The sequence below is a fragment of the Prevotella sp. AM23-5 genome, assembly GCF_003473645.1.
Lineage (GTDB): Bacteria > Bacteroidota > Bacteroidia > Bacteroidales > Bacteroidaceae > Prevotella > Prevotella copri_A.
This window is the reverse complement of sequence record NZ_QUCG01000001.1, coordinates 115344-173014: the sequence shown is the minus strand read 5'-3', so window position 1 is coordinate 173014 and position 57671 is coordinate 115344. Positions and strand designations below refer to the sequence as shown.

Here is a 57671-nt window from a genome sequence, read left to right as displayed (position 1 = left end):
AATCCAACATATTCTATTTTTTAACACTAAATATTTGCGTATATCGAATAAAACTACTACTTTTGCACATTGATAAATTTATGTGCAACTAATAAAATAAAGGAAGGGCTTCGATATGTCAGTATCCAAAACAAGACAAAAACTGGTAGATGTTGCAAGACAACTGTTTGCCAAGAATGGTATAGCCAATACTACAATGAATGATATTGCTGTAGCATCTGGTAAGGGGCGTCGTACGCTTTATACCTATTTCAGTAGAAAGGAAGATGTCTATTATGCAGTCATCGAGTCGGAGTTGGAGCGTCTTTCTGATAAATTGGATGAGGTAGCCAACTGTAAGATGCGTCCTCAGGACAAGATCATAGAATTGATTTACACCCATCTCAGTATGATCAAGGAAACAGTGGTACGTAATGGCAATCTTCGTGCTGAGTTCTTCCGTAACATCTGGATGGTAGAGAAAGCTCGCAAGAACTTTGATGAGGATGAAATCGAAATCTTCCGTCGTGTCTATGCCGAGGGAAAGGAAGATGGGGAATTTGACATCGACAATATTGATTTAGTTGCTGATATTACCCACTATTGTATCAAGGGGCTGGAAGTACCTTTCATTTATGGAAGATTAGGCCATGGTATGAATGTGGAGTCAAGTAAACCGCTGGTTGCAAAGGTTGTTTATGGCGCCTTGGGTAAATCAGGCTTAAAACTTTAAATAAGATATTCATAATAAACTGATTATTAATTAAATAAGAAAGAAATGGGATTATTAACAGGTAAAACTGCCCTTGTAACAGGTGCAGCTCGCGGCATCGGTAAGGCTGTCGCTATGAAATTTGCTTCTGAGGGTGCTAACATCGCATTCACAGACCTCGTACTCAATGATGATATGGCAGCAGGCTTGGAGGCTACTCGCAAGGAGATTGAGGCTCTTGGTGTAACATGCCGCGCATATGCTGGTAATGCTGCTGACTTCGAGGAGACTGAGAAGACCGTTAAGCAGATTCACGCAGATTTCGGTTCTATCGATATTCTCGTTAACAACGCAGGTATCACTAAGGACGGTTTGATGCTTCGTATGAGTGAGGCTCAGTGGGATGCAGTTTTGAATGTAAACTTGAAGTCTGCCTTCAACTTTATCCACGCTTGTTCTCCTATCATGCTCCGTCAGCGCAGCGGTTCTATCATCAACATGGCTTCTGTTGTTGGTGTTCATGGTAACGCTGGTCAGTGCAACTATGCTGCTTCTAAGGCAGGTATGATTGCTTTGGCTAAGTCTATTGCCCAGGAGTTGGGTCCTAAGGGTGTACGTGCTAACTCAGTAGCTCCTGGTTTCATCGAGACTGCTATGACAGCACAGTTGCCAGAGGAAATCCGTAAGGACTGGATGAAGAAGATTCCTTTGCGTCGTGGTGGTCAGACTGAGGATATTGCAAATGTTTGTCTCTTCCTCGCTTCTGATATGTCAAGCTACGTAAGCGGTCAGGTAATCCAGATCGATGGTGGTATGAATATGTAATCTATTGGCATCTGTTTTAGATAAAACATGCAGGTAGTTTACGAGGACAACCATATAATTATCGTCTCTAAGAGAAGTGGTGAAATCGTGCAGGGCGACAAGACCGGCGATGAGCCTCTCTCAGAGACGGTAAAACAATATATCAAGGAGAAATACCAGAAGCCAGGAAATGTATTTCTGGGAGTGGTGCATCGACTTGATCGTCCTGTCTCAGGACTCGTGGTATTTGCCAAAACCTCCAAGGCTTTGAGCCGTCTGAACAATATGTTCCGTGATGGCGAAGTTCACAAGACCTATTGGGCTATCGTGAAGAATATGCCACGTGAGACTGAGGCAACATTGACTCATTGGATAGTAAGAAACGAAAAGCAGAATAAAAGCTATGCTTACGACCATGAGGTGAAGAATTCGAAGAAGGCGATATTGAAGTATAAGGTGATAGGGCATACTGATCATTATACCCTTTTGGAAGTGAACCTGATGACAGGCCGTCATCATCAGATCAGATGCCAGTTAGCTAAGATGGGATGCCCGATCAAGGGCGATCTGAAATACGGTTCCCCTCGCAGCAATGCTGACGGAAGTATCTCTCTTCTCTCGCACAAGGTAGAGTTTGTGCATCCAGTATCAAAAGAAACCATTGTAGTGGAAGCTCCTCTGCCAGATGATAATCTATGGAGAGCTATTGCTCCATAACAATTTAATATCCATGCTTATGAAGAAATATGCGAAATGGATGGGGATCGTTGTTATTACCCCATTCGTGCTCATATTATTGTTAGCTGTTTTGCTTTATTTGCCTCCAGTACAGAACTGGGCAGTAAAGCAAGTTGCTTCTTATGCTTCAGAATCGACAGACATGGATATTTCCGTAGAGCATGTACAACTCGTTTTCCCTCTCAAGCTGGGAGTGGAAGGCGTGAAAGTACTGCAACCTGTCGATTCATTGAAGAACAGCAGAAACCTTGCTTTAAGAAATAAAAAAGATACCGTAGCCGACATCCAGAAGATGGTGGTAGATGTACAGTTGCTGCCACTTTTCAGCAATCAGGTGATGGTGGATGAACTGAACTTCACGAAGATGAAGGTGAACACCACCAACTTTATCCACGAAGCCCGAATCAAGGGAGATGTGGGCAGATTGCAGCTGATGGCGCATGGTATAGATCTGGGTAAGGAGCACGTGAATGTGAACGATGCCCTGATTTCAGATGCCAGATTGTCTGTAGAATTGAGCGATACAGTTCCGCCAGATACGACTCCGAGCACCAATTACTGGAAGATCAGCTTACAGAAACTGAAACTAAAGAATACCGATTTTACCCTACACATGCCTGGAGATACCCTTCAGGTGAATGCTTATTTCGGTGATGCGATTGCCCGCACCACCTACCTTGACCTGTTCAAAGGTCTGTATCAGGTCGAGCACTTGGACTGGAAGAACGGCAGGGTGAACTACGACCAGAATTTCGAACGCTCGGTATCCGGTCTGGACTTTAACCATCTTGCCTTCCACGATATGGCATTGAAGGCCGATTCCTTCTATTTCTGCGATTCCAGGATTGATGTAAAGATCAAGGAAGCAAGTATGAAGGAGAAGAGTGGACTGAAGATAGATCAGCTTAATGGCAGATTTGTGATGGATTCAGTGAAGTTGCAGTTGCCGGATCTCTATTTCCGTACTCCAGAATCTCATTTGCAGGCTACTGTAGATATGGATATGGATGCCTTTGCCGAGAAGAATCCTGGCAAGGTAATGGCGCGTGTGAAAGGTGCCTTGGGACGTTCTGATCTTTTTCTCTTCATCGGTGATGCATTGCCGAAGCAGATGAAGAGCCGATGGCCTTACTATCCGATGAAGGTGGAAGGTTCGCTGAAGGGAAACATGCAGCGTGCCTCTTTCTCGGGAGTCAAGGTGAATCTGCCTACTGTTTTCGATTTAAGCACGGATGGTATGGTAGCTAATATGACAGATATGAATCGTCTGAAAGCGAATATCAATCTGAAGGCACGTACCTACAATCTCGGTATGGTAACAGCCATGCTCGATCCTGCCTTAACACAGGAAATCCGCATCCCTAGCGGCATCGGCATTCAGGGAAATGTGAAGATGGATGGAACGAAGTATGCCACCAAACTGGCTCTTACCGAAGGTAAGGGAAGCATGAAGGTGGATGCTGCCATCGATGCCAAGACCCGTAGGGATGGCAGCATCGATATGAATCGCCTGGCTTATCAGGCAAAGTTGCAGGCACGACAGATTCAGGCCCAGCATTTCCTGCCTCACCAGAATCTCTACACCTTTACGGGAGAGGTAGAGGCAAAGGGCGTGGGTACTGATTTCCTGTCGCCTCGAACCCGACTGATGGCGAAAGCCAAGGTTAACCAGGTACATTATGACCAGTATCAGTTGCATGACATGGTGGCTGATGCGCAGGTTGCCAACGGTAGAATTCATGCCAAGCTGGATAGTAGGAATGAGCTGCTGAATGGTAACATCGCCGTGGATGCCCTGGCTAATACCAAGAAGTTGCAGGCTACACTGGTGGCAGATGTGCGCCATGCCGATATGTATCAGTTGAAGATTACCGATAAGCCAGTGGATGTTTCGCTCTGTGGTCAGATCGATGTTCTTTCCGATCTGAAGGATAGTCACAAGGTATGGGCTAACCTGGATGATATCACCGTAAGGACAGAAAAGAAAGTCTATCGCCCAGTAGGTGTGAAGGTAGATATCCTGACCGATAGAGATACCACCCATGCCATAGCAGAGTGTGGAGATTTCCGTCTGAACATGGATGCGCATGGAGGCTACGAGAAACTCCTGCACAGAGTTACCGGTTTGCAGAAGGAATTATGGAAGCAGCTCAAGAACCGTCGCATTGATCAGGTGATGATTCGCAACAGTTTCCCTAGCGGACATATCTACCTTTCTACAGGTAAGGACAACTTTATTTCCCGATTCATCGAATATATGGGTTACCATTTCAAGTCGGTGGAGATGGAGCTGAATGCTTCGCCTGTGGCAGGACTCGAAGGATATATGAACATCGACTCCCTGGTAGCGAGTGGCATGCAGCTGGATACCATCCGTGCCCAGGTACATACGCAGGGAGATACCATCCGCTATTCAGCCCGTGTTCAGAACAACCGTCATAATCCGCAGTATGTGTTCCGGGCATTGGTAGATGGTGAGGTGCGGGAGCATGGTTCCAATATCAAGGCTCGCCTCTATGATGCATCCAATAAGTTGGGTGTGGATGTGGGACTCGCTGCCATATTGCAGCCTAATGGTGTGAAAGTGTCTCTGATAGATACCCATCCGATATTGGGTTATAAGGAGTTCGTAGCCAATGATTCCAACTATGTGATGTTGAGTGATGACGGACGTGTATCTGCCGATCTGGTGCTGAAGGCAGCAGCGGGCAATATGGGTATGCGTGTCTATTCCAACGATAAGAACGAGGATGCCCTGCAGGATATCACCGTCAGCATGAGCAGGTTCAATCTGGACAAGGTGCTGAGTGTGATTCCGTATATGCCGGATATCACGGGTATCATGGATGGTGACTTCCACTTTATCCAGACCAAGGAAGAACTCTCTGTTTCTTCTAATCTGAAGATAGATAACATGACCTACGAGAAATGTCCGATGGGCAATGTGGGCTCGGAGTTTACCTATATGCCAAAGAGTAACGGTTCTCACTATGTAGATGCCATCCTTACCTATGAGGGTGATGAGGTGGCAACTGTTACGGGTACATACAAGTCGGAAGGTGGCGGCGATCTGGATGCAGAGGTAGGATTAGAGAAGCTTCCTTTGCACTTTATCAATGGTTTTGTACCTGATCAGCTCATCGGTTTGAAGGGATATGGCGAAGGCGCCCTAAAGATGAAGGGTGCCTTGAGCAATCTTGATATCGATGGTGAGGTATATCTCGATTCTGCTTATCTGGTAAGTGTGCCATACGGTATTTCCATGCGATTTGCCAATGATCCTGTGCGCATTACGGATAGTAAGCTGCTCTTCGAGAACTTCATGATGTATGCCAACAATGAGAGTCCGCTCAATATCCAGGGTGCCCTCGACTTCACGGATGTGGAGAATATGAAGCTGAATATCCGGATGAGAGCACAGGACTTCCTGCTGATTGATGCAGAGGAGAATGCCCGTTCCGAGGCATTCGGCAAGGCGTATGTCAACTTCTTCGGAAGCATGCAGGGCTCATTGTCTAATCTGAAGATGATGGGTAAGCTGGATGTACTGGGCAAGACCAATATGACCTATATCTTGCGTGAGTCGGAACTCACTACCGATAACCAGCTTGAGGAACTGGTGAAGTTTACCAATTTCAAGAGTGGCAAGGAGGTAGTGGTTCAGAAGCCTACGCTGGATGGTTTCGATATGTTGCTGAGTATGTCAATCGATGAGTCGGCGCGTATTCTCTGTGCCTTGAATGCCGATAAGACCAATTATGTGGATCTGATGGGAGGAGGCAATTTGCAGATGCGGTACAATACGGCTGACGGTATCAGATTGACGGGTCGATATACCCTGAATGATGGTGAGATGAAGTACTCTCTGCCTATCATTCCATTGAAGACCTTTGATATACAGGATGGAAGCTATATCCAGTTTACGGGTGATCCGTTTAATCCTACCCTGAATATTACGGCAACGGAGGATATCAAGACTACCGTCAACGAGGGTGAGGGTAGTGGACGCTCGGTGGATTTCATCTGTGGTGTGAAGCTGAGTCAGACTCTGGAGAAACCGGGTATCCAGTTTATCATCTCGGCATCCAACGACCAGACCATCCAGGATGAGTTGAATTCGATGAGTGTAGAGGAACGAGGCAAGATTGCCATCACGATGCTGGCTTCGGGTATGTATCTGGCGAGTGGAACCACCAGTTCGTTCTCGATGAATACCGCCCTGACTTCATTCCTCAACTCCGAGATCAATAACATTGCAGGTACAGCCATGCGAAGCATCGGACTCGATGTGGGTATGTCGGTGGATAACCAGACCAATGCCTCTGGCGGAACGCATACCGACTACAACTTCAAGTTCGCCAAGCGATTCTTCAATAATCGCCTGAGTTTCTCTGTGGGTGGACAGGTTTCAACCGGTGCAGAACTGGAGAATGCCAACAAGAATGAGTCTTTCTTCAACAATGTGGAGGTTCAGTATCGTCTCAACGAAGGAGCCAGCATGTATGTCAGAGCCTTCTATAATGCCAACACCTACGATTGGCTGGATGGTCAGATTGGGGAGTATGGCGGCGGTTTCACCTGGCGCAGAAAGCTCTCCAAGTTCTCGGATATCTTCAGATGGAAGACTGAGAAGCAGCAGGTGCCTGCAGATTCTCCGATGCTGCGAACCCGCAAGGATTCAGTGATGCTGCGAATCCGCAAGGATTCTGTTATTAGAAACAACGAAAAATAAGCTAGTGAATATGAGAAAGAAGAATCGACTTCACCTTATTATATATATAGCGGCAGCGGTGATGCTGTTCAGCTTCCTGTTTACAGGGTGCTCTTCTACGAGTGCCCTGAAGGAAAATGAGCAGCTGTTTACCGGTTTGAAGCCTATAGAATACTCCAACTACGAGGCGAATACCTATGCCGATTCGGTGAAGGAAGAGATGGAGTTTGCTCTTGCATCAGCCCCAACGGGAGCTTTTATGGGAAGCAGCTATTTCCGTACTCCGTTTCCAGTCCGTCTGTGGATATGGAACGCCTTCTCTCGGTCGGATGATGCCCTTTCCAAATGGATTACTAAGGTATTCGGTTCGAAGCCTAAGTTGATGGAGAATGTGAATCCGAAGTTGAGAGCACAGGTAGCTGAGCATCAGCTCGACAAGTTGGGCTATTTCAATGGCAAGGTAGATTACGAAGTGCTTACCCAGAAGAATCCGAAGGAAGCCAAGGTGGCTTATAAAGTGAATATGGGACATTTGTGGAGATTGGATTCCGTGGCTTATCTCAACTTCCCGGAGCATGGCAAGCAGCTCATAGATTCTACGATGTCGCAGGCCGTCATCAGAAAGGGAAGCCCGTTCAATGTCTCCAATCTGGAGCAGGAGCGTCAGCGACTCACCCGTCTTTTCCGCAACCATGGCTACTATTTCTATCAGAATGGCTATGCATCTTATCTTGCCGATACCGTGAATACGTCCGGCAAGGTGAATCTCCGGCTGTCGATGGTGGACAGCATAGAGCCGGAAGCAACCCGCCAGTGGTATATTGGCAATATCAACATCAACTTCAAGAAGCAGTTCATGGAGGAGATGACCGATAGCTTCGTGCGCCGTTATCTGAGTTTCAGATATGCGGGTAAGAAGATGCCGATTCGTGCCGGAGTAGTGCTCAGGGAGTTGAAGCTCCGACCACGAAAGCTTTATATGGTGGATGATGAAAATACGGCTAAGGCAGGATTGCAGTCGATGGGACTCTTCAGTTATACCAACCTGCAGTTTGTGCCTCGGAGCACTCAGATTTTGGACAGCCTGGGAAATGTGCAATATTGCGATACTCTGGATGCCAACATCGATCTGGTATTCGACAAACCCTACGATTTCTATGTAGAAGCCAACGCCAAGGGCAAGACTACCGGAAGGGTAGGTCCGGAGCTGGTGGTGGGTCTTACCAAGCGCAATGCCTTCCGGGGTGGAGAGAAGCTGGATATCAACATCCATGGTTCTCATGAGTGGCAGACCATCACGGGGCAGGGGGGAAGTTCCAGCAAGATCAATTCCTATGAGTTCGGATCAGATGTCACGCTGTCGTTCCCAAGCATCATCACCCCTTGGAATGCTTTCCGCACGATGGCACAGAATGAGCGCAGATTCCGCCGAGGTCATATCCCTCGCCGTTACTATGGTACGCCGAATACCACCATCAAGGCATCTATGAATATCCTGAACCGTGCTGGCTATTTCCGCCGTCATGTGGCTGGAGGAGAGTTGACCTATGATTGGGCAACCTCTTATCAGCATCGCCATTCGTTCAGTCCGCTGATTCTTTCGTATGAGTATATGAACTATACTTCTCCGAAGTTCGACAGCATCATGAACAACAATGTGTATGTGGCAACTTCGATGGCCGACCGTTTCATCCCAAAGATGAGCTATACCTACACCTATCGCAGTGCGCAGAAATACCGCAATCCTATCGTGTGGTCAACTACGGTGAGCGAAGCCGGCAACATTTTGTCGCTGGGTTATCTTGTCGCTGGCAGGAAATGGAACGACAAGGATAAGACGATGTTCAAGAACGAGTATTCTCAGTTCTTCAAGCTGGAAACTGATTTCGTGAAGTACTGGAAGCTGAATGAAACATCCACCCTGGTGGGACACCTGAATGCCGGAATGATCTGGAGTTACGGCAACTCGACTCAGGCACCTTATACGGAAATGTTCTATGTAGGTGGAGCCAACAGTATCCGTGCCTTCAGTGTGCGAGGTATCGGACCAGGTGAGCAAGACTACAGTGCCCTGAGTAACAAGTATGCCAACATCCTTCGTACGGGAGATATCAAGTTCCAGGTGAATCTGGAATACCGTCCTAAGATCTGGGGCGATCTTTATGGTGCTCTGTTCCTGGATGCCGGTAATGTCTGGATGAAGGATGCCGATTTTTCCTCTTTCGAGGCCTTCAAGTTTGATAAGTTCTACAAGCAGCTGGCTGTAGGCACTGGAGTGGGTATCCGCTACGATATGGGAATGTTTGTGGTTCGAGTGGATTGGGGAATCGGTCTGCATCTGCCATACGATACAGGTAAGAGCGGATTCTACAACATTCCAAGCTTCAAGAAGAACCAGAGCTTGCATTTGGCTGTGGGTTATCCGTTCTAGCATCATTTGTCAGTGGACTATCCGTTCTAGCACCGGTTTTTGGGGGCGAAGCTCCATAAATCATTCAAATATTGATGTAAATCAAAAAAAAGTAGAAAAAGATGCCGCTAGGTGCATTTTTTTTATTACTTTTGCAGGTGATTAAACGTAAATATCAACTATTAAATAAAAATATAGATTATGAAACCTACATTATTGCTTTTGGCTGCTGGTATGGGTAGCCGTTATGGTGGTTTGAAACAGCTCGATGGTCTGGGCCCTAATGGTGAGACTATTATGGACTACAGTATCTACGATGCTATTCAGGCTGGTTTTGGTAAGATCGTTTTCGTTATCCGCAAGGATTTCGAGGATCAGTTCCGCGAGAAAATCCTCTCTAAGTACGAGGGCCATATCCCAGCAGAGCTTTGCTTCCAGTCTTTGGATGCACTCCCAGAAGGATTCAGCGTACCTGAGGGTCGCGAGAAGCCATGGGGTACCAACCACGCAGTGTTGATGGCAAAGGACGTTATCAAGGAGCCTTTCTGCGTAATCAACTGCGATGACTTCTACAACCGTGACTGCTTCATGGTTATTGGCAAGTTCCTCTCTGAGCTTCCAGAGGGTAGCACCAACAAGTATGCTATGGTAGGTTTCCGCGTAGGCAACACCTTGAGCGAGAACGGTACAGTAGCTCGTGGTATCTGCTCTAAGGACGAGAACGAGAACCTGACAACTTGTGTAGAGCGCACCGAGATCATGCGTATCAATGGTGAGGTTTCTTACAAGGACGAGGAAGGCAAGTGGGTTGCTGTAGGCGACAACACTCCTGTATCTATGAACGTATGGGGCTTTACTCCAGATTACTTCGCTCACAGCGAGGCTTACTTCAAGGAGTTCCTGAGCGATCCTAAGAACATGGAGAACAAGAAGGCTGAGTTCTTTATCCCATTGATGGTCAACAAGCTCATCAATGAGGGTACATCTACCGTTAAGGTACTCGATACCACCAGCAAGTGGTTTGGTGTAACTTATGCAGCCGACCGCCAGAGTGTAGTAGATAGAATCCAGAGTCTCATCGACGAGGGTGTATATCCTAACAAGCTCTTCTAATTTTATTTGATGGATATTCAATTAGATATTTTAAACGAAAAGGAAGCCGCTATTCTCCGAGAGACGATAGCGGCTTCTCAGCGTATTGTCATCTGTGCCCACAAGTCACCGGATGGCGATGCTGTTGGCTCATCTTTGGGATGGGCTTATTTTTTGCGCTCTTTGGGTAAGAGCCCTGTCATCTGTGTGCCTGATATGATACCGGATGCCCTTTCCTGGTTGCCTGGCTGTGATGATATCGTGAGATACGACAAGCATCCTGAGAAGGTGCAGCAGGCTTTTGATGAGGCTGATCTGGTATGCTGCGTGGATTTCGGCAGCACTGGCAGACTGGATGAGATGGATCATGTGCTTGCTGGCTGCAAGGCACAGCGTGTTGTCATCGACCATCATCTGGCTCCTAACCTGGAGGCTAAGCTGATGATTTCGCAGCCTCATGCCAGCAGCGCCAGCGAACTGGTGTTCCGTGTGATATGGCAGTTGGGTGGTTTCCCTGAGTTGGATAAGACTTGGGCTACCTGCGTTTATTGCGGTATGATGACCGATACGGGTGGATTCACCTATAACTCTACCAATCCGGACATCTACTACATCATCTGCCAGCTGCTTACCAAGGGTATCGACAAGGATAAGATTTATCGCAGCGTCTTCAACAACGCCCGTGTTTCTGCAGTCCGCTTCCGTGGTCATCTGATGAACGAGAAGCTGCAGGTCATCGAGTCGCTCCATGCCAGTTACTATACCGTAACCCGCAAGGAGATGAAGGAGTATGATTTCATCAAGGGCGATCTGGAAGGATTGGTGAACGTGCCTCTTACCATCAGAGGTCACAAGCTCTCCATCTCGCTCCGAGAGGATACCGATATCGACAACCGTATATTGGTGAGTCTCCGTTCTGTGGATGATTTCCCATGCAATAAGATGGCGGAGCAGTTCTTCAATGGTGGCGGTCATCGCAACGCATCAGGCGGTAAGCTGCTTTGCAGTATCGGGGAGGCTGAGAAGATTGCCCAGAAGGCAATTCTTGCCTTTTCCGATTTACTGAGATAAGGAGCACTTTGCGCCTGTAAAAATGGAAAAATAAGGAAAAACAACCCCGAAAGAGGCATTAGGATGATAATAAGTGATAAATAATAATAAAATCATCCTATACTTCTCGGTGTTGTCTTTTCTTTTTTGTACCTTTGCCCAATAAATTAGAATTTAGTAAAAGGAATGAAGAAATTTTTGTTTGCCATCATGGCTATAGCAGCACTTTTCTCGTTTGCTGCATGTAACGATACTGAGACATATAAGGATTTGCGTGACCGCGAGTTGGACTCTATCAGTTCTTTCTTGCGTCATGAAAACGTGAAGGTCATTTCAGAAGAAGAGTTCAAGAGTCGTTGGGAGAAGAAGCAGAAGGACAACAGCGTGGTTCTTACTGATACTTCCAAGAACAACAACGAATATGTGCTTTTCAACAGTAACGGTATCTATATGCAGGTATTGGAAATGGGCTGTGGCGACTATATCAAGATGGGCGAGACTACTGATGTGCTCGTTCGTTTCTCAGAATACAATCTGAATACCGCAGCAGAGATGAGTCTCAAATCTTTGCAGTTGAGCAATAATCTGAAGCAGTACTCTTTCTATACTGATAAGATGACCGTGACCAATAATTCTGGCACTTTCACCGGTACTTTTGATGTGAATAGCAGCTTGATGGTAGCCACTTACAACAAAAACTACTCCGGCGGTTATAGCGGAACAGTACCTAGTGGCTGGCTGGTTCCTTTCAGTTGGGTAAAGATTGGTCGTGGTAATGCCGAGGGCGAGAGAATAGCTCACGTTCGTCTGGTAGTTCCTCATACCTATGGTACTACAGCGGCATCAGGAAGCGTATATGCCTGCCTCTATGATTTAACCTTGCAGAGAGGCAGATAAGATAATTTCATTTTAAAAAGATATTATTATGACACTGATTAAGTCTATTTCTGGTATCCGTGGAACCATCGGCGGTCCAGCGGGCGATACTTTGAATCCGCTCGACATCGTCAAGTTTACATCTGCTTACGCTACATTCATCCGTCGTAGCGGTGCTTCTAAGAGCAACACCATCGTGGTTGGTCGTGATGCACGTATCTCGGGCGAGATGGTAAAGAATGTGGTTTGTGGAACTTTGATGGGTATGGGTTACGATGTATTGAACATCGGTCTGGCTACTACTCCTACTACGGAGTTGGCTGTAACCATGAGTGGTGCTGCCGGTGGTATCATCATCACAGCTTCTCATAACCCACGCCAGTGGAATGCTCTCAAGCTTCTCAACGAGAAGGGTGAGTTCCTTACTGCAGCCAATGGTAGCGAGGTATTGAGCATTGCTGAGAAGGAAGATTTCGAGTATGCCGATGTAGATGCTCTCGGTAAATATACAGAAGATGATACATTCAACAAGCGCCATATCGATTCAGTGCTAGCATTGAAGCTCGTGGATGTTGAGGCTATCAAGAACGCTCATTTCAAGGTTTGTGTAGATGCCATCAACTCTGTAGGTGGTGTTATTCTCCCAGAGTTGCTCGATGCACTCGGCGTAGAATATACATTCCTGAATGCAGAGCCTACAGGTGATTTCGCTCACAATCCAGAGCCATTGGAGAAGAACCTCGGTGGTATTATGGATGAGTTGAAGAAGGGTGGCTACGATATGGGTATCGTTGTTGACCCGGATGTTGACCGTCTGGCTTTCATCTGCGAGGATGGTAAGATGTTTGGCGAGGAATATACCCTGGTAAGTGTAGCTGATTATGTATTGAGCAAGACTCCAGGTAACACCGTCAGCAACCTTTCATCTACCCGTGCTCTCCGCGATGTAACCGAGAAGCATGGTGGTTCTTATTGTGCTTCTGCCGTTGGCGAGGTGAATGTAACTACCAAGATGAAGGATGTTCATGCAGTGATTGGTGGCGAAGGCAATGGTGGAGTTATCTATCCAGAGAGCCACTATGGCCGTGATGCCCTCGTAGGTATTGCTCTCTTCCTGAGCAGTCTGGCTCATAAGGGTTGCAAGGTAAGCGAGCTTCGTGCCAGCTTCCCTAACTACTTCATCGCCAAGAACCGCATTGACCTGACTGCTTCTACCGATGTAGATGCTATCCTCGTCAAGGTGAAGGAGCTGTATGGCAAGGAGAAGGATGTAGCTGTTACTGATATCGACGGTGTGAAACTCGACTTCCCTGACAAGTGGGTTCATCTCCGCAAGAGTAACACCGAGCCAATCATCCGCGTATATAGCGAGGCTTCTACCATGGAGCAGGCTGATGAGCTTGGAAAGAAGCTCATGCAGGTAGTTTATGATATGCAGTAAGATATTGTATCATATATAAGATATTGTATATATATAAGATACTGTATTTATATAAAAAACGACTTCCCACGATTATAGGCAGCAATGCTTATAAGCGTTGGAAGTCGTTCTCGTTTATAAAAGTTCCGGCTCGATCTGATGGAAAACTTATTGCTCAGCCAGTTCTTTCATAGTATCGTTCAATGTATTGAATAGTACATTGATGTTTTCCTCCTGGTTCTTGCACGCCTCCTTGAAGAGAGCGACAGGATCTTCTGAATCGCCCTTCAGCGGAGCCTCGTTCAGGAGGATATTCACATTGTTCAGCAGCATACCGTGCAGGGTAGGCATGTGTAGCTGCTGCTGGGTGCCTTCCTTGCTGCCACATTTCAGTCCGGCAGCGTATGCTTTCACGATGATGCGCACCAGCAGATGGATTGCCATCGGTTCATCGGCAAGGCTGATGAGTACACCGTGGGTATAATCTCGTACGTGCTCCTCTATGCTTGTAAACTTACCCTGCAGGAGCCAGGTGAAGTTGCGCTTGTATTCAGCTTCCATAGCCTTGTACAGCTGGTTTGATTTGCAGGCGATGCGCAGATAGTCGAGCATGGTTGGCTCGAAGGTAGGATCGGTCTTCTTCATGCTCTCAAAATTCTTCTGCATGCGCTCATTAGCCTCTTCAGCACTCTTGTAGTTGAGTCGTACGAGGGTAGAGAACATGATGTCGAAGAAGTACTGGTTCACTTCTCCATAGTGTTCCAGCATCATCTGCTTCACCTCTTTGGGGTCGTTCTTCTTCTGGAAGTCATCGCCGCCAACCGCAGCATCCATGATGCCGCGTGCGTATGCCTCGAAGAATCCTCTTACGAAAGAGGCTACAGCCTGATAACTATTGATTCTCTTGCTCATTGTCTTTTGAATGTTTTAATCAAAATGTTTTAATCAAAGATAATTTAATCAAAATGTTTTAATCAAAAATCTTAAATTCATATCCCTGTTCCATCAGCCACTCTATGGATTGTGGAAGTGCCGTCTTCAGCTTGTCGATGCTCTTCAGCGAGTCGTGGAAGGTGATGATGCTGCCGTTGCGGGCATATTTCTTCACATTGTTCACCACATCTTCTGCCGTCATCCACTTGGAATAATCTCGGGTCACCACATCCCACATGATTACCTTGTAGGTGCGGTGCAGCCACCAGTACTCGCTCTGTCGCATCCAGCCGTGAGGTGGACGGAAGAGATGGGCGTGGATGATGTCATTCGCCTTGTTGGTGTTGAGCACGTAGGAGATGACACGATGCTTGAAGGCACCGATATGATTGAAGGTATGGTTACCTATCTGGTGCCCCTCTGCTACAATCTGGTTGTAGAGATCGTGGTTGCGCAATACGTTTTCGCCCACCATGAAGAAGGTAGCCTTGATATTGTACTTTCTCAAGGTTTCCAGGATGAATGGGGTGGATTCGGGAATCGGACCATCATCGAATGTGAGATACACCGAATGGTCGTTCTTGTCCATTCTCCATATTGCTTTCGGATATAACCATCTGAGCCATTTGGCTGGTTGCTCTATGAACATAGGAATAACTTGATTAGGGGATGATACAAAAAGGGAGACCTAGCAAAAACGCCAGGTCTTCCTTGATATTCTTTATTTTACTGATTGCCCTGTGGCATACTGCCGCCTCTGCCGCGATAGAGTGTATAGAGAGCATTGAGCTGCTTCTCATAACTCTTCTGCAACTGAGGGCTTACCATACCTGCCACATCGCAGATGCTCTGCATAATCATGATCTGACGGATGCAGTCGTTCTGGCTCTGCAGGAAGCGGTCGTTGCTCAATGAGAGGTAATAGTTGAGATACTGGTGAGCATTCTTCCAGATAGCCTCTACATATTCCTTACCCTTTGCCTTCTGACCGGTGAGCAGCCAACCGCGAGCCATATCCAGACCACCGCTCATGTATTCGAGGGTGACATTGTATGGAGGAATCTCCACATCAGCCTTCTTCAGGATGTTGATAGCTTTTTGGTTCTTGCCCTCGGCGATGAGCTGGAGGGCTGTCTGGGCGAGCAGGCGTCGGTGGGTATAGCACATACGCATGGTAGTCTCGTCGATATAGAGTCCCTTCTGCTTCAGGTTACCGAACTTGAATCGGGTCATGATGTTGTGATAGGTCTTCTCTACATCGAAGTTCTTGGCACCTGGCTTGTTGGTGGTGAACGGAGTGATACGGTTGATAAGACCCTCCTGTACGAAGTTGTCGCCAAGGTTCATATAGTTCTCCTCTCCCACGGTAAGAGCCACGTAGATAGGACGTGTCCAGTTGCACTGTGACAGCATTTCGAGCATCATCAGGTCGCCCTTGTAGAGAGCATTCTTGCCTGCGAGCGAAATCACCATCTTGTCTGGGATGGTATCAGAAGCCATCATCATGCCGCTCTTCTTCACAGCCTCCTTGTCGATTGTTACATAGACGGTATCTGTAGGGATGAAGTGCATGTCTGGGTTCTTGCTGCGTACCCAGTACTTCAGGATGTTCTTGAGCTCGAAAGGCTCATCACCAAACTGCTTCTTGGCATTCACTGGGTCCTGCTTGTAGAAGTCGAGAATCTGCTGCTTAGCCTCTGGCTGGACAGAAACATACTCGTTGGTACCCGAACAGAAGTCGAGACGTGGCCAGGTGATTGGCACGGATGGTGAGTTGTATGCAGGACGCATCATCTGGTCGATATACCAGTCGGTCTGCAGATAGCTCAGGTTACAAACGCGGGCATCTGTTCTTACACCTTCTACCTCCTGGTTGTACCAGAGTGGGAAGGTATCGTTATCACCATTGGTGAAGATGATTGGGTTACCCTTCTCCTGGAGCGACATCAGATAGTTCTGACCGAAGTCGCGGCAGGTGTAACGTCCTGAACGGTCGTGGTCATCCCAGGTCTGTGATGCCATCTGGATAGGAACGAGCAGGGTTACCACAGCCACGATAGCTGTTACGGCAGTACCGCTGAGCTTCATCTTCTGCTTCAGAAGGTCGATGATGGCGAGAACGCCAAGACCGCACCAGATAGCGTATGCATAGAATGAACCGGCGTAGGCATAGTCACGCTCACGTACCTGCATAGGCGTCTGGTTCAGATAGAGCACGATGGCAAGACCTGTCATGAAGAACAGGAAGAATACCACCCAGAACTGCTGGATACCTACAGGAAGAATCTCCTCTGTCTCCACGCCGTTCTTGATGACCTTGCGCTTGCGGGTGTACCAAGCCTGCCAGAAGAGACCGATGAGACCGAGAATCAGCGGCATGCAGTAGAACACGTTGTGTCCCTTGTTTGCCTTCAGGTCGTCTGGCATTTTGCTCTGGTCGCCATAGAGAGCATCGTCGATGAATGAGAAACCGGTAATCCAGTTACCGTGCTCAGGCTCTCCGTTGCCCTGGATATCGTTCTGGCGTCCGGCAAAGTTCCACATGAAGTAGCGCCAGTACATGAAGTTGCACTGATAGGAGAGGAAGAAACGGATATTCTCCATCTGTGTAGGAACCTTCACCATCATGTTCTCGCCACAACGGTCGTAAGGCACCTGGTTACCCTCTACGCCACCCATCCAGTCTTCGTATGCCTGGGCATGAGCCGAACTGTGCATACGTGGGAAGAGCATATTCTGTGCATATACATACTTGTTCTTATGGCTTACTACGAAGTAAGAGTCCTTCTCATCGGCAGAAGCCTTTTCCTTGCGCTGATAAACAGGTGCACCTTCCTTCGTCACAGGCTTGCACATGTTGCCGTCAGCTTCGAGAGCCACCTGAGAAGTATAAGCCTGACCATAGAGCAATGGAGTATCGCCATACTGGTCGCGGCTCAGATAACTGCCCAGGGTGAAGATATCCTCAGGAGAGTTCTGGTCCATAGGAGGGTTGGCGGATGAACGGATCACGATGAGCGCATAGCTTGAGTAACCGATCATCAGCATCAGCATGCAGAGCAATGCTGTGTTCTTGATGCGTGCAGAGATGAGAGGCAGCAGCTGCATCTTCTTTTTCTCGATACCTGTAGCCTGGTCAACGCCGGTTACTACTTCCTTCTTGCGCTTGTAGTTGAGTACAAACCAGAGGATAGCCAGGATGATGATGCCGGTGATGACAGCGCTCCATCCATATCCGAAGAATGGGATGCCGAGCATGCCGAAACCGAGAACGAAGGCGATGTTCTGCTTCTTCTCGTTCTTCTCTGATGCATTGTAGGTCTCGTAGATACCCCAGATAACAGAGGCTACGAGGCAGATGATATATACGATTTCACCGGTATTGAATGGGCAGCCGAGTGTGTTGACGAAGAACAGCTCAAACCATCCGCCTACAGTGATGATGCCTGGAACCACACCATAAAGTACGGCTACTACCACCAGGAATGAAAGGAAGAGCGCCATGAGCGAACCCTTCAGGTTGGCATGAGGCACCTTCTTGTAGTAATATACCAGTACGATGGCTGGGATGCAGAGCAGGTTGAGCAGGTGCACACCGATACTCAGACCGGTCATATAGGCGATGAGCACGAGCCATCGGTCGCTATGAGGTTCGTCGGCATGGTCTTCCCACTTCAGAATCAGCCAGAATACCACAGCGGTGAAGGCAGAAGAGAAGGCGTAAACCTCACCCTCTACAGCAGAGAACCAGAAGGTATCGCTGAAGGTGTAGATGAGTGCGCCCACCATACCTGATGCCTCGATGGCAATCAGCTTGCTGGTGGTCATCTCCTTCCAGTCGCCGATGATGAGCTTGCGTGCCAGATGGGTGATGGTCCAGAATAGGAACATGATGCAGACGGCACTGAGGAGTGCACTCATCGTATTCACCATCTTGGCTACCTGCGTGGTATCACTGGCGAAATGTGTGAAGAAATTGCCCATGAGCATGAAGAATGGTGCCCCAGGTGGGTGACCGATCTCCTGCTTGTAGGCAGTTGTAATAAACTCAGGACAGTCCCAGAAGCTGGCTGTCGGTTCAATTGTGGAGCAATATACGAATGCCGCAATGATGAATGCGACCCATCCGAAGATATTGTCCACTAATCTGTACTGTTTCATTATTGTTTAAACTTTAATGTATTATATTTCTATGTTTCCTATTATATAATGTGTATAAAACGTTGCAAAGATACTAAAAAGTAAAGAGATAGCGTAGGATTGCTTCTCTTTTTTAGGTTATATTAAATTTAAATAGGTGATGTTTTATAAAAAACACATTATACATTCAGGAAATGCTCTTCCAGCTTTTCTCTTGGCATATCTGCCGTATCGTGATAATGCAGGTGCTGGTTTACACAGGCGATATGCTTCACGTTATTGAGCACTTCGGCTACATCGTGACTGACGATGATGATGGCGCACGCCTTGTTGATCTGCTCCAGCATCTCGTACATCTGCTTTTGGAATCGGCGGTCGATGTAGGTGTTAGGCTCATCGAGAATCACGACATCGGGTTTGGATACGATGGCACGGGCGAGGAGCACTCGCTGAAGCTGACCACCGCTGAGGGCAGCGATGTGCCGGTCTTTGAATTCCGTCAGCTGCATGCGCTCCAGGGTATCGAGCACCTGCTGGTGCTGTGCCTGGGTGTATCGTGAAAAGAGACCTTTGGTCTTGCTGAGTCCGGCAAGTACTACCTCATATACGGAGATGGGAAACTGCTTGTCGAGCTGGTTGTATTGTGGGAGATAGCCCATCGAAATCTCCTTTGTTTCCTCAACTTTTGCTTTGCCGTTTTCATCAAGAACCGTTTCCCCGCTCTCATCCTTTATTTTTCGGAAGTATCTGATGGTTCCTTCCGTAGGCTTCATCAGTCCCAGAATGAGGCGCATGAGGGTAGTCTTGCCACCACCGTTTGGTCCGATGATGCCAAGATAATCGTCTTGATATACGGTGAGATTTACGTCGCTGAGCACCTGCTTGCCGTCATATCCGGCGGAAAGGTGCTCTATTTTTATGATTGGAGTCATATGATTGTAGTTTTTACTTCCCAACAACGATTTTCTTGCCCTGTACCGCTGCTGCAGCTTCCTGCATCGCCCAGTTCCAGTCGCCCTGCAATGGATTGATATCCATTGGTTTGGTGTGGCTCTCCTTGATGAAGGTTGTAGTATTGCGGTTGGCAAATTCAGCTTGTATCAGGCAGAACTTGATATTCTCTTTTCGGGCTCTCTGGATGAGGCTCTTCAGCTGGGCAGCACTAGGCTCCCTGCCTTCTTCCTCTATGGCAAGCTGTTCCAGCTGGTAATCACGGGCAAAGTAGGTGAGGATAGGGTGATAGATCACAAACTTGCGTACCAGGTCTGGGTCCTTTTTGAAGCTCTCCTTGATGGTGCTGTCTCTCTTGTCGATGATGCTGAGCAGCGACTGGTAGTTCTTCTCGAAGAAAGCCTTGTTCTTTGGCTCCAGTTCGCAGAGCGCCTTGAGGATGTTGCTGGCTATGATGCGGGCGTTGCTGCAACTCATCCATACGTGTGGGTCGATGTTGCCACCCGGCGTCTTGGCAGGCTTGATGCCCACGGAAGTATCTATCACTTTCATTTCCGGAGCGTTGTCCTGCAACTTCTTCATCCAGGTTTGCTCAAAACCGATGCTACCCACTTTCAGATAGAGGGCACTCTTCGAAAGCTCCATCATCTGCTGGGCGTATGGCTCGTAAGTCTCCGGGTTGTTGCCATTCGATACCATCACGTTGACATCCACCTTGCCTTTGGCAATTTGATCTACGAAATACTTGTAGGGGGAAATCGTAACTGTAACTGTAACCGCAGGCTTCTCTGTTCCGGAAGCCTTTCCCGAATCTGCCTGTTTCTGAGGTGTACCCTTACATCCTGCAAGAATAACACATAATATAATAAGGTATAGAAATCTCTTCATATATTAAAATCTTCTTATGTTATAAATCGGCTTATATGTTTATACGATGAAGCTGAGACCATAAACCAATAGGATATATCTCAGCACTTTTCCGATGGTGATGCTGATGGTAGAGATGATGATATTGGCTCTTGTCAGTCCCAGCACGATGGTGATGGCGCTTCCCAAAATCGGGATGAAGGCGAAGAAGCCCATCCAGGCACCTCTATCAGCCATGAATCTTTCTGCCTGATCCAGTTTCTCCTTCTTCACGTGCAGATATTTCTCTATCCATTCCATCTTGCCCAGTCTGCCTACACCATAGTTGAACAGCGATCCCAATACATTTCCTATGCTGCCATATATCACCAAAGGGATGGGATCCAAACCTGCTGCCTGCAAGCCCGACATCACTACCTCGCTGCTGAAAGGAAAGAAACTGCCGGCAAGAAAGGCGGAAACAAGCATGCCCCAATAGCCCCAGTTGATTAAAAAGTCTATTATGTAACCCATTGAATATTATTTGTTTAATATTCTTGATGCAGCGTTTCGCTGCATCAAGAATATCTCTGAATAACTCTTATCTCTGAATAACTCTTATCCCAGAATAACTCTTATCCCTGAATAGCCTGCAGCAATATCGTTTCTGGAATGAAGATATTGTATAGCAATATCAATACCATGATGATCAGCGCCGAGATAAAGACGATGTTCGCCACTTTTCCCTTGGTATAGGTGATGAAGTGAGCGGTGAGTGGTGCCGTATTTACAATCATGATGCTGCTCAACTCCTTGATATGCTGAGGCTGCAGGATGATGAAGGCAAGACTCACATAGTTGATCAGAATGAATGAATTGTAGATCATTCGGGTACGGATCTTATCTGCATAAGAGGTATGCAGGAAGTGTATGCTGCCTAATGTGCTCAGGATGATGAGGAACAGGAGATTCACCACCTCGTGGTCGGTAACCTGCGAATAATCGAACAGATCATGATAGTTGATGAATTCTGCAAAATGACTGATCAGTCCATCTATATTATTGGTGTAGGCGAAGTAACCCGCTGAGAACCAATACGGCATGATGAGACCGATGATAGATGCAAAGAAGTTTCTGATGCTGAAGGAATTGGTGAATACCATCATCATCAGCCACAGGAAGGGCAGGAAATATCCCACCTGGATGAACACCAGTGAGGCGAGTCCTACGCAGAAGAAGGCATAGAAGGTCCATCCTGCCGCCCGCCTGTCCTGGTAACTGTTCCAGATGATGAGGTAGAAGGCGATGGAGCACATCGTCACGATGCTTGCCTTGAAGGAGGGTGTAGGCAGAGAGGTCATGGTGATGAACACCAGGAAACTGCAGGACACCATTCGGCTGTAGGTTCGCATCAGGGAATTATGGTTGTTGAGCTCCACCATCAGCAGGGTAGAGAGAATGGTGAAGGCGAACTGCACCCAAATGTTAGCTACTAAAAAACCTACAGCAACCCATACCAAGGCGGCAAGGGTTGCTGTTACAGGTAGAGCGTAGCGGCTAGCCGCCACTTTATTTTGAAAAGTTTTCTTTCTTAACATCTAATTTTTTGAAATATGATGAAGCTTTTGCCCTTACAGGGCGACATTCTCCCTTGAATCATAATCCAGGGCGTTGCCCTGGGCTGAGAGCTTCTGCCCTTTCAGGGCGTCTGGCTGCCAATACAATGTCTGGGAGCTTTTGCCCTTTACCTTTCCCTTCGGCCGGTGACCGTTGGTTCAGGGCGTGTGGAGCCTATGGATTAAAGATCCTGTCCGATATCAGAGCGGAAGTACTTGTCTGTGAACTGAATCTTCTGAGCCTCGGCAAAGCTCTTCTTCAGAGCCTCTTCCTTATCCTTGCCGTAGCTGCTTACGCAGATTACACGGCCGCCATTGGTTACAACCTCTCCATCCTTCATGGCTGTACCTGAGTGGAAAACTACAGAACCTTCCACATCATCGATACCCTGGATAGGATAACCCTTCTTGTAAGCCTCTGGATAACCACCGCTTACGAGCATCACGCAGACAGCTGCACGCTCATCAAACTCGATGCTGCGCTTGTCAAGATCGCCGGCAGCTACACCCTCGAAGAGATCCACGATGTCGCTCTTCAGGCGGAGCATCACGCTCTCTGTCTCTGGGTCACCCATACGGCAGTTGTACTCGATAACCATAGGCTCGCCCTCTACATTGATCAGACCGAAGAAGATGAAGCCCTTGTAGTCGATGTTCTCCTCAGCCAGACCCTCTACGGTAGGACGGATGATGCGCTCATCCACCTTCTGCATCCACTCCTTGGTTGCGAATGGTACAGGGGTTACGCTACCCATACCGCCGGTGTTCAGACCGGTATCGTGCTCGCCGATGCGCTTGTAGTCCTTAGCCTCAGGCAGAATCTTGTAGTTCTTGCCATCGGTCAATACGAATACGGAGCACTCGATACCGCTGAGGAATTCCTCGATAACTACGCGTGCAGAAGCGTTGCCGAACATACCGCCGAGCATCTCCTTGAACTCCTTCTTGGCCTCTTCCAGGGTAGGAAGGATGAGAACACCCTTACCGGCGCACAAACCGTCAGCCTTCAACACGTATGGAGCCTTCAGAGTCTCCAGGAACTTCAAGCCTTCTTCTACGTGCTCGCCGTCGAAAGTCTCATACTGAGCTGTCGGAATGTTGTGGCGCTTCATAAACTGCTTGGCGAAGTCCTTGCTTCCTTCCAGCACGGCACCAGCCTTTGATGGACCAATCACAGGGATGTTCTGGGTGCGAGGGTCAGCCTTGAAGTCATCATAGACACCCTTTACCAGTGGGTCTTCCGGACCTACTACCACCATATCAACACCGTTCTCGACAGCGAAGTTCTTGAGCGCCTCGAAGTCGTCAGCCTTGATATTCACATTCTCGCCGACATTCTGCGTACCGGCATTGCCAGGAGCGATAAAGAGTTTCTCACACTTCTCGCTCTGAGCGATTTTCCAAGCTAAGGCGTGCTCGCGGCCACCGCCTCCTAACAATAATATTTTCATCGTAGTTACGTTTAATAATTCTTCTATTATATGTTACAATCAGGATATTGATCATCTCCTTCTTTTACAATCAGGATAGATATTTACTACTTTTTGCATCCAAATTTCTAATTTGCTGCAAAATTACTAAATTTCAGCGAACTATACAAGCAAAAAGCCTAAAATCTTTATCGCATATAGTTCTTATAGATTTCATAATAGATATCTGGCCATCCGTAGATGGCTATCCTCTCCAGTTCATTGTAGAGTTCCGGTATGTCATCTATCAGCTTCAACAGGTCGGGATTGTATCGGGTTCCTGCGCCTTCTCTCAGCTCTTCCATCACTTTTTCGAAGCTCTTTTCCTGCTTGTAGTTTCTGCCTACTCGCTCGGTGGCAGCCTGCATGCAGTCGCACAGGGTTATGATGTCTATCATGAAGCGGAAAGGCGACTTGGTGTTGTCGAAGTCGCTTGGATAGCCTCCCTTGCCGTTGTACCATTTATGATGTCCCAGCGTGGTATCGTGGTAGTATTTCAGCTTCTGCGATATCTTCAGGTATTTCAGTCCCATTCGGGGATGCATTCTGATGATTCTTCGCTCCTCATCGCACAGCTGTCGATAGTCGTTGTTCACCACGCTTACGATACTGTTCTTGCCAATGTCGTGACAGAGTGCAGCACGGGTGATGAAGTTGATGAGCTGTCGCTGATGAAGCCTTACCTGCCATTTGCTGGTGATGCCCAGCTTTCCTACCAGCAGTTCCCGCTGGTGCCTGATGATGGCTTTCATCATGGCTTCTGCAAGTCGTGCCACGTGGGTAGAGTGGGCGTAGGTGGTAACCTGGGTTGCTACGTTCAGTTCCATCACGAATCCTATTCTTTCTTCATCGCTCAGGTATTTGATGAGTCGGGGATAGGTGCTCACATGTTCCAGTGTCTGGTTATACTGTGTGGAGTTCTGCTGGTCTTTGCGATGTCTGAACATCCTGATAATGTCTTCACAAAACATCCTTACGCACTCCTTTTTGTACTTGGCTGAAACTCTGGCGGTATCTACGATGAATGCCAGGTTGGTATAATGATTCATCAGCGAATTGAAGGCACCTTCCCCCAGAATTTTTTGTCGGGTAAGGGGTTTGATTGATGTTTCGTATATTTCCTTGGCTTCTTTCAAGGCTGTTCTTGTCTGGATTTCTCCAATTCTTAGCTTCATGACGATGAGATTGAGCTTCGATGAGATGCTGAGTCCTACGGTATCCGGATATTGTTTTATCACCCGTTTTACCAAATCGTCTCCTTCTTTCTTTTCTATCAGTTCCGGATTGGTGAGATAGATACCTCTTACTATCTCCAAGTCTCTGTCTTTGATGCGGTTAATCCATAGCTGCCTTCTCGTTTCGGGTACTTCCAGTTGGTCTGCCGTATGATTTCTAGCCAGTACTTCCAGCTTTTCATATCTTTCCTGCAGTTTTTTCAGGGGTTGGATATGGTGGAGTGTCCATTCGGATAGGCACAGATTCTGTAGGGCATAGCCGTACAGACCCAGTTCTTCGGGCGTATGGCAGTGTGCACTGTCGGCTACGTATGCGATGCAATCGTATGCTTTTTTCAAAGTCTCGTTGTCTCTATTCAGCTTCCATATCTGGTAATAGGATGCCCCCTTCCAGCTCATGGCTCTCAGACAATAGTAGTTCTGGTCTTGCCGGTTCTTGAAGTTTCTGATCAGAATGTCGGTAACCCTGTTGGTGATGAAGGGATCCGTGAGGGCATAGGCGTAGTTACGAAAGAAATGTACATTCAGACTGTCGTAGGCTGCATCCGGCAAAATGTTTTCCTTCGTAGTATCTGTCATATCGGTTTCGAAATAATCTGCAATGCTATTCAGCAGCTTCTCGTTCTCGTTATAGATCTTATGGTTCTTCTGGCTTCTAGTCATAAAGAATCTTATCCATTCGTCGTGGTTGTGGATACTGAAGATGCTGTCGTTGTAACGATTATAGGTGATGCGGTTCTGAGATAGCTTATCGAAGATGAATTTAAAGTCGGGGATGCTCTGTTCAGAAACAAAAAACTCTTTACCTGCCACTTGCAGGTGGCAGGCAAAGAGTATAGCGGTAATTAATAAAATTACTTTTCTTATCTTGTTAATCATCTTTTTGTTCCGAAGGTTGGTTTTCTTTCGGATAGAGTCTCTTATACATTAAATAATATTCTTTTTACTTCAGGTAGTCGAAGAAGTAGTTGCTGATTCTTTCGTGCAAGTGAGTGCTCTGATGACCTCTCATGTTGTGAGGCTCACCTGGATATACGAAGAAATCTGGCTGGGTACCTGCTGCGATACAAGCCTTCAGGAAGGTGAGGCAGTGCTGTGGCACCACGGTCACATCGTTCAAGCCCTGGATAATCTGCAGCTTACCCTTCAGGTTCTTAGCCTGATAGAGCAGGGATGTCTTCTTGTAACCCTCTGGGTTGGTCTGTGGGGTATCCATATAGCGCTCGCCATACATCACCTCGTACCAGTGCCAGTCGATTACCGGACCGCCTGCTACGCCTACCTTGAATACGTCAGGATAGTTGGTCATCAGCGAGATGGTCATGAATCCACCGAAGCTCCATCCGTGAACACCAATCTTGTCGGCATCTACGTAAGGCAGGGTCTTCAGGTACTCTACACCCTTCATCTGGTCCTTCATCTCTACCTGACCCAGCTGGCGGAAGGTAGCCTGCTCGAAAGCCTTGCCACGGTTCTCGCTACCACGGTTGTCGAGGATGAAGAGCAGATAGCCCTTCTCTGCCATGTAGGTTTCCCAGCCACGGCTAGAGTAGTTCCAGCGGGCATCCACGTTGTGGGCGTGAGGTCCACCATATACATATATAATGGTAGGATACTTCTTGTTAGGGTCGAAGTTCACCGGCTTCACCATTCTCCAGTAGAGGTCGGTCTCGCCGTCGTCAGCCTTGATCGAACCGCAGCTGTATTCAGGCACGTTGTAGCCCTTCCATGGGTTCTTGGCTGTGAAGTAAGCGGTGCGCTTGCCGTTCTCGGTGTTTACGATGGCAATCTTGCGAGGCACGGTTGGAGTAGAGTAGTTGTCATAGATAAACTGTCCGTTCCCGCTCAGGGTAGCGTTGTGCCATCCCTTGCCGCAATCGTCCATCATGGTGCGCTTGCCGGTCTTGGTATCTACGGTGAAGATATTACGCTGGATAGGAGAGCATTCGTTGGATGCGATGATGATGCTCTTGCGCTTGGCGTTGAAGCCGAGCACTTCCATCACTTCCCATTTACCCGATGTCAACTGCTTGATTTCGAGCGATTCTGTGTTGCTCGCCATACGGCTGCCGTGCTTGCCCAGGGTGCAGAGGTAAAGGTGGTTGTAACCATCCTTGCGGCTCTGCATGATGAAGCTGTTGCTGTCCCAAGGCAGGAACTGGATAGGGTGGCAAGGCTCCACGTATTTCTCATCGGTCTCGCGATAGAGCTCGCCGGTCTTCTCGCCGGTCTCTGCACTGTAGGCAGTAAGGCGACAGTCGTTCTGGTCGCGGTTCAACTCAAACATGTAGATGGTCTTGCTGTCCGGACTCCATGCGATGTTGGTGAAGTAGCGGTCTGTAGGGTCGCCTGCCTTCAGATAGACAGTCTTGCCTGTCATGCAGTCGAATACGCCCACGGTAACCTTGTGCGATGTTTCGCCTGTCATCGGATACTTGTCTGGTGCAGGCTTGGCGCAGCAGGTCTCTGTCTCAGGATGATTGAAGTAATCTATCTCCGGGATATCCACCTGTGGATAATCAGTCACCATGCTCTGGTCCATGCGGTAGAAGGCGAGCAGTTCGCCGTTAGGGCTCCAGAAGGTACCCTTGCTGATGCCGAACTCATCGCGGTGAACACTCTGACCATAGACGATAGAGCGGCTGCCGTCTGTAGAGATCTGGAAATCGTGAGACTTCTTCTCTCTTGTCATGGCATTGTTGGTTACATCGAAGGTGCGCACATAGAGGTTGCTGCCCTTCAGATAGGCGAATGCATTCTGCTGTGCGTTAGCCTCGAGGAGGTTCTCGCCATCTTCAAACTCCATCTCGCTCAGCAGCTTATGCTTCTTGAAGTCGATGGTGTAGGTCTTGCTGCCGTTGCTTACCATCACGATGCTCTTTCCTGCAAAAGGGAACTGAGCGTTGTAGAGGGCTCTTACCTTGATGTCCTTGGTAGGAGCAATCCACTGGTTGATATCGTTGATACCGAAGAGTTTTGTCTCCTTTCCGGTAGTCTTGTTTACGAGATAGCATGCCTCGATGTCCTGATGGATAAGTTCATTTCCCCACCAGGTGCACCAGCGGTTCTTTGCCACCATGTTGCGGTAGTTGTTGCCACCGAAGTTCAGGTCTTCCAGTGTGAAGGCTTTCTCGCCTTTCTGCGCAGGAACCACGCCCTGAGCCTGTATCTCGGTTGCATTCATTGCCATCATGGAAATCATAGCTGCAAAAGATAATTTATAAATTGAATTCTTCAGATTCATCATTTTTTTTCTTGTTTTTTGTAACACATAACACCATGTTTTGTGGTGTTATGTGGTTTATCTATCTGATAACTAGGATTTTATCTTTAGCGACGCAGCGTTTCGCAGCATTGCTAGAATTCTTAGCAATACGGCGTTTCACCGCATTGCTAGAAAATCTTAATCCTCGTCATCAAAGTCGGTGTCGAAGCTAGGCTTGCTGCCACGCTTTCCTCCGAAGTTCTTGCCACCTCTGCGGTCTCCCTTGAAACCACCGCGCTTGTCATTACGGTCTCCCTTGAAACCACCGCGCTTGTTGTTACGGTCGTTACGGTCGCCTCCGCGCTTGCCTCCGAAACTGCGGCCGCCCTTGCGGTCATCATCATCGTCGCGTCTTCCGGCAGCACCCACACGTGGACGTCCGCCACGGCGAATATCATTGCGGCGCTTCTCGAAGTCCTCCAGGCGATGGCTGTGGAACTGGAAGCTGCGGATATCTGCCTCCTCGTTCTCAGTCTCCTCGCTCACACGCTTCTTGAACTCGCGCTCCTTCTTGAAACGGTGCTTCTGCGCCATCTCGCTCTTCTCGCGCTCAGTCTTCACGATACCGCCCTCAGAGCGGAACTCCTTCATCTTGCCGTCGAACATCACATACTTGCGGAACTCGCACTCCAGACTTCCGTTATATACCGGAATCTTGATAGATGGCTTCAGTCCAATCTGCTCGAAGCACTCCTCGCGGTAGCTCAGTACCCAAGCCTCGTTGCCTGCGAAGGCACGCTTGAATCGCTCGCCGATCATCTTGTAGGTGTTCAGCAGGTTAGGGGTAGAGATGCGCTCGCCGTATGGAGGGTTCATCACGATGATGCTCTTCTCGGCAGGCTGTGTGAAGTCCTTGAAATCCTGCTGGGCGATGGTGATATCCTTGCTCAGACCGGCTGCACGCACGTTGAGGTTGGCAGTGTTCACCGCCTTCATATCTACATCATATCCGTAGATGTGGTGCTCGAACTCGCGCTCCTGAGAGTCGTCGTTATAGATCATATCGAAGAGATCCTGGTCGAAATCGTTCCACTTCTCGAAGGCAAACTCCTTGCGGAATACACCTGGAGAGATGTTGCGGGCGATGAGGGCAGCCTCGATGGCGATGGTTCCCGAACCGCACATTGGGTCGATGAAGTCGCATTCGCCCTTCCAGCCGGTCATCAGGATCATACCTGCAGCGAGTACCTCGTTCAGAGGTGCCTCTACCTGCTCCTGACGGTAGCCGCGGCGGTGCAGACTCTCACCGCTTGAGTCGAGACTCAGGGTAGCGTTATCCTCTGCGATATGGATGTTGAGGCGGATGTCTGGGTTAGACACGCTGATGTTAGGACGTGTGCCCTGCTTCTCGCGGAACCAGTCCACGATGGCATCCTTTACCTTGTAAGTCACGAAGCGTGAGTTGCGGAACTCCTCAGAATAGACTACTGAATCTACCGAGAAAGTCTTCTTCACGTCTAAGATGTCATCCCACTTGATCTTCTGAACCTCGTCGTACACCTCTTCGGCAGAACGAGCCTTGAAGTGCTTGATAGGTTTCAAGATGCGGATGGCTGTGTGTAACTGGAAGTTAGCACGATACATCATTTCCTTGTCGCCAGTGAAAGATACCATGCGGCGACCTATTTGTACATTGTTAGCACCCAGTTGGGTGAGCTCCTCAGCCAAGACTGGCTCCAGACCCATAAAGGTCTTGGCAATGAGTTCAAATTCCTGTTCCATTATTGAATTCTATATCTAATAAACTTTGTTTTTCTTTTCTATATTTCTTTGTTTTCGGCTTCATATCCTTGGTCACCCATACGTTGGCGCCCACGATGCAGCCTTCTCCGATGGTGATTCTGCCCAGGATGGTGGCGTTGGCATACACGATGACATCGTCTTCCAGGATAGGGTGGCGAGGGATTCCCTTGATAGGATTGCCGTCCTTATCCAGTGGGAAACTCTTGGCTCCGAGGGTAACACCCTGGTAGAGCTTCACGTTGTTGCCGATGATGCAGGTGGCACCGATAACCACACCCGTGCCATGGTCGATGGTGAAGTGGTGGCCGATGGTAGCCTCCGGATTGATATCGATACCCGTCTCCGAGTGTGCCAGCTCCGTCATCATTCTTGGGATGAGTGGCACGCCGAGCTTGTGCAGAACATGAGCGATACGATAGTTGGTGATAGCCTTGATCACGGGATAGCAGGAGATGATTTCTCCGTGGCTCATCGCTGCTGGGTCACCGTTGTAGGCTGCCTCTACGTCGGTGGCGAGAATCTTGCGGAGCTTGGGAAATTCCATGATGGCTTTGGCGGCGATGACACCTGCCTTGGCACGCTGGTGCTGCAGTTCTGCCTGGGTTTCCGATTCGCAGTCGTTGGCGAAGCAGAGTCCGGCGAGAATCTGTTCTGCGAGCATCTCGTAGAGTTTCTCAACTCTTACTCCGATATGGTATTTGATGGTAGAGATATTCACGGATGAGTTTCCGAAATATCCCGGAAAGAGGATGGAACGAGACAGATTTATGATGTCTTCGAGCGCCTTGCCCGAAGGAAGTGGATTCCCGTCTCTATGCTGATGGAAGAGACCCTTCAGCGATTCGGCGCTTGAAAGCTCGTCGATAGTCTCTGTCAGCTGATGAGTTAGTGTATCTTTACTCATTTTCTTCATGTATCAATAAAATTCGACTGCAAAGATACGATTAATTTCTTGAACTGCAAAGAATTCGTTCTTGTTTTTTGTGATTTTTTTAGCGTTTCTGAAATTTCATATCCCTGAATGCACTCCAGGCTATCGGTACCGCCACGAGGAAGGAGCAGATATCTGCCCACGCCTGACACATCTCCACGCCCAGTAATCCGAAGAAATGAGGGAGGATGAAAATGAGCGGAATGAAGAACAAACCGCTACGTGCTGCTGCCACGATATTCGCACGTACAGGCTTGCGGATGGTCTGAGTCAACATATTCGTCAGCACGATGGTAGCAATCAGAGGAAAGCTGATTACCTGCCACTTCAGGGCAACAGAACCCACTGCTACCACGCTGGCATCATCACGGAAGAGTTCAATGATAGGTTCGGAGAAAAGGAAGCCGAAAACGGCACAAACCGCCAGAAATACCGTGCCGCATTTGATGCAGAAAAAGAAAGCCTCCTTCACACGCTCGTACAACTTGGCTCCATAACAGAAACCGCAGAGCGGCTGGAACCCCTGACCCAGTCCGATGACCACGGCATAGGTGAAGAACGAGATTCTCGTCACGATACTCATACCCGCAATGGCTGCATCTCCGTAGGCTCCGGCAGCCACGTTCAGCATCAGTGTGGCGATGCTTCCCAAGCCCTGTCTTGATAAGGAAGGTGTGCCGCCAAAGATAATCTCCTTGAAGTAGGCCCTGGATGGAGTGAAGTTGCGAAGATGGATGCGGATGTTTTCTCCCTTGTGCGTCATCCAGAAGAGCATGGCGCAGCCGAAGCACTGGCTGATGAGGGTGGCGATGGCGGCACCCGTGATGCCCATGGCAAAATAAAGGATGAGCAGTGGGGCAAGGATGAGATTGAGGAGCACTCCCGACATGATTCCCTTCATTGCATACATCGCATTGCCCTGGAAGCGCATCTGGTTGTTGAGGGTCAGAGAGGTTGTCATGAAGGGAGCACCCAGCAGGATGATGCCGAGATAGCGCTCGGCGTAGGGCTGGATGGTGGGGGTGGAACCCAGAAGAATGCACAGTGGTGTAAGGAAAAGTTGTCCAAGAATGGCGATGAGAAATCCCGTCAGGAAACTCAGCACGAAGCCCGTGGATGCCATCTTCTTCGCCTTCTCCACCTCCTTGGCTCCCAGCATTCGGGAAATATAGTTGCCGGAGCCATGACCATAGAGGAAACCAACGGCCTGGATTACTGACATCATGGCGAAGGAAACGCCTACCGCTGCCACGCTCTGGGTATTGATGCTGCCCACGAAGTAGGTGTCGGCGAGGTTGTACATACTCGTCGATAACATGCTGATAATGGTAGGAATCGCCATCGTAAAAATCACCCGATGCACCGGTGCATGGGTCAGGAATGTATAATTATCTCTTGATTTCTTCATATCAGCCTGCAAAGTTACTGCTTTATTTCCGAAAGGGGGAAATATTCGATGATTTTAACGCTCGGCAGGAAAAAAAACAATGATTTCGTTTGCCATCTCGGAAAAAACTCGTACTTTTGCACCGTTTTTCTGATGATACATTATTATAAAAAGAAAAATCAGAGCAAAAAGTTTTAGAAAAAAATCAGATCAATGAGTGATATTAGAATCATACCCGTTACTACCAAGAAAGGATTGAGAACTTTCATACAGTTCTATTACGACCTTTATGAAGGTAGCAAATATGCCGTTCCTTACTTGCGTTTTGACGAGTGGAATACATTGAGCAAAGGCAAGAATCCTGCCTTCGACTTCTGCGAAGCGCAATATTTCCTGGCTATCGATTACAGCATCCCGAAGGTGGTAGGCCGCATTGCCGCCATCATCAACCATTGTGCCAACGACCAGTGGAACAAGAAGCAGGTGCGCTTCGGATGGTTCGACTTCATCGATAATCTCGAGGTTTCCTGTATGCTGCTGGATGCCGCAGCCCGGTGGGGCAGAGAGCGTGGCATGGAAGAATTGGTAGGGCCACTTGGCTTTACCGATATGGACCGCGAGGGAATGCTCATCGAAGGATTCCACGAGAAATCCACCATGTACGTCAACTACAATTACCCTTATTATCCCAAGCACATGGATGCTCTGGAGCTCTTCCAGAAGGACAACGACTGGCTGGAGTACCGCATCAAGGTGCCTGAGGTAACTCCTCCGAAATTCGCCAAGACAGCCCAGCTCATCGAGAGCCGCTACAATCTGCATGTGCATAAGTTTACCAAGCACGAACTGGTTCAGGGCGGTATGGGCAGGGAAGTCTTCCGCATCGTCAACGAAACCTACAAGGATCTCTACGATTTCCAGCAACTCACCGACCGACAGATCGACGGGTATGTGGATTCGTATATCAAGATGGCGGATATGAACCTCATCACCGGTGTGGTAGATGGCAACGACAACAACCGCCTGATCGGTTTCGGCGTATCCTTCCCATCCATGACCGAGGCGCTGCAGAAGAACCGCAACGGCAAGCTCTTCCCATGGGGATGGCTGCGACTTCTGCGGGTGATGAAGTGCCATGCCACCGATACCGTGGATCTGGTGCTCATCGGCGTGCTTCCGGAATACCGCAGCAAGGGTGCCAATGCTCTCATCTTCGCCGACCTCATCGAGCAGTACCACCGCTACGGCTTCAAATGGGCGGAGGCAATGCCGCAGATGGAGAGCAACAAGGGAGTGCAGAGCCAGTGGCAGTATCTGGAAAGCGTGCAGCACCGTCGCCGCCGCTGCTACAGAAGAAAGTTATAGGAATTTGAAGAAAAATAAAAATAATTAGAAATAGAATGAGATTTGCAGTTATAGCCGCAGGCGAGGGAAGCCGATTGGCACAGGAAGGCGTGGAACAGCCTAAACCCCTGGTGCCGGTATGCGGCGAACCGATGATAGAGCGCCTTCTACGCATCTTCGTAGATTGCGGTGCTACCGAAATCGTAGTGATTGTCAACGAATGGAGCACGGCGGTGCGTGAACATCTGGAGCAGATGAAGCTGCCGGTGCCTCTGCGCCTGGTGGTGAAGACCACTCCTAGTTCCATGCACAGTCTGCATGCCCTCTCGCCATATCTCCGTGGCGAGCGCTTCTGCCTTACCACCGTGGATACCATCTTCCGTGAGGAGGAGTTCAAGAAGTATATCCGCCACTTCCAGGAGGCAAAGGATATTGACGGCTGCATGGCTGTCACCCCATACGTGGATGATGAAAAACCGTTGTGGGTAGGCGTGGAGAAGCAGGAGGATGCCGAGGGTGCCAGTCTGCTCGACAAGCAGGGCTCGCACAAGAAACCCCGAATTACGGGCTTCCATGACAAGCAGGAGGGAGATGACCATCTGATTTCGGGTGGCATCTACTGTCTGGGCGACAAGGCGCTCGATGTGCTCGACCACTGCATGGAGCAAGGTATGAGCCGTATGCGCAACTTCCAGCGCCAGCTGGTGGTAGAGGGATTGAAGCTGGAGGCTTATCCTATCAACAAGATTCTCGATGTAGATCACAAGGAGGATATTGCGAAGGCCGAGGCTTTCATCCATCCGCTGGAGGGTAAGACCCTGGTGGGTGTATGCCGCGGTAACGAGTTCTCGCCTAATTGCGTGGATAACGATGCAGCCATCATGAATGCCGTAAAACAGCAGCTGGAGGCACTCGGTGCGAAGGTGATGCTGATGTGCGAGAAGGAATTCTGCCGCAAGGCAACTGTGTTGGAGAGAGCCTACGGATGGCCTCGCTGCCGTGTGACAGTGGGCGTGGATGGCTTCTTCTCGATGGCACGCAGCAAGCAGGCACTCGATATTCTCGGCAGAATAGAGGAGGAAGGCGTATTGGTGGTGAACTCCAGTCTGGGTGTAAACCGCTGCATCCGCCGCATCATGACCGAGCGTTTCATCGCCGGAGGGATCGCTACTCCCGAGAGCCGCATCATCGGCAGAAACGGAGAGATGGTGAAGGATATCCACTATCCTTGCTGGCTGAAGCGTGGCGACGGCTGTGCGCAGCAGAAGGAGGATACCTGCTATGTGCAGAACGAGCAGGAGGCTGAGGCGTTGCTGAAGGAATTCTGGCTGCGTGGCATCACGTCGGTGGTGGTGAATGAGCATCTGAAGGGCGACCTCATCAAGTTCTACGGCGTATCGGGTACCGATTTCTTCTATTGGTTCTATCCATCGAAATGCGGTCATCGCTCCAAGTTCGGACTGGAGGTGATCAATGGTGAGGCTCAGGGCATCGCCTTCGATGCCGAGGCGCTGAAGGCTGAGGCTGACAAGGCTGCCGACATGCTGAATGTGCCGGTATATGGCGGCGACTGTGTGGTCAGCGAGGATGGCAGCATCCGCATCATCGACTTCAACGACTGGCCTAGCTTTGCGCCATGCCGTGATGAGGCTGCGTTCTATATAGCAACAAAAATGGTTTGCACGCCCTGAAAGGGCAGAAGCTCCTAGCCCAGGGTAACACCCTGGGTTTATAGATAGATAATAGTCTGGCGCCCTGAAAGGGCAAAAGCTTTAAAATAAACAATAATTTTTAAAAAAAAGATGAATCAGGAATTTAAGGCTTCTCTGAAATCAGCGGATACCGAGGAGCACATTGATATTTATTTCTATCGTCCTATTGGCTACCAGTGGGCGCGATTCTTCCGCATGCTTCACGTCACCCCAAACGTGGTGACCATTCTTTCCATTTTCCTCGGCGTAGGAGCGGGCATCTGCTTCTATTTCGACGATTTGGCAATCAACATCTTGGGCATCTTCTTGCTCATTTGGGCAAACGTATATGACAGTTGCGACGGTCAGCTGGCACGACTCACCAATCAGAAGAGTGCCCTGGGCAGAATCCTGGATGGTGCTGCTGGCGACTTCTGGTTTGTCAGCATCTACTTCGCCATCTCCTTCCGTCTGATGCCGGAGTGGGGCTGGAAAATCTGGGCACTCTGCATTGTTGCCGGTTTCGGATGCCATGCCATTCAGAGCCGTCTTGCCGACTACTACCGTCAGATTCACCTCTTCTTCCTGAAAGGCAAGGAGGGTAGCGAACTGGACGATGCCAGCAAGCAGGTAGAGCTGTGGAAGCAGATGAAATGGAAGAAGGAGCCAGTGCAGAAACTCTTCCAGTTCTTCTACAAGAACTATACCTTGGGACAGGAGCGGGATACTCCTATCTTCCAGATATTCAAGAGAAATCTGCGCGAAAGATATCCGCAACAGTTGCCTGAGCAGTTGCGTGCCGACTTCCGTGCGGGTAGTCTTCCACTGATGAAATATGCCAATATCCTTACCTTCAACTGGCGCAGCATCACGCTGTTCATCTCTATCCTGATAGGTCTTCCATGGCTTTATCCGGCTATCGAGATTACCGTGTTCAGCCTGATTTTCTTCTATATGAGAGGAACCCACGAGCGTCTTTGTCTGAAGCTCAACCAGAAGCTTCTGAAGGGAGAGTACGAGGTATAAACGAATAACAAGTTCATTTATGAATAACAAGTTCAGAAATATATTCATGGCGTTCGGTATCATCGCCATCATCATCATGCTCTGCACGATGGATATGGACTATACCGATATCTGGCGCTATCTGAAGCAGGCGGGCATCTATTTCCCGCTGATTCTCGGTCTGTGGCTCGTGGTTTATTGGGTGAACACCGTTTCCTGGTGGCTCATCATCAACGACGAGGGTAGGGTGAAGGGACTCTCGTTCTGGCGAGTATATAAGCTCACCGTGAGCGGATTTGCCTTGAACTACACCACTCCCTGCGGATTGATGGGCGGCGAACCTTACCGCATTATGGAGCTGAAGCCTTTTACGGGTGTGAGCAAGGCTACATCATCGGTCATTCTCTATGTGATGATGCACATCTTCTCCCATTTCTGGTTCTGGTTCCTGTCGGTATTTCTCTATATCGCCCTGTATCCGATAGGTGTCCCTATGGGCATCATGCTGGGCTTCATCGCAGCCTTCTGCCTGCTCGGCATCTACTTCTTCGCCCGCGGTTACAAGACGGGAATGGCGCAGAAGGGCATCCGTCTGCTCACCCATATTCCTTTCGTGAAGAGCTGGGCTAAGCGGTTTGAGCAGGAGAAGCAGGAGACCCTGGAGCAGATAGATTCGCAGATAGCCCTGTTGCATGGTCAGCACAAGAGCACTTTCTACAGTTCCCTCTTCTTCGAGGTGATGGCGAGAGTGCTCCAGAGCCTGGAGATTTATCTTATCCTGAAGGCTTTTGCGGCGGATATTAGCATCGCCGACAGCATTCTGATTCTTGCCTTCTCATCGCTTTTCAGCAATCTCATCTTCTTCTCTCCTATGCAGTTGGGAGCCCGTGAGGGTGGTCTTGCCTTGGCGGTGGATGGCCTGCATCTTACGGGTGCCCTGGGTGTATATACCGGTCTCATCACCCGAATCCGTGAGCTAGTATGGATAGCCATCGGCATTCTGCTCATCAAGGTGGGAAACAAGGACCTGAAGAAGATTCAGGAAGAATACGAGGCTGATCAGAAGAGCCAGCAGCAAACAATTAATAAAGGAAAATAATGAAAGTACTGGATATAAAAGGAATCATCTTTGATTATGGTGGCACGCTCGATACCAGGGGCGACCACTGGTCGGAAGTGCTGTGGCAGGGCTACGAGCACTTCGGCATCGGTGTGGCTGATGACGAGGAAGTTGAGCCAGGAGTAAGTATCCACAAGCAGGCGTTTCGCGATGCCTACGTGTATGGTGAGCGAGCACTGGCTGTGAATCCCATCGTGACTCCCGATTTCCATTTCGAGGATATTCTCAGAGAAAAACTGATCCTGGAATTGAATTTCCTGGCAGGAAAGGAATTGCTGGAGACAGGAAAGGATGATTCTGAGAAACAGGCGAAGCTTGGGAATCCCGGAAAAGATTCTGATGCTTCATCAGAAAGCCTTTTCCTCTCCCTTTCAGATTCAGAAATTCATCAGATTGCAGAGGATATGGCTCGCTATATCAATGCCAAGACCCTTGCCCTTCTGAAAGAGAACAAGCTGGTGTTGGAGCATCTGAAGCAGAAGGGTTATCCGATGGTGCTGGTTTCCAATTTCTACGGCAACATCAATCAGGTATTGAAGGATGCAGGAATTGATGGCTATTTCGAGGACGTGATAGAATCGGCAGTAGTGGGTGTGCGCAAGCCGAACCCAGCCATCTTCGCCCTCGGAGTCTGCGCCCTCGATCTTCCAGCCTCTCAGGTGCTGGTAGTGGGCGATACCTATGGCAAGGATATCATCCCCGCCCACAAGCTGGGGTGCCACACCCTATGGATCAAGGGATTGCAGTGGGAAGAGAAGAAGGTGGATGAATCCATCCCCGATGGCATCATCAAGAAACTCTCTGAGATGGAGGAATTTCTGAAAATCTCATAAAAAACTGAAATATATAATAGGTTTTTGCAGCTATTTACGAATAATGTTATAACTTTGCAGCCTGAAAGTAGAGAATGATTAATAATGGGCGCAAGGCCCCTATATATATAATAAGGTAATGAAAGGTATAAGAAAATTGTATTTGGTGCTCGTCCTCCTGGTGGTTTCTACACTCCAGATGATGGCGCAGCAGAAGATAACAGGTCGTGTCATCGACGATGACGGCTTTGCCGTATCGTATGCAAGTGTGCAGTACAAGGGACACAAGATTGCCGTTTCCAGTGATGGAGAAGGTAAGTTTACCATCGAAAAGAAGCCGGGACTGATGCTTACCGTCAGCGCTCTGAGCTACAAGACCGCTACGGTCAAGGTAGATGAGAAAACCAGCTTCCTCGAGATCAAGCTCAAGGATGATTCCCACAAGCTGGGAGAAGTCGTGGTGAAATCGAAGAAGGGAAGATACAAGCGCAAGGATAACCCTGCCGTGGAACTCATGCGACGTGTCATCGCTGCCAAGAAGAAGAGCGACCTCAGCAACTATGATTATTATCAGTATGATAAATATCAGAAGATTACCCTCGCACTCAATGATATCACCAAGGAACAGATGGAGGGCAAGTTCTTCAGCAAGCGACAGTATCTCCTCGACCAGGTAGAGCTTTCGCCTTACAACGGCAAGCTCACCCTGCCGGTAAGTATCGATGAGACCGTTTCGCAGCACGTTTACCGCAAGGACCCGAAGAGCGAAAAGGATATCATCAAGGGGCAGCAGAGCAATGGTATCGGACAGGTGATCCAGACCGGAGAAATCCTGAATACAGCCATCAAGGATGTCTTTACCGATGTGGATATCTATGATGACTATGTGCGACTGCTCCAGTATCCGTTCCCATCTCCGCTGGGCAGAACAGCCATCAGCTTCTATCATTATTATATAGAAGATACGGTGTATGTGAACCGCGACCTCTGCTATCATCTGCAGTTTATCCCAGCCAACAGTCAGGACTTCGGATTCCGAGGCGAGCTCTATGTGCTTGCCGACAGTACCCTGCACGTCAAGAAATGTAATCTCTATATGCCTCACAACTCTGCCGTCAACTGGGTGAAAGACATGAAGATTGAGCAGGAATATACCAAGCTCGACAATGGCGAGTGGGTGCTCACCAAGGATGATATGATAGCAGAGATGCACATGAACAAGCTGCTGCAGGACCTGCTGGTGGTGCGAAACACCCGAATCACCGATTACGCTTTCGACCCTTTGCCGAAGATTCTCTTCAAGGGCAAGGCGAAGGTAAGGCATGATATGGATGCGATGAACCGTGATGAGGCTTACTGGAACAAGTACCGACAGGTGGATCTCACCAAGAGTGAGTCTTCGATGGACAGTTTCATCCACCGTATGGAGAATTCCAAGGGATTCAAGTACATCATCTTCGGCGTCAAGGCGCTCATGGAGAACTATGTAGAGATAGGAAGCGGAGGAAAGGATGGCAGAAAGAGCCTCTTCGACCTCGGACCTATCAACACCTTCCTCTCCAACAACTACGTGGATGGCGTGCGCCTGCGTCTGGCAGCCCGCACCATGGCGGCACTCAACCCTCATTTCTTCTGGGATGGATATGGTGCCTACGGTACGAAGAGCCACAACTGGTACTACGGTCATCTCTTCACCTATTCGCTCAACAAGAAAAAGAACAGTCCGTTCGAGTTCCCGATGCGCAAGTTCGTCTTCGAGATTGGTCACGATATCACCTCTCCATCCGATGACAACCTGCTGCACAACAAGGATAACTTCTTCATGACCATCCGTGCCGCTACGCAGGACCAGATGTATCTCTACCAGCGACAGAAGTTCAGCTTCGTCTATGAGACCGACTGGGGACTCCGCTTCGATGCGGGAATGAGATGGCAGAGCAACCGCACCGTGGGCAACCTGCATTATTTCAAGGTGAACACGGGCGAGGAAGTAAAGAAGATACGCACCACCGAGGCATCTGTGGGCATCGACTACAACCCGGGTGTTACCTATGTCAACACCAAGCAGCAGCGATTGCCTATCAATCTCGACAGTCCTGAGCTCACCCTCCGCCATTCCATGGGTCTTGACGGATTCATGGGCGGTCAGTATCAGAGCAACCTCACCACGCTGGGCATCTACAAGCGCCAGTGGCTGGGCAGCTTCGGATATGTGGACTTCAACATCGTGGGCAAGATGCAGTGGAACAAGGTTCCATTCACCATGCTCGTCCAGCCACCAGTCAACCTCTCCATCTTCGAGCAGGAGGCAACCATCAGTATGATGAAAGACTGGGAGTTCCTGAGCGACCGCCAGCTCTTCTGGTCGGTAGCCTGGGATATGAACGGCAAGCTTCTCAACCGCATTCCGCTCATCAAGAAACTGAAGTGGCGCGAGTATGTAGCCGTGAAGGGAGTATGGGGACAGCTCACCGACAAGAACAATCCGGTGAAGAATACATCGGATGACGTGATCTTCAAGTTCCCTAACAACTCCTACACCTTTGGCAACACGCCATATTGGGAGGTGGTAGCCGGTGTGCACAACATCTTCAAGTTCTTCGGAATCGATTATGTGCGCCGTATCAACTACCTGAATCATGCCAATGTAGATAAGTGGGGCATCCGAATGGGATTCCTCATGTCATTCTAGGAAAGATAAAACAGGGAGAACATAGCCTTTTGCTATGTTCTCCCTTCATAAAAGTTTGGTCATAAAAGAGTATATAACAACATAAAAGAAGGAGATTTGCTTATGAAGATTCTATTGGCAGATAAGCAGGATATCACGCGTGCCGGACTGATATACGTGATAGAGAAAATGGAAGGATTGGAAAACAAGTATGTGGAAGACAAGACAGAGCTGATGCTTGCCTTGCGGGAAAACGAAGATACGGTGGTGATACTCGATTACACGCTTTTCGATATCAATGATTCCGCCGAACTGCTCATTCTCAACCAACGCTTTCCCTATACCCGATGGCTGCTGTTCAGCGAAGACCTGAGTGCCGATTTCGTACGTGTGCTCATCGCCAGCAGCAGTATGTTCAGCGTGCTCCTGAAGGAGAGTTCGCTGATGGAAATCAAGGAGGCGATACGCTTCTGCGTGGACAGCAAGCGTTTTGTCTGCCAGCGAATGATGGAGGTGCTCCTTACTCAGCCGCAGGAAGCAGAAGAAAAAGTGAATCTCACCAAGACCGAAACCGAGATTCTCAAGGATATCGCCCTGGGTATGACAACCAAGGAAATCGCCGAGAAGCGTTTCTCCAGTTTCCATACCGTGAATACCCACCGGAAGAATATCTTCAGAAAGCTCGGGGTGAACAACGTGCACGAAGCAACAAAGTACGCACTTCGCGCCGGACTGGTAGATTCTGCGGAATATTACATCTAGAAGAAATAAACTGTTATAACAATTTTATAAACTCTAAAAACAAACTAAATGAAACCAACAAAGTCATTATTTGTTACGGCTGCATTGATTCTGGGCGCTATGGGTGCCCAGGCAGCTGATTTTGTCCAGAATGGTAACTATCTTACCGTACAGTTGAAACAGCATCAGAACTATGGTCCGTCGCAAATCCGCCTCCAGGTGGTCAGCGACCGCATCATCCGTGTACAGGCTACTGCCGAGCAGAGCTTCCGCAACAAGCAGAGTCTTATCATCGTGCCTCAGAAGGGCAAGGCAAATTACAAGGTGGAGGAGCAGGGCGATGACCTCATCATCACCACCGCTGCCATGCGTGCCGTGCTGAACGAGGCTACCGGACAGATTACCTTCTACGATCTCAAGGATCAGGTACTGTTGAAAGAGGTGGCACAGGGAGGAAAGACCTTCAAGCCTTTCACCGTGCCCGACCGTGAAATCGGTGTGGATATCGCCAAGGTACCTGAGGCACAGAAGCACGGATGGTCATGGCGTGCCCTCTTCGATTCGCCCGACAATGAAGCCTTCTATGGCCTCGGTCAGCACCAGAGCGAAGAGCTCAACATGAAGGGCAAGAACGAAGACCTCTTCCAGTATAACACCAAGGTGAGTGTGCCTTTCGTCATCTCCAACAAGAACTACGGCATCCTCTGGGATTCCTATTCCTACAGCCGATGGGGTAATCCGGACGATTATCTCCAGTTGAACCGTGCCTTCAAGCTCTACGACAAGGACGGTAAGGAAGGACAGCTCACCGGTACCTACGTGGCTAAGAACGGACAGAAGATTGTTCGTGGCGAGGACAGCATCTACTTTGAATATGCCATGCCTGAGACTTCAGAAATCTGCAATAAGACTGATAAGGGCGGCATCCAGAACCTGCCTAAGGGCTTTGCGCTGAATGGTTCCAAGGTGGTTTACGAGGGATATGTAGAGGCACCAACCAGCAGCTTCTATCAGTTTATCCTCTACTACGCCGGCTATATGAAGGTCTATATTGACGGCAAGCTGGTGGTGCTTGAGCGCTGGCGTACCGCCTGGAATCCGAATTCCTTCAAGTTTGAAACTCCAATCAAGAAGGGTATAAAGACTCCAATCCGCATCGAATGGCAGCCGGATGGCGATGTTTCCTACTGCGGTCTCCGTGTGGCATCCCCACGTTCTGAGGCAGAGAAGAACCAGCTGAGCATCTGGAGCGAGATGTCGCCGGATATGGATTATTACTTCATCGCCGGAAAGGATATGGACGAGGTAATCTCGGGCTATCGCACCCTTACCGGCAAGGCTCCGGTATATCCTAAGTGGGTGCTCGGATTCTGGCAGAGCCGCGAGCGCTATCAGAGCAGCATGGATATCGAGGAGAACATGAAAAAGTTCCGCGACCTGAAGATTCCGGTGGATAACATCGTACAGGACTGGAACTACTGGAAGCTGGATTCATGGGGAAGCCACGAGTTTGAGGCGGCTCGCTATCCGAACCCTCAGGCGATGCTCGACAGTGTGCACGCCCTGCATGGAAGATTCATGATTTCGGTCTGGCCGAAGTTCTATGATACCGTGAAGAATTACAAGGAACTGGATGCCAAGGGGTGGATGTATCACCAGGCTATCAAGGATGATATCCACGACTGGCTCGGTTTCCGCGGCTCCTTCTATGATGCCTACGATGCCGGAGCCAGAAAGATGTTCTGGCGACAGATGGATGAGAATCTCTATACCAAGTATAAGTTCGGTATCGATGCCTGGTGGATGGATGCTTCTGAGCCGAATGTGCGCGACTGTACACCGATGTGGTACCGCAAGGCGCTCTCCGGTCCTACCGCCCTGGGTACGGCTACCGAGTATTTCAATGCCTACAGCATCGTGAATGCCGACGCCATCTACAATGGTCAGCGCAGCGTGAACCCTAACCAGCGTGTCTTCCTCCTCACCCGTTCGGGCTTTGCAGGCGAACAGCGATACAGCACTGCTACCTGGTCGGGCGACATCGCTACCCGCTGGGAAGATATGCGTGCGCAGATGACTGCCGGATTGAACTATTCCATGGCTGGTCTTCCTTTCTGGGGAATGGACCAGGGTGGCTTCTGTGTGGAAAACCGCTATGTGGCAGCCCAGCAGGAGTTTGACAAGACCGGTAAGGAGAATGCCGATTTGAAGGAGTGGCGTGAGTTGCAGGCTCGCTGGAACCAGTTTGGCTGTTTCGTTCCGCTCTATCGTGCCCACGGTCAGTGGCCGTTGCGTGAGGTGTGGAACATCGCTCCAGCCGATCATCCTGCCTACAAGACCATCGTAGCCTACGACAAGCTCCGCTATCGCCTGATGCCTTACCTCTACAGCATGGCGGGTATGGTGCATCTCAAGGATTACACCATGATGCGCGGACTGGTGATGGATTTCAATGGCGATGAGAAGGTGTTGGATATCAAGGATCAGTGGATGTTCGGTTCTGCCCTGATGGCTTGTCCGGTAGGCGAGTATCAGAAGTATTCACGCGAAGTCTATCTGCCTAAGCAGAAGGGCTGGTATGATTTCTATACCGGAGCATATCATGCAGGCGGTCAGACCATCGTGGCTGATGCGCCATACGATAAGATTCCTGTCTTCATCCCAGAGGGCGCCATCCTTCCGATAGGTCCTGAGATGCAGTGGAGTGATGAGAAGAAACCGGAGTTGATCGACCTCTATGTCTATGCCGGCAAGGATGGCTCTTATGCCTTGTACGAGGATGAGGGCACGAACTATAACTACGAGAAGGGCAAGTATGCTGTAATCGATTTCAAGTATAATGATGCCTTGAAGCAGGTAACCATCGGTGCCCGCAAGGGTAGTTTCGACGGCATGCTCCAGAAGCGCCGCTTCAACGTCATCCTGGTAGATCAGAAGAAGCAGCAGGGCGTGAATCTCGCCAAGTCGCCTAAGGGCAAGGTAGTGAAGTATGCAGGTCAGGCAATGACTGTAAAATTGAAATAATATGAAGAAGATATTTGCTTTAGCAATTCTACTATTGGGCGCTCAGTCTTTGAGCGCCCGCGATCGCCAGTCTTTTGATAAAGACTGGCTTTTCGTTTTGGCTGATAGTGCCGGTATGCAGAATTCGGAGTTTTCCGACGGGCATTGGCGCCGCCTGAATCTCCCTCACGACTGGGCGATAGAGGGCGATTTCTCTCCATCGAATCCTTCGGGAGCCAGTGGTGGTGCGCTGCCGGGCGGCATCGGATGGTATCGCAAGCACTTCTCCCTTTCGCCAGACGAGAAGTACGACCGGTTCACCATCACTTTCGATGGCGTGTATATGAACTCCACCGTCTATATCAACGGTCACAAGCTCGGCACCCGCCCTTACGGCTACAGCACCTTCGAGTACGATCTTACACCTTATATATATAAGAAGGGTGATAACGTCATTGCCGTGAAGGTGGATAACAGCGACCAGCCCAACAGCCGCTGGTATTCGGGCTGCGGCATCTACCGTCACGTCTGGTTTACCAAGACCCTGAAGAAGGCATACATCCCACAGTGGGGTCAGTATGTGGCTACCACGCCGAAGGGTAATGTCAAGGTAAAGGTGGATTTCCATGCCGAAGGCAGCAGGATGAAACTATTCATCCGCAATACCATCTACGATGCGGCTGGCAAGGTGGTGGCAAGGAGCCAGGGCACCCAGAGCCAGCAGCTCAAGGTAAGGAAACCTCATCTCTGGTCTATCGGCAAGGGCTATCTCTATACCGTGAAGAGCGAACTGGTGGTGAATGGCAAGGTGGTGGATACCGCCACTACGCAGACCGCATTCCGTGATGTGAGGTTTGATGCCCGGAAGGGTTTCTTTCTCAATGGCGAGAATATGAAGATCAATGGCGTGTGCGAGCATCACGATTTCGGATGTCTCGGTGCCGCCCTCAACGAGGATGCGCTTCATCGCAAGCTCACCATCCTCAGGGATATGGGTGTGAATGCCATCCGAAGCAGTCATAATCCTCCGGCTCCCGAACTCCTGAATATGTGTGATTCCATGGGAATCATGGTGATGGACGAGAGCTTTGATATGTGGCGCCGCAAGAAGTCGAATGGCGATTATGCCCGTTTCTTCGATGAATGGCACCAGCGTGATCTCTCTGATCTGGTGAAGCGCGACAGGAATCATCCTTGCATCATCATGTGGAGCATCGGCAACGAGGTGCTCGAACAGTGGTCGGATGCCGCTGCCGATACCCTGAGTCTGGAGCAGGCGAATCTCATCCTGAATGCGGGGCATGATGCTTCTACTCTGGCACATAGCGATGAACTCAGCGTGAACTCTCTTCTCACCCGTCATCTGGCTGATATCGTGAAGAAGTATGATCCGTGGGGCGCCCGTCCGGTAACAGCCGGATGCAACGAGCCTGATCCTAAGAATCATCTCTTCAAGAGCGGTGCCATCGATGTCATCGGATTCAATTATCATCATCAGTGGGCGAAGGATGTTCCAAGGAATTTCCCGGACAAGCCGTTCATTTTCTCCGAGAGTGTTTCGGCTCTCCAGACGCGCGGTTATTACCGGATGCCGAGCGACAGCATCTATACGGCTCCGGTGGAGTGGTGGCTGCCATATACCGATCCATCCTTCAAGTGTTCGGCGTATGATAATATGCATGCCTCCTGGAGCAGTACGCACGAGGAGACCTGGGATGTGGTGAAGCACAATGATTTCGTGGGCGGACAGTTTATCTGGACTGGTTTCGACTATATCGGCGAACCGACTCCGTATGCCTATCCGGCACGCAGCAGTTATTTTGGCATCATCGACCTGGCTGGTCTTCCTAAGGACAGTTATTATATGTATCAGAGTGAGTGGACGAAGAAGCCTGTTCTCCATCTCTTCCCTCACTGGAACTGGCTTCCGGGTCAGCAGATAGATATGTGGTGCTATTACAACCAGGCTGATGAGGTAGAGCTGTTCATCAATGGCAAGAGCCAGGGCATCCGGAAGAAGAAGGTGCATGGAGAGGAAAATGGTGCCGCAGCCAATGCTGTTTCTGCCAATGCCGCAAATGCTGGCGCCTTTGATCGCAGCACAGAGTACCACGTGATGTGGCGAGTAACTTTCGAGCCGGGCGAAGTAAAGGTCGTAGCGAGAAAGCAGGGCAGGGAGATTTCATCCCAGACCATCAAGACTGCCGGTCCTCCTCATCATCTCGTCTTGAAGAAGACCTATCAGAACACCCTTGCGTCCGCAGCCCAAACCCCGTCAGGCGTTCCTGGGGATTTGCAATCCCCATCATCCCCTACAACCTTCGTAGAAGTAAATGTAGTAGATAAGGATGGCAATCTCTGTCCGAATGCCGAGAACGAGATTTATTTCTCTTCTACCGCCGAGATTCTGGGCACAGATAATGGCAATCAGACCTCCCTGGAGCGTTTCACCGATCCAAAGAGGAAGGCATTCTTCGGCAAGTGCATCATCGTCTTGCGAGGTCACGGCACGCTCCGTGCCGAATCCATAGACTTACAACAAGCTACCCTTCAATTATAAAAACAAAAAAAGCATGCCAAAGTCATTTCGACTTTGGCATGCTCATTTAAGTTACATACAGCTCGTCACGCCCAGAGAGCAATATACAAAGTGCAGCCTTTCTTCTTTTGACGATGCAAAGATACGGCTTTTTTAGGGAACCACCAAAAAACAGGGTGTGACAAGCCCCGATTTCAGCAGTCCCGGAATACGAATCCCGTTAATAATTCTAACTCATAATTTTGATAAATAGAAACCATAGCTTTGCAGATCACAAACCATAGTTTTCCATCAAAGAGCTATCACAATAACAGTTATCACAGTTTCTCGAAACACTTTTCTTTTTCTCATTCCAGAACTAACTATATATATTATATATATTTATATATATATATATAGTTAAATTACATTTAACATTTTCCTTCCCTTCAGATACCCCCTCCGTAAAAACTGTGATAACTGTTATTGTGATAGCTGTGATGGAAATTCCCCAATACGTGATTTCATGAAAATGACAGCTCTGTGTAATTTTTTTTAATAAGAAGAAAGCCAACAAGAAGGAAGCTGCGCAGGTTGCTGTTTTTGAGAATCTGGCGTTCGGAACGGTAAGAACCGCTGCTAATGAGAAGGGCGAGCCTTGGTTCTGTGCGAAGAATTTGTGCGATGTGCTCGAATATAGGAAAATGAATTTGCTTGTAAATCAGTATGTTAACCCTCTTGATGCACTGAAACGGTGCATCAAGGATATGGTCTGTATGAACTGTTGGGCAGGGTGAAAAATATATAAAAATTCTTTTGTCTCGATTGTTTTTGCTATCTTTGCAAGCGGATTCTGACTTGAAGAGGGGAATCGGATGACTAATTAAATAATGTAATGATATAACTCTAAACAAAAATGAAGATAAAAATTGAACCGGCTACGCCTGACAGGGCGTCGCACATTGCATCGCTCATCATGGAGGCGATGAACCCAGGATGCTGCCAGAACCTGGCTGGTGCTCATCATACACTGGCGGAATTCCACCAGGTGATGGAAAGACTCGTAAGAATGGAGGATAGCCAGTACAGTTACCGCAATACGCTTCTGGCTACCAATAGCGAGGGCATTACTGCTGGTATCATCGTGTCTTACGACGGTGCACAGCTCAAGGCGCTGCGCAAGCGATTCATCGAGGAGGCTAAGGAAACCTTCGGAATTGACTATACAGGAATGGATCCGGAAACCCAGGAGGGCGAACTCTATATCGACAGCCTCGCCGTGCCTGCTGCCTTCCGTGGCAAGGGTATCGCCAAGATGCTGCTCAAGGCGGTGATAGAAAAAGGCAGGGAAATGGGTCTTCCTGCCGTGGGACTGCTCGTGGATAAGGGCAATCCGAAGGCAGAAAGACTCTATGCCAATATGGGATTCGAATACGTGAATGATACCGTGTGGGGTGGCCACAGCATGAAGCATCTCCAGTATCCGCTACGCTAGTTCTCAGATTTCGTTATCCGCTACTCCAGTTCCTCAATCTCATCTTCGTTCATCTCCCTGTCAAGCTGGCCGCGCCAGAGATACTTGCGGGTTTCGTGAACGATGATGCCGCTGAGGCAGAGCAGGGAGATGAGGTTTGGTATCGCCATCAGGGCATTCATGCAGTCGGCGATATTCCATACCAGTCCGAGGCTGATGACACTGCCCAGGAAGATACTCACAATATACAACATGCGATAGATGAGCATCCAGCGCTTTCCCTTGAGATACTCTACGCAGCGTTCGCCATAATAGCTCCATCCCAGGGTGGTGCTGAAGGCGAAGGTGGCGAGGCCGATGGTAAGCAATGGGGCTCCTATGTATGGTATCTTGCTGAAGGCTGCCTTGGTGAGCGCTGCGCCATCGTGGTAATCGATGTCAGGATAGGCGATGATGCTGGAGGTGATGACCAATCCCGTGAGGGCACAGATGATGACGGTATCCCAGAAGGTTCCGGTAGAGGATACCAGCGCCTGGCGTACCGGATTGCGGGTCTGGGCGGCGGCAGCTACGATAGGTGCCGAACCGAGTCCCGACTCGTTGGAGAAGAGTCCGCGGGCGATACCATAGCGGGCTGCTATCATGAGGGTGCTGCCTGCAAAACCGCCGCCGGCTGCACGGGTGGTGAAGGCGGATTCGAAGATAACCTTCAGGGCTGGCAGGAGATAGGCGTGATTGACGATCAGGATATAGATGCAGCCCACCACATAGAAAATCGCCATGAAAGGCACAAGCATTCCACATACTTTTGAGATGCTCTGCACACCACCGATGATGACTGCGGCACCGAGGAGGGTGACGATAGCGCCGGTGATGTATGGACTGATGCCATACTGGTTTTCTACCAGTGTGGAGATGGCATTCGCCTGTACGGTGCTGCCGATGCCGAAGGAGGCGAGGGCGGCAAAGAGGGCGAAGAGGATACCGAGCCACTTCCATCCCAATCCCTTTTCGAGGGCATACATCGGACCGCCAAGCATCTCTCCACGCTTGGTCTTGACGCGGTATTTCACGGCAAGAAGACCTTCGGCATACTTGGTGGAGATGCCGAAGACACCGGTGAGCCAGCACCAGAATACGGCGCCTGGTCCACCCAGGGCGATGGCTGTGGCCACACCTATGATATTACCGGTACCGATGGTAGCGGCAAGGGCAGTGGCGAGGGCTCCGAACTGGGAGACATCGCCAGTAGCATTCTTGTCCTTCTTGAAGGACAGCGATATCGCCTGGAAAATCTTACGCTGTGGAAAGCGCAGGCGAACCGTCAGGAAAATGTGGGTTCCCAGCAGCAGGATGATCATCGGCCACCCCCAAAGGAACGAACTGAAGGATGTGAAAAATTCGTTGATTGCTTCCATATTAATCTCTCTTTAAAATACAATTATAAAATCTATATCTATTTTTCTTCAAACTCTACCCGGGCATTGGGGAATCCCATAGCCTTGAACATATCGCGGAATTGCTGCCTGGCATTGCGCTGGGCGATACGGATATTGGCTGGGGTGAGGCAGCGTTTCTTCATCTGTGCATAGGCACGGTCGTAGAGTGCCTGGCGGTCGGCTCCCGTCCACTTTCCTTCTTCAAAGAAGCTGCGGGTTCGGGCTTCGTCGATGAAGTTGTTATCCAGCAGTCGGATAGGAGGGAGGGTGCAGACGATGGAATCCTTCTCGGCATTTGCCTGGATCCATCCTTCCTTTACATCTTTCATATTGATGCCCAGGCGCAGGGTGCCGTAATAGATGCGCACCAGCTGGTCGTCGCCGAAGAAGCCGCGACGAACGGTATCTACCAGTTCCTCGTTGCTGATGGCGAGAAACTCCCATTCGCCTATCGCCTCGATGCTCTCTACCTGGGTAGGCGACAGGGTGGTCTGCTCTTCTGTGGTTACGCTCACCGTATTATCCTTGTTGAGCCAATAGATCGTGCCCGCTAGTATGAGGGCAAGGATGGTGAGCAGGATGATGCCATATTTCTTCATATCTCATTCCTCCTTAGTTTGAGGGTTTATCTTTCTTCTCACTAGTTTTTATCTTTCTTCTCACTAGTTTTTATCTTTCTTCTCCACTCCCGAGTTCTGCAGGAATCCCCTGATATCATCGAGGGTGAACTTCTTGCGGAAGCTGATCTGGATGTTCTCTTCCCGGAAACCCATCTGCTTGAGCATCGGGATGAGGGTATTGGCTGCACTGATGCGAGCCTGCTCCATCAGGTCGAGGTTGGGAATATCGCGGATGATGCTCTCTCTGCCCTGCTGTTCCAGCTGGGTGAGTTCGGCATCTGAGTAGTTGCTGCGGGTGAGGGAGACATACTGTTTCAGTTTCTTGTGGTCGATTCGGGTGCTGGTGAGCACCATCTTCGGGTCGGGCAGGATGATTTCTATCTTATCGCCTTTACGGGACACATTCCTGTCTGAGAATCCCTGGAAATCTACATACGCCTTGATGGTAGCATCCATGGGGATGGCTACCTTTCGGTTGGAGCCTGGCACGGGGATGTTGAATTCGTGCTTCAGGAAGGAACCCTTAAGCTTGAACTGGTCATCGTGGGTGATGATCTTATGAACGTGCGCCTCGGCGGTATAAAGGCGCGTGCATTTCTGTATCTGCATCACCATCGTGGGGATGGTATCGATGGCGCTCTTCTTCTCTTCTGCCGGCTTCTTGGGAGAGCAGGAGAGGAGGCTGAGGATAACCGCCGGGATGAGGATAAAAAATACTTTCTTCATACGAATAAGGGTATAATTATATAATGAACTACGTAATATATATAATAAAATATATGATGAGGATATAATAAAAGCTCTTGAAGTCAGGTTTCGCCAAACGTCAAGAGCTTTCTTATTTTATTAGAATTTTGCCATTTTGATAGCGTCGATAGCGCACTCGTCACCCTTGTTGCCCAACTTGCCGCCGCAGCGATCCTTCGCCTGCTGGAGGTCGTTGGTGGTGAGAAGTCCGTAGATGACAGGGATTTCCTGTGTGGCATTGAGGCGCGCAATACCGTAGGTGACACCCTCGCAGATATAGTCGAAGTGCGGAGTCTCGCCACGAATCACACTACCCAGGATGATGACTGCATCGTAGCCGCCATTGAGCACCATCTGATGTGCGCCGTAGATAAGCTCGAAGCTTCCCGGTACGGTCTTCACATGGATGTTCTCTGGGATGGCTCCATGCTTCTCCAGCGTCTTGACAGCTCCATCGAGCAAGGCGCCTGTAATCTCTGGGTTCCATTCTGCTACCACGATACCGAAGCACATATTGCTGGCATCTGGAATCTTGGAAAAGTCGTATTCCGACAAATTATGAAGTGCTGTTGCCATAATGTTCTGATTTAGTTGGAAGCACGCTCGATGTACTTATCAATCTCAGAGCTCTGAACGAGCATAGAGTTTACATACTTCTTCTTGATGTCCTGATAGATGCTCAAAGCCTCAGCCTTCTTGTTCTGGCTCTCCAGGATTTCGCCAGCCTTGATGAGGAAGGCAGGAGAGAGAGAGTTGTTGGCATCATCCTCTGCCTTGCTGTCTGCCATGGAAGCTGCCTTCTTGAAAGCGGCAACGGCATCATCGAGCTTGTTGAGGTGAGCGTATGCATCGCCGAGGGCTGCCTGAGCGGCTGGGCTGATCATCTCGTCGCCCTTAGATGAGAATGCATCGAGGCTCTTCTCTGCCTCTGCCCACTTGCCGAGGTTGGCATAGCAGAGACCTGCATAGAGGTTGGCGAGGTTGCCTGCATCGGTGCTGCCGTATTCGCTGGCAATCTTTGCGAATCCTACGTAGCCAGCGCCATCGCCGTTGAGTGCCTGCTCATACATCTCGTTCTGGAAATAGGTCTGACCCTTGCCGAGCAATGTGCTTGCCTTGTCCTCACGAGGACCTGCAATCTGAGACATGTAAGCGAATACACCTGCGATGATAACGATCAATGCTACCACTGCGATCATAATTGCCTTCTTGTACTTCATGAAGAAGGCCTCTTTCATGTTAAGGCTCTCGATTTCCTGAGCCTGTACGTTGTTGTTTGCCATTTCTTATTTTTTGTTTTTTATTATTCTATGTTTTTTATTCTTCTTTGTTTTTTATTCTTTTAGGTTGCAAATTTACTGATTTTTATTCAGATATTGAAATTTCTAGCCTACTTTTTTCGTTTTTTGGGCTTTTTCTGCTAACTTTGCAGTCAATTAGCAGAAAAGTATCTATGATTTTAAAGAATATTTCCATTATTAATTACAAAAACATCAAGGGTGCCAATCTGGAGCTTTCGCCCAAGATCAACTGTCTTATCGGCCATAATGGTATGGGTAAGACCAACTTTCTCGATGCCATCTACTATCTCTCGTTTTGCAGGAGCGCCAACAATCCCATCGATTCGCAGATCATCACGCACGACGAGGCTTTCTTCATGCTGGAAGGCAACTACGAGAGCGATAATGGGGATATGGAGAACATCTACTGCGGCATGAAAAGGGGGACCAAGAAGCACTTCAAACGCAACAAGAAGGAGTATAAAAGGCTCTCGCAGCACATCGGACTCATCCCGCTCATCTATGTTTCGCCTTCGGATGTTTCGCTCATAGAAGGCGGAAGCGAGGAGAGAAGAAAGCTGATGGATGTGGTGATTTCGCAATACGACAATACGTATATCGAGGCGCTGAACAACTACAACAAGGCGCTGCAGCAGAGAAATGCGCTGCTGAAGATGGAGGAGGAACCGGATGCCACGCTGATGGAACTCTGGGAACAGCAGATGGCGATGAACGGAGAAATGCTCTATGCCAAGAGACAGGCGTTTGTGAACGAGCTGGTGCCGCTGTTTCAGGAGATTTACCAGCATATTTCGGGCAACCAGGAGAAGGTGGGGCTGCATTATATCTCCCACTGTCAGAGGGGACCGTTGCTGGAGGTGATTCAGCGTGACCGGTTCAAGGATAGAGCCGTAGGATATTCATTGCACGGCATGCATAGGGATGACCTGGAATTTACTATCGGAGATTATCAGATGAAGCGCGAGGGTAGTCAGGGACAGAACAAGAGTTATGTGATTGCCCTGAAGCTGGCGCAGTTCAGTTTCCTGCAGCGTACATGTTCGAATACCACTCCTTTGCTGCTGCTGGATGATATCTTTGATAAGCTTGATGCTCAGAGAGTTGAAGCCATCGTTCAACTGGTATCGAGTGACAGCTTCGGTCAGATTTTCATCACGGATACGAATAGGGATCATCTGGATCAGATTCTCCATCGACTGAATGGCGATTTTCGGATTTTTGAGGTGAATAATGGAGAAATAGCGTATGTTTAAAATAGCGTATATTTAATAACGTATGTTTAGGAGGATAGCTTATGTTTAGACAGAAAGTTAAATCGATAGCAGAACTATTGCCTGAGTTTCTGAGAAACCAGGGATTGGAGACGCCTTTGCAGCAGAGACGTCTGATAGATAGTTGGGAGACTGTGGTAGGAGCACCTATCGCAGCCTATTGCGGTGAGAAATTCATCAAGAACCAGACGCTGTTTGTGAAAGTGATGAATTCGGCATTGAGGGCTGATCTTACCATGAATCGCTCCATCCTGGTTCGCAGATTGAACGAGCAGGTGGGAAGCATGGTGATTGCAGATATCAGATTCTATTAAGCGCAAACTTCTTGCGCTTAATAGAATTTCTTGTTTATACTCCTTCTTCATCATCTTCTGATTCTTCTTTAGAAGTAGAAGAGGCTGAAGAGGTGGATTCGGTATCGGATTCGGTATCGAGAACCTGGTCGTTGCTGATGCTGACGGCACCCATTCTTGATATTTGCAGTACCAATGGAAGATATTCATCGCTGGTGATATCCGGGGAACCGACACTGGCTGCAAAACAGAGATTGTTTCCTTCTGCCTTATCGAAAACGATGCCCAGAAGGGCTCCCGTCGATTTCGTCTTCTTATCGAGATTGCTTTCAAAGGCTGCCTTTGTAAAGGTGTGGTTGAAGAACTCGGTACCATCGCTTCTCAGAATGCGGATGGTAATCTTATTATCGTAATACTTGTTGGTCTTGTCCAGTTGGATGATGGGTAATTCGTGGTCGGCTTCTCGCTTCACTACCACCTTGTAATGGTTGCCCAGCCATTCTACATCTCTTGACTGTTCATATCCGCTCATCTCTTGGGTGGGTTTGTTGGTTACCTGTGCCACAGGTTTGGGGGCAATGATAATCTTGCTCTTTTTCTTTTCTGCGCAAGAAGCCATGAGGCCTATCGCCAGAATGGATAATAATATGTAGTTACTTCGTTTCATCATTGTTGTTTATGTTTTGATGGCAATGCCTTTTTGATTTGCATTGTTTTTTGAAGTACAAAAGTAGTAAAAAAAGACGAGAAATCATATTGTTTGCCGTTAAAAAACGAAAAAAGCATCGACTTTCACAAGCCGGTGCTTCAGATTTACCTAAATACTAACTAATAAATTTCCTATTGAATCTTACACGATATAATAAAAGTTCAGTTTATGAATTCTAATCGTTTAATTTGACCCCGAAAATCCTAAAAGGTTTAATCGGGGAGAATAAAAAATCACCTTTTTTTCTTTTATTAACGTATTTTCCCGCATTATATTGTATTTTCATGCGAAAAAATGCTTTTTTGACCTGTACGGTTGAAATTACCCAATACGCCCTGAAAGGGCAGAAGCTCCTAGCCCAGGGCATCGCCCTGGGTAATTATGAACGCTAACCCGTCGCCCTGAAAGGGCACAAGCTTTAAAAAACCAAGCAATAAAAAAAACTTTTGCCCTTACAGGGCGTCTTATTGATTGCTATTATACCCAGGGCGATGCCCTGGGCTAGGAGCTTTTGGGCTTTCAGCCCGTTTCAACCGTACAGTTAGTGTTTTTTTTATGATATGATCTCTTTCTTACGAGACGATTTCGTTCATGGCGATATCTGTTTCCTCCGTAGGAATCTGAGACAGGAGCTGGAAGGGGAAGGCGATGCCTATTCTGTAGGCTCCAGGAATCTTCGGGAGGAAGCGGTCGTAATAGGCCTTGCCCCTGCCCAGACGATTACCCTGGATATCGAATGCCATACCCGGGATGATGGCTACATCTATCTCACTGTAGCGATGGGGAGGAAAAAGGGCGCCTGCAGGCTCCATGATATGATAGGCACCTTCTCTTAAATCTGCTCTTCCGCAGTATTCACAAAGCACCATATTCCGGTCGTCTATAACTTCGGGCAATAATACCTTCTTACCGGAAGCCACCAGGCTATCGATGAAACGATGGGTATTCACCTCGTCGGGGAGGGAATAGTACATCATCACCGTATGGGCAGACTTCAGATGCCCATTCTCTTCGAGATGAGACAAAACAGAAAGCGACAGTTCCTCAAGAGTACTTGAGGAATACTGTCGCTTTCTATCTCTTATTATTTTTCTCAGTTCTTTCTTATCCATGCTTACTGCTTCTTTACCACTTTGCCTGCAGCCTTTGTTGCCTTTGTAGCCTTTGTCGGTGCAGCAGGCTTCTTAGGGAAGGCGGCGTGATTATTGAAGACCTCGAGAGTTTTCCTGATTACAGGATCATCCTGGTTGATGTATTCTGTCCATGCCTGTTCATCCAGCATATTGTAGATGATACGGCTGTCGAGAACACGATCCAGCAGTTTGTGAGACTTGCGGATGAGGAGGTTGCGGCGCTTCAGTCCGCGCTTGTCGGCATAAACGGCAAACTGCTCTACCAGGTTCTGCTTATCAAGATAATCGGCGAGTTCCATCATCTCCTTGAAATTGTTCAACTTAGGACGGTTGTCGTCCGTATAGGTGAACGCAAACTGGAGAATCAGTCCGCTCATGCTCGCTTCCTTGAAGTAAGATGTCATACCCAGGGTATCTTCAGGAACGAAGATATCTGGAGTGATGCCACCACCACCATAAACAACTCTGCCAATGCCGGTATGGTAAGCCGGACCGGTATGCTTGATGCTATCCTGCGAGAAGAACTCTCCATGCTCATAACGGGTGAGGAGATCCTGCTCGTAATCACCGCTGTCGCCCAGGGTATATGGTTTCTGGATACATCTGCCTGATGGAGTATAGTAACGGGCGATGGTAAGACGGATGAGACTGTGGTCTGGGAACTCAATCTGCTGCTGTACCAATCCCTTACCGAACGAACGGCGGCCGATGATGGTGGCACGGTCGTTGTCCTGCATGGCTCCTGCAAAGATCTCAGCCGAAGAAGCAGAACCCTCATTGATGAGCACAACCATCGGAATCTTCTTGTAGGAACCCTTGCCATCACTCATGTAATCCTGGCGAGGCGACTTGCGGCCCTGGGTATAGAGGATGAGTTTCTTCTCAGGCAGGAATTCGTTTGCCATGTTCACAGCGGCTGTGAGATAACCACCCGAATTGTCGCGCAGGTCGATACAGAGATTCTTGAATCCCTGCTGGGAGAGTTTTGCCAGGGCGATGAGCATCTCAGGATAGGTGTTCTCGCCGAAGTTCTTGATGCGGATATATCCGGTGTTGTCATCGAGCATATAGGCAGCGGTGACACTCTTGGTAGGTATCTCGCCACGGGTGACGGTGAAGGTCTGCACCTTCTTGCTGCCATAGCGGATGACGCCAATCTTCACCTTGGTATCCTTAGGACCCTTGAGGCGGTGCATCGCTTCCTGATTGGTGACAATCTTGCCTACGAAAGGCTTGCCATCTACGGCTACAATCTTATCACCTGCCAGCAATCCAGCCTTTTCGGCTGGTCCGTTCTGAATCACATTCTGCACATGGATGGTGTCCTGGCGGATGACAAACTCGATGCCTACGCCCGAGAACGAACCCTTGAGGTTGTCGGTGGCGGCTGCTGCATCCTTCGCACTGATATAGACAGAGTGAGGATCCAGTTCGGCAAGAATCTGAGGAATCGCCTTATCGACTAGCGAAT

General features: G+C 49.0%; 43 protein-coding genes (1 of these 43 only partly in view). 22 read left to right on the top strand and 21 right to left on the bottom strand.

The features are described from left to right. Positions 1–115 precede the first annotated feature (115 nt). From DW657_RS00715 to glmM, 9 genes are all read left to right on the top strand, one after another. Positions 116–712, top strand: coding sequence for a TetR/AcrR family transcriptional regulator (locus DW657_RS00715; RefSeq protein WP_117663502.1), 597 nt, complete (start codon positions 116–118; stop codon positions 710–712). A gap of 45 nt (positions 713–757) precedes the next feature. Next, on the top strand, positions 758–1516 hold the full coding sequence (gene fabG / locus DW657_RS00710) for a 3-oxoacyl-[acyl-carrier-protein] reductase (protein WP_118311027.1): 759 nt from the start codon (positions 758–760) through the stop codon (positions 1514–1516). Between the two features lie 27 nt (positions 1517–1543). Beyond that, the gene (locus DW657_RS00705; protein WP_117663501.1) at positions 1544–2212 is read left to right on the top strand and encodes an RluA family pseudouridine synthase; all 669 of its coding nucleotides are present in this window, start codon (positions 1544–1546) and stop codon (positions 2210–2212) included. Between the two features lie 19 nt (positions 2213–2231). After that, the gene (locus tag DW657_RS00700) at positions 2232–6965 is read left to right on the top strand and encodes a translocation/assembly module TamB domain-containing protein (RefSeq protein WP_118311042.1); all 4734 of its coding nucleotides are present in this window, start codon (positions 2232–2234) and stop codon (positions 6963–6965) included. 10 nt (positions 6966–6975) lie between these two features. Continuing rightward, positions 6976–9375 (top strand): BamA/TamA family outer membrane protein, encoded by a 2400-nt coding sequence (locus tag DW657_RS00695; RefSeq protein WP_118311026.1) that lies wholly within the window; start codon positions 6976–6978, stop codon positions 9373–9375. Positions 9376–9555: 180 nt separating this feature from the next. Further along, entirely contained in the window at positions 9556–10467 is a 912-nt protein-coding gene (locus tag DW657_RS00690) for a nucleotidyltransferase (protein ID WP_089544919.1), read from the top strand. Between the two features lie 15 nt (positions 10468–10482). Then, positions 10483–11517, top strand: coding sequence for a bifunctional oligoribonuclease/PAP phosphatase NrnA (locus tag DW657_RS00685; RefSeq protein ID WP_118311041.1), 1035 nt, complete (start codon positions 10483–10485; stop codon positions 11515–11517). A 165-nt stretch (positions 11518–11682) separates the two neighbouring features. Beyond that, positions 11683–12393 (top strand): DUF4827 domain-containing protein, encoded by a 711-nt coding sequence (locus tag DW657_RS00680; RefSeq protein WP_118311025.1) that lies wholly within the window; start codon positions 11683–11685, stop codon positions 12391–12393. Between the two features lie 28 nt (positions 12394–12421). Then, a complete protein-coding gene (gene glmM, locus DW657_RS00675) occupies positions 12422–13813 on the top strand; it encodes a phosphoglucosamine mutase (protein ID WP_118311024.1) in 1392 nt (463 codons plus the stop codon). A 147-nt stretch (positions 13814–13960) separates the two neighbouring features. Here glmM and DW657_RS00670 read toward each other — a convergent pair whose 3' ends face one another. The 13 genes from DW657_RS00670 to DW657_RS00610 all read right to left on the bottom strand — a co-directional run bounded on the left by DW657_RS00670 (position 13961) and on the right by DW657_RS00610 (position 32329). Continuing rightward, positions 13961–14704 carry a hypothetical protein gene (locus DW657_RS00670; RefSeq protein ID WP_118311023.1) on the bottom strand — a complete coding sequence of 248 codons (744 nt, stop codon included), beginning with the start codon at positions 14702–14704 and terminating at the stop codon, positions 13961–13963. A 58-nt stretch (positions 14705–14762) separates the two neighbouring features. Further along, entirely contained in the window at positions 14763–15374 is a 612-nt protein-coding gene (locus DW657_RS00665; protein WP_089544915.1) for a polysaccharide deacetylase family protein, read from the bottom strand. A gap of 77 nt (positions 15375–15451) precedes the next feature. Beyond that, positions 15452–18886, bottom strand: coding sequence for a DUF2723 domain-containing protein (locus DW657_RS00660; RefSeq protein ID WP_118311022.1), 3435 nt, complete (start codon positions 18884–18886; stop codon positions 15452–15454). A gap of 158 nt (positions 18887–19044) precedes the next feature. Next, complete coding sequence (locus DW657_RS00655) at positions 19045–19797, bottom strand: metal ABC transporter ATP-binding protein (RefSeq protein ID WP_118311021.1); 753 nt, start codon at positions 19795–19797, stop codon at positions 19045–19047. A gap of 13 nt (positions 19798–19810) precedes the next feature. Beyond that, entirely contained in the window at positions 19811–20704 is an 894-nt protein-coding gene (locus tag DW657_RS00650) for a metal ABC transporter solute-binding protein, Zn/Mn family (protein ID WP_118311020.1), read from the bottom strand. A gap of 39 nt (positions 20705–20743) precedes the next feature. Beyond that, positions 20744–21196 (bottom strand): YqaA family protein, encoded by a 453-nt coding sequence (locus DW657_RS00645; protein ID WP_089544912.1) that lies wholly within the window; start codon positions 21194–21196, stop codon positions 20744–20746. A 101-nt stretch (positions 21197–21297) separates the two neighbouring features. Next, a complete protein-coding gene (locus DW657_RS00640; RefSeq protein ID WP_118311019.1) occupies positions 21298–22260 on the bottom strand; it encodes a hypothetical protein in 963 nt (320 codons plus the stop codon). 200 nt (positions 22261–22460) lie between these two features. Beyond that, a complete protein-coding gene (gene purD, locus DW657_RS00635; protein WP_118311018.1) occupies positions 22461–23729 on the bottom strand; it encodes a phosphoribosylamine--glycine ligase in 1269 nt (422 codons plus the stop codon). Between the two features lie 167 nt (positions 23730–23896). Continuing rightward, complete coding sequence (locus tag DW657_RS00630) at positions 23897–25861, bottom strand: HD-GYP domain-containing protein (protein WP_118311017.1); 1965 nt, start codon at positions 25859–25861, stop codon at positions 23897–23899. A 64-nt stretch (positions 25862–25925) separates the two neighbouring features. Further along, on the bottom strand, positions 25926–28172 hold the full coding sequence (locus DW657_RS00625) for a DPP IV N-terminal domain-containing protein (protein ID WP_233546574.1): 2247 nt from the start codon (positions 28170–28172) through the stop codon (positions 25926–25928). A gap of 213 nt (positions 28173–28385) precedes the next feature. After that, complete coding sequence (locus DW657_RS00620) at positions 28386–29969, bottom strand: class I SAM-dependent RNA methyltransferase (protein ID WP_118311015.1); 1584 nt, start codon at positions 29967–29969, stop codon at positions 28386–28388. Beyond that, positions 29953–30894: a serine O-acetyltransferase gene (locus tag DW657_RS00615; protein ID WP_118311040.1), complete on the bottom strand. Its 942-nt coding sequence runs from the start codon at positions 30892–30894 to the stop codon at positions 29953–29955. The genes DW657_RS00620 and DW657_RS00615 overlap by 17 nt, the downstream gene beginning before the upstream one ends. Before the next feature lie 88 nt (positions 30895–30982). Next, entirely contained in the window at positions 30983–32329 is a 1347-nt protein-coding gene (locus DW657_RS00610) for an MATE family efflux transporter (protein WP_118311014.1), read from the bottom strand. Positions 32330–32521: 192 nt separating this feature from the next. Here DW657_RS00610 and DW657_RS00605 point away from each other — a divergent pair, with 192 nt between their 5' ends. From DW657_RS00605 to DW657_RS00555, 11 genes are all read left to right on the top strand, one after another. Then, positions 32522–33673 (top strand): N-acetyltransferase, encoded by a 1152-nt coding sequence (locus DW657_RS00605; protein WP_118311013.1) that lies wholly within the window; start codon positions 32522–32524, stop codon positions 33671–33673. Between the two features lie 35 nt (positions 33674–33708). Continuing rightward, on the top strand, positions 33709–35343 hold the full coding sequence (locus DW657_RS00600) for an NTP transferase domain-containing protein (RefSeq protein ID WP_118311012.1): 1635 nt from the start codon (positions 33709–33711) through the stop codon (positions 35341–35343). Positions 35344–35454: 111 nt separating this feature from the next. Beyond that, positions 35455–36369 (top strand): CDP-alcohol phosphatidyltransferase family protein, encoded by a 915-nt coding sequence (locus DW657_RS00595; RefSeq protein WP_118311011.1) that lies wholly within the window; start codon positions 35455–35457, stop codon positions 36367–36369. Between the two features lie 19 nt (positions 36370–36388). After that, positions 36389–37447 (top strand): lysylphosphatidylglycerol synthase transmembrane domain-containing protein, encoded by a 1059-nt coding sequence (locus DW657_RS00590; RefSeq protein ID WP_118311010.1) that lies wholly within the window; start codon positions 36389–36391, stop codon positions 37445–37447. Then, positions 37447–38301 carry an HAD family hydrolase gene (locus DW657_RS00585; RefSeq protein WP_118311009.1) on the top strand — a complete coding sequence of 285 codons (855 nt, stop codon included), beginning with the start codon at positions 37447–37449 and terminating at the stop codon, positions 38299–38301. The genes DW657_RS00590 and DW657_RS00585 overlap by 1 nt, the downstream gene beginning before the upstream one ends. Before the next feature lie 118 nt (positions 38302–38419). Continuing rightward, the gene (locus DW657_RS00580) at positions 38420–40972 is read left to right on the top strand and encodes a DUF5686 and carboxypeptidase-like regulatory domain-containing protein (RefSeq protein WP_199658276.1); all 2553 of its coding nucleotides are present in this window, start codon (positions 38420–38422) and stop codon (positions 40970–40972) included. Positions 40973–41074: 102 nt separating this feature from the next. Beyond that, the gene (locus DW657_RS00575; RefSeq protein WP_118311008.1) at positions 41075–41713 is read left to right on the top strand and encodes a response regulator transcription factor; all 639 of its coding nucleotides are present in this window, start codon (positions 41075–41077) and stop codon (positions 41711–41713) included. A 48-nt stretch (positions 41714–41761) separates the two neighbouring features. Further along, complete coding sequence (locus DW657_RS00570) at positions 41762–44716, top strand: TIM-barrel domain-containing protein (RefSeq protein ID WP_118311007.1); 2955 nt, start codon at positions 41762–41764, stop codon at positions 44714–44716. Between the two features lies 1 nt (position 44717). Then, entirely contained in the window at positions 44718–47255 is a 2538-nt protein-coding gene (locus DW657_RS00565) for a glycoside hydrolase family 2 TIM barrel-domain containing protein (RefSeq protein ID WP_118311006.1), read from the top strand. 506 nt (positions 47256–47761) lie between these two features. Continuing rightward, entirely contained in the window at positions 47762–48010 is a 249-nt protein-coding gene (locus DW657_RS18650; protein ID WP_118311005.1) for a Bro-N domain-containing protein, read from the top strand. Positions 48011–48129: 119 nt separating this feature from the next. After that, positions 48130–48708: a GNAT family N-acetyltransferase gene (locus tag DW657_RS00555; protein ID WP_118311004.1), complete on the top strand. Its 579-nt coding sequence runs from the start codon at positions 48130–48132 to the stop codon at positions 48706–48708. Between the two features lie 20 nt (positions 48709–48728). Here the strand turns inward: DW657_RS00555 and DW657_RS00550 are convergent, their stop codons facing one another. The 5 genes from DW657_RS00550 to DW657_RS00530 form a co-directional block, all read right to left on the bottom strand. Then, positions 48729–50105: a sodium:alanine symporter family protein gene (locus tag DW657_RS00550; RefSeq protein WP_118311003.1), complete on the bottom strand. Its 1377-nt coding sequence runs from the start codon at positions 50103–50105 to the stop codon at positions 48729–48731. 38 nt (positions 50106–50143) lie between these two features. Beyond that, positions 50144–50725, bottom strand: coding sequence for a DUF4230 domain-containing protein (locus DW657_RS00545; RefSeq protein ID WP_118311002.1), 582 nt, complete (start codon positions 50723–50725; stop codon positions 50144–50146). A 63-nt stretch (positions 50726–50788) separates the two neighbouring features. Further along, complete coding sequence (locus tag DW657_RS00540; RefSeq protein WP_118311001.1) at positions 50789–51472, bottom strand: DUF4230 domain-containing protein; 684 nt, start codon at positions 51470–51472, stop codon at positions 50789–50791. 120 nt (positions 51473–51592) lie between these two features. Further along, positions 51593–52069 carry a 6,7-dimethyl-8-ribityllumazine synthase gene (ribH, locus tag DW657_RS00535; protein WP_089545220.1) on the bottom strand — a complete coding sequence of 159 codons (477 nt, stop codon included), beginning with the start codon at positions 52067–52069 and terminating at the stop codon, positions 51593–51595. An 11-nt stretch (positions 52070–52080) separates the two neighbouring features. Continuing rightward, positions 52081–52776, bottom strand: coding sequence for a tol-pal system YbgF family protein (locus tag DW657_RS00530; RefSeq protein WP_117662797.1), 696 nt, complete (start codon positions 52774–52776; stop codon positions 52081–52083). 170 nt (positions 52777–52946) lie between these two features. On the opposite strand from DW657_RS00530, the gene DW657_RS00525 reads away from it, so the two are divergent. Then, complete coding sequence (locus tag DW657_RS00525) at positions 52947–54047, top strand: DNA replication/repair protein RecF (RefSeq protein WP_118311000.1); 1101 nt, start codon at positions 52947–52949, stop codon at positions 54045–54047. A gap of 41 nt (positions 54048–54088) precedes the next feature. Further along, positions 54089–54379: a DUF721 domain-containing protein gene (locus DW657_RS00520; protein WP_118310999.1), complete on the top strand. Its 291-nt coding sequence runs from the start codon at positions 54089–54091 to the stop codon at positions 54377–54379. A 34-nt stretch (positions 54380–54413) separates the two neighbouring features. On the opposite strand, the gene DW657_RS00515 is transcribed toward DW657_RS00520, so the two are convergent. The 3 genes from DW657_RS00515 to DW657_RS00500 form a co-directional block, all read right to left on the bottom strand. Next, complete coding sequence (locus DW657_RS00515; protein WP_367400136.1) at positions 54414–55028, bottom strand: DUF4738 domain-containing protein; 615 nt, start codon at positions 55026–55028, stop codon at positions 54414–54416. 611 nt (positions 55029–55639) lie between these two features. Further along, positions 55640–56179: a 5-formyltetrahydrofolate cyclo-ligase gene (locus DW657_RS00505; protein ID WP_118310997.1), complete on the bottom strand. Its 540-nt coding sequence runs from the start codon at positions 56177–56179 to the stop codon at positions 55640–55642. Positions 56180–56181: 2 nt separating this feature from the next. Then, on the bottom strand, positions 56182–57671 hold the 3' portion of the coding sequence (locus DW657_RS00500) for a S41 family peptidase (RefSeq protein ID WP_118311037.1). The gene runs 193 nt beyond the window's last position; the window shows 1490 of its 1683 coding nt (coding positions 194–1683); its start codon lies off the right edge, out of view; the stop codon is at positions 56182–56184.

Bases quoted from the DNA above. Each gene is read 5' to 3' on its own strand.
- DW657_RS00505 (WP_118310997.1), bottom strand. From the start codon at position 56,179: ATGGATAAGAAAGAACTGAGAAAAATAATAAGAGATAGAAAGCGACAG.
- DW657_RS00645 (WP_089544912.1), bottom strand. From the start codon at position 21,196: ATGGGTTACATAATAGACTTTTTAATCAACTGGGGCTATTGGGGCATG.
- DW657_RS00530 (WP_117662797.1), bottom strand. From the start codon at position 52,776: ATGGCAAACAACAACGTACAGGCTCAGGAAATCGAGAGCCTTAACATG.
- DW657_RS00550 (WP_118311003.1), bottom strand. From the start codon at position 50,105: ATGGAAGCAATCAACGAATTTTTCACATCCTTCAGTTCGTTCCTTTGG.
- DW657_RS00515 (WP_367400136.1), bottom strand. From the start codon at position 55,028: ATGATGAAACGAAGTAACTACATATTATTATCCATTCTGGCGATAGGC.
- DW657_RS00525 (WP_118311000.1), top strand. From the start codon at position 52,947: ATGATTTTAAAGAATATTTCCATTATTAATTACAAAAACATCAAGGGT.
- DW657_RS00655 (WP_118311021.1), bottom strand. From the start codon at position 19,797: ATGACTCCAATCATAAAAATAGAGCACCTTTCCGCCGGATATGACGGC.
- DW657_RS00650 (WP_118311020.1), bottom strand. From the start codon at position 20,704: ATGAAGAGATTTCTATACCTTATTATATTATGTGTTATTCTTGCAGGA.
- DW657_RS00690 (WP_089544919.1), top strand. From the start codon at position 9,556: ATGAAACCTACATTATTGCTTTTGGCTGCTGGTATGGGTAGCCGTTAT.
- DW657_RS00705 (WP_117663501.1), top strand. From the start codon at position 1,544: ATGCAGGTAGTTTACGAGGACAACCATATAATTATCGTCTCTAAGAGA.
- DW657_RS00610 (WP_118311014.1), bottom strand. From the start codon at position 32,329: ATGAAGAAATCAAGAGATAATTATACATTCCTGACCCATGCACCGGTG.
- DW657_RS00600 (WP_118311012.1), top strand. From the start codon at position 33,709: ATGAGATTTGCAGTTATAGCCGCAGGCGAGGGAAGCCGATTGGCACAG.
- DW657_RS00630 (WP_118311017.1), bottom strand. From the start codon at position 25,861: ATGATTAACAAGATAAGAAAAGTAATTTTATTAATTACCGCTATACTC.
- DW657_RS00605 (WP_118311013.1), top strand. From the start codon at position 32,522: ATGAGTGATATTAGAATCATACCCGTTACTACCAAGAAAGGATTGAGA.
- DW657_RS00680 (WP_118311025.1), top strand. From the start codon at position 11,683: ATGAAGAAATTTTTGTTTGCCATCATGGCTATAGCAGCACTTTTCTCG.
- DW657_RS00580 (WP_199658276.1), top strand. From the start codon at position 38,420: ATGAAAGGTATAAGAAAATTGTATTTGGTGCTCGTCCTCCTGGTGGTT.
- DW657_RS00570 (WP_118311007.1), top strand. From the start codon at position 41,762: ATGAAACCAACAAAGTCATTATTTGTTACGGCTGCATTGATTCTGGGC.
- DW657_RS00640 (WP_118311019.1), bottom strand. From the start codon at position 22,260: ATGTTAAGAAAGAAAACTTTTCAAAATAAAGTGGCGGCTAGCCGCTAC.
- DW657_RS00555 (WP_118311004.1), top strand. From the start codon at position 48,130: ATGAAGATAAAAATTGAACCGGCTACGCCTGACAGGGCGTCGCACATT.
- DW657_RS00565 (WP_118311006.1), top strand. From the start codon at position 44,718: ATGAAGAAGATATTTGCTTTAGCAATTCTACTATTGGGCGCTCAGTCT.
- DW657_RS00695 (WP_118311026.1), top strand. From the start codon at position 6,976: ATGAGAAAGAAGAATCGACTTCACCTTATTATATATATAGCGGCAGCG.
- DW657_RS00545 (WP_118311002.1), bottom strand. From the start codon at position 50,725: ATGAAGAAATATGGCATCATCCTGCTCACCATCCTTGCCCTCATACTA.
- DW657_RS00615 (WP_118311040.1), bottom strand. From the start codon at position 30,894: ATGAGTAAAGATACACTAACTCATCAGCTGACAGAGACTATCGACGAG.
- DW657_RS00660 (WP_118311022.1), bottom strand. From the start codon at position 18,886: ATGAAACAGTACAGATTAGTGGACAATATCTTCGGATGGGTCGCATTC.
- DW657_RS00590 (WP_118311010.1), top strand. From the start codon at position 36,389: ATGAATAACAAGTTCAGAAATATATTCATGGCGTTCGGTATCATCGCC.
- DW657_RS00595 (WP_118311011.1), top strand. From the start codon at position 35,455: ATGAATCAGGAATTTAAGGCTTCTCTGAAATCAGCGGATACCGAGGAG.
- fabG (WP_118311027.1), top strand. From the start codon at position 758: ATGGGATTATTAACAGGTAAAACTGCCCTTGTAACAGGTGCAGCTCGC.
- DW657_RS00575 (WP_118311008.1), top strand. From the start codon at position 41,075: ATGAAGATTCTATTGGCAGATAAGCAGGATATCACGCGTGCCGGACTG.
- purD (WP_118311018.1), bottom strand. From the start codon at position 23,729: ATGAAAATATTATTGTTAGGAGGCGGTGGCCGCGAGCACGCCTTAGCT.
- DW657_RS00540 (WP_118311001.1), bottom strand. From the start codon at position 51,472: ATGAAGAAAGTATTTTTTATCCTCATCCCGGCGGTTATCCTCAGCCTC.
- ribH (WP_089545220.1), bottom strand. From the start codon at position 52,069: ATGGCAACAGCACTTCATAATTTGTCGGAATACGACTTTTCCAAGATT.
- DW657_RS00670 (WP_118311023.1), bottom strand. From the start codon at position 14,704: ATGAGCAAGAGAATCAATAGTTATCAGGCTGTAGCCTCTTTCGTAAGA.
- DW657_RS00625 (WP_233546574.1), bottom strand. From the start codon at position 28,172: ATGGCAATGAATGCAACCGAGATACAGGCTCAGGGCGTGGTTCCTGCG.
- DW657_RS00520 (WP_118310999.1), top strand. From the start codon at position 54,089: ATGTTTAGACAGAAAGTTAAATCGATAGCAGAACTATTGCCTGAGTTT.
- glmM (WP_118311024.1), top strand. From the start codon at position 12,422: ATGACACTGATTAAGTCTATTTCTGGTATCCGTGGAACCATCGGCGGT.
- DW657_RS00700 (WP_118311042.1), top strand. From the start codon at position 2,232: ATGAAGAAATATGCGAAATGGATGGGGATCGTTGTTATTACCCCATTC.
- DW657_RS00665 (WP_089544915.1), bottom strand. From the start codon at position 15,374: ATGTTCATAGAGCAACCAGCCAAATGGCTCAGATGGTTATATCCGAAA.
- DW657_RS00585 (WP_118311009.1), top strand. From the start codon at position 37,447: ATGAAAGTACTGGATATAAAAGGAATCATCTTTGATTATGGTGGCACG.
- DW657_RS00715 (WP_117663502.1), top strand. From the start codon at position 116: ATGTCAGTATCCAAAACAAGACAAAAACTGGTAGATGTTGCAAGACAA.
- DW657_RS00620 (WP_118311015.1), bottom strand. From the start codon at position 29,969: ATGGAACAGGAATTTGAACTCATTGCCAAGACCTTTATGGGTCTGGAG.